This is a genomic window from Methylobacterium sp. J-070 (genome assembly GCF_022829385.1).
Lineage (GTDB): Bacteria > Pseudomonadota > Alphaproteobacteria > Rhizobiales > Beijerinckiaceae > Methylobacterium.
Map to the genome: position 1 here is coordinate 1 of NZ_JAKSXX010000218.1, position 47372 is coordinate 47372.

At 72.5% G+C, this 47372-nt stretch carries 51 protein-coding genes and 2 pseudogenes; 24 read left to right on the forward strand and 29 right to left on the reverse strand.

All coding sequences use genetic code 11. From position 1 onward, the window contains the following. The first annotated feature begins 36 nt into the window (after positions 1–36). The 4 genes from MKL01_RS23115 to MKL01_RS23130 all read left to right on the forward strand — a co-directional run bounded on the left by MKL01_RS23115 (position 37) and on the right by MKL01_RS23130 (position 2041). The gene (locus MKL01_RS23115; RefSeq protein ID WP_243907559.1) at positions 37–306 is read left to right on the forward strand and encodes a hypothetical protein; all 270 of its coding nucleotides are present in this window, start codon (positions 37–39) and stop codon (positions 304–306) included. Positions 307–701: 395 nt separating this feature from the next. Then, a complete protein-coding gene (locus MKL01_RS23120; protein ID WP_243907518.1) occupies positions 702–884 on the forward strand; it encodes a hypothetical protein in 183 nt (60 codons plus the stop codon). Positions 885–1117: 233 nt separating this feature from the next. Next, positions 1118–1405, forward strand: a complete 288-nt coding sequence (locus MKL01_RS23125) for a PilZ domain-containing protein (protein WP_243907519.1) — start codon at positions 1118–1120, stop codon at positions 1403–1405. A gap of 306 nt (positions 1406–1711) precedes the next feature. Continuing rightward, positions 1712–2041, forward strand: a complete 330-nt coding sequence (locus MKL01_RS23130; protein ID WP_243907520.1) for a hypothetical protein — start codon at positions 1712–1714, stop codon at positions 2039–2041. 29 nt (positions 2042–2070) lie between these two features. On the opposite strand, the gene MKL01_RS23135 is transcribed toward MKL01_RS23130, so the two are convergent. After that, positions 2071–2289 (reverse strand): hypothetical protein, encoded by a 219-nt coding sequence (locus tag MKL01_RS23135; RefSeq protein WP_409566309.1) that lies wholly within the window; start codon positions 2287–2289, stop codon positions 2071–2073. 93 nt (positions 2290–2382) lie between these two features. On the opposite strand from MKL01_RS23135, the gene MKL01_RS23140 reads away from it, so the two are divergent. Beyond that, positions 2383–2568 (forward strand): hypothetical protein, encoded by a 186-nt coding sequence (locus MKL01_RS23140; RefSeq protein ID WP_243907522.1) that lies wholly within the window; start codon positions 2383–2385, stop codon positions 2566–2568. A gap of 205 nt (positions 2569–2773) precedes the next feature. Beyond that, complete coding sequence (locus MKL01_RS23145; RefSeq protein ID WP_243907523.1) at positions 2774–3016, forward strand: hypothetical protein; 243 nt, start codon at positions 2774–2776, stop codon at positions 3014–3016. 198 nt (positions 3017–3214) lie between these two features. Here MKL01_RS23145 and MKL01_RS23150 read toward each other — a convergent pair whose 3' ends face one another. After that, positions 3215–3466, reverse strand: a complete 252-nt coding sequence (locus MKL01_RS23150; protein WP_243907524.1) for a hypothetical protein — start codon at positions 3464–3466, stop codon at positions 3215–3217. A 395-nt stretch (positions 3467–3861) separates the two neighbouring features. Between MKL01_RS23150 and MKL01_RS23155 the strand changes: the two genes are divergently transcribed. After that, entirely contained in the window at positions 3862–4089 is a 228-nt protein-coding gene (locus MKL01_RS23155; protein ID WP_243907525.1) for a hypothetical protein, read from the forward strand. Positions 4090–4147: 58 nt separating this feature from the next. Here MKL01_RS23155 and MKL01_RS23160 read toward each other — a convergent pair whose 3' ends face one another. From MKL01_RS23160 to MKL01_RS35810, 3 genes are all read right to left on the reverse strand, one after another. Further along, positions 4148–4471 (reverse strand): hypothetical protein, encoded by a 324-nt coding sequence (locus tag MKL01_RS23160; RefSeq protein WP_243907526.1) that lies wholly within the window; start codon positions 4469–4471, stop codon positions 4148–4150. A 62-nt stretch (positions 4472–4533) separates the two neighbouring features. Continuing rightward, positions 4534–4782, reverse strand: coding sequence for a hypothetical protein (locus MKL01_RS23165; protein ID WP_243907527.1), 249 nt, complete (start codon positions 4780–4782; stop codon positions 4534–4536). 77 nt (positions 4783–4859) lie between these two features. After that, on the reverse strand, positions 4860–5732 hold the full coding sequence (locus MKL01_RS35810; protein ID WP_279604825.1) for a hypothetical protein: 873 nt from the start codon (positions 5730–5732) through the stop codon (positions 4860–4862). 186 nt (positions 5733–5918) lie between these two features. On the opposite strand from MKL01_RS35810, the gene MKL01_RS35815 reads away from it, so the two are divergent. The 4 genes from MKL01_RS35815 (at position 5919) to MKL01_RS23190 (ending at position 9479) form a co-directional block, all read left to right on the forward strand. Next, positions 5919–7997, forward strand: a complete 2079-nt coding sequence (locus MKL01_RS35815; protein WP_279604826.1) for a hypothetical protein — start codon at positions 5919–5921, stop codon at positions 7995–7997. Positions 7998–8085: 88 nt separating this feature from the next. Continuing rightward, on the forward strand, positions 8086–8352 hold the full coding sequence (locus tag MKL01_RS23180; protein WP_279604827.1) for a hypothetical protein: 267 nt from the start codon (positions 8086–8088) through the stop codon (positions 8350–8352). 111 nt (positions 8353–8463) lie between these two features. Continuing rightward, on the forward strand, positions 8464–8661 hold the full coding sequence (locus MKL01_RS23185; protein WP_243907529.1) for a hypothetical protein: 198 nt from the start codon (positions 8464–8466) through the stop codon (positions 8659–8661). 107 nt (positions 8662–8768) lie between these two features. Then, a complete protein-coding gene (locus MKL01_RS23190; RefSeq protein ID WP_243907530.1) occupies positions 8769–9479 on the forward strand; it encodes a YidB family protein in 711 nt (236 codons plus the stop codon). 271 nt (positions 9480–9750) lie between these two features. On the opposite strand, the gene MKL01_RS36270 is transcribed toward MKL01_RS23190, so the two are convergent. The 6 genes from MKL01_RS36270 to fabD all read right to left on the reverse strand — a co-directional run bounded on the left by MKL01_RS36270 (position 9751) and on the right by fabD (position 14206). Next, positions 9751–10068 carry a DUF6883 domain-containing protein gene (locus MKL01_RS36270; protein ID WP_409566310.1) on the reverse strand — a complete coding sequence of 106 codons (318 nt, stop codon included), beginning with the start codon at positions 10066–10068 and terminating at the stop codon, positions 9751–9753. Positions 10069–10090: 22 nt separating this feature from the next. Next, complete coding sequence (locus MKL01_RS23195; protein ID WP_243907531.1) at positions 10091–10342, reverse strand: DUF4926 domain-containing protein; 252 nt, start codon at positions 10340–10342, stop codon at positions 10091–10093. 113 nt (positions 10343–10455) lie between these two features. Next, entirely contained in the window at positions 10456–11721 is a 1266-nt protein-coding gene (gene fabF, locus MKL01_RS23200) for a beta-ketoacyl-ACP synthase II (RefSeq protein ID WP_243907532.1), read from the reverse strand. Between the two features lie 229 nt (positions 11722–11950). Further along, entirely contained in the window at positions 11951–12190 is a 240-nt protein-coding gene (locus MKL01_RS23205) for an acyl carrier protein (RefSeq protein ID WP_007559070.1), read from the reverse strand. 319 nt (positions 12191–12509) lie between these two features. Beyond that, positions 12510–13247, reverse strand: coding sequence for a 3-oxoacyl-[acyl-carrier-protein] reductase (gene fabG, locus MKL01_RS23210; RefSeq protein ID WP_243907533.1), 738 nt, complete (start codon positions 13245–13247; stop codon positions 12510–12512). 17 nt (positions 13248–13264) lie between these two features. Then, the gene (fabD, locus tag MKL01_RS23215; protein WP_243907534.1) at positions 13265–14206 is read right to left on the reverse strand and encodes an ACP S-malonyltransferase; all 942 of its coding nucleotides are present in this window, start codon (positions 14204–14206) and stop codon (positions 13265–13267) included. Between the two features lie 303 nt (positions 14207–14509). Between fabD and MKL01_RS23220 the strand changes: the two genes are divergently transcribed. The 3 genes from MKL01_RS23220 (at position 14510) to MKL01_RS23230 (ending at position 17713) form a co-directional block, all read left to right on the forward strand. Continuing rightward, positions 14510–14809 carry a hypothetical protein gene (locus tag MKL01_RS23220; RefSeq protein ID WP_243907535.1) on the forward strand — a complete coding sequence of 100 codons (300 nt, stop codon included), beginning with the start codon at positions 14510–14512 and terminating at the stop codon, positions 14807–14809. A 53-nt stretch (positions 14810–14862) separates the two neighbouring features. Further along, complete coding sequence (gene rpoZ, locus MKL01_RS23225) at positions 14863–15273, forward strand: DNA-directed RNA polymerase subunit omega (protein WP_010685409.1); 411 nt, start codon at positions 14863–14865, stop codon at positions 15271–15273. A gap of 190 nt (positions 15274–15463) precedes the next feature. Beyond that, the gene (locus MKL01_RS23230) at positions 15464–17713 is read left to right on the forward strand and encodes a RelA/SpoT family protein (protein WP_243907560.1); all 2250 of its coding nucleotides are present in this window, start codon (positions 15464–15466) and stop codon (positions 17711–17713) included. A 47-nt stretch (positions 17714–17760) separates the two neighbouring features. Here MKL01_RS23230 and MKL01_RS23235 read toward each other — a convergent pair whose 3' ends face one another. Next, positions 17761–18069 (reverse strand): hypothetical protein, encoded by a 309-nt coding sequence (locus MKL01_RS23235; RefSeq protein ID WP_243907536.1) that lies wholly within the window; start codon positions 18067–18069, stop codon positions 17761–17763. Positions 18070–18152: 83 nt separating this feature from the next. On the opposite strand from MKL01_RS23235, the gene MKL01_RS23240 reads away from it, so the two are divergent. Further along, positions 18153–18791 (forward strand): NYN domain-containing protein, encoded by a 639-nt coding sequence (locus MKL01_RS23240; protein ID WP_243907537.1) that lies wholly within the window; start codon positions 18153–18155, stop codon positions 18789–18791. A 4-nt stretch (positions 18792–18795) separates the two neighbouring features. Here the strand turns inward: MKL01_RS23240 and MKL01_RS23245 are convergent, their stop codons facing one another. The 3 genes from MKL01_RS23245 to dapA all read right to left on the reverse strand — a co-directional run bounded on the left by MKL01_RS23245 (position 18796) and on the right by dapA (position 20912). Beyond that, on the reverse strand, positions 18796–19365 hold the full coding sequence (locus MKL01_RS23245) for a peroxiredoxin (RefSeq protein ID WP_243907538.1): 570 nt from the start codon (positions 19363–19365) through the stop codon (positions 18796–18798). Between the two features lie 158 nt (positions 19366–19523). Continuing rightward, the gene (gene smpB, locus MKL01_RS23250; protein WP_243907539.1) at positions 19524–19997 is read right to left on the reverse strand and encodes an SsrA-binding protein SmpB; all 474 of its coding nucleotides are present in this window, start codon (positions 19995–19997) and stop codon (positions 19524–19526) included. Positions 19998–20012: 15 nt separating this feature from the next. Beyond that, complete coding sequence (gene dapA, locus MKL01_RS23255) at positions 20013–20912, reverse strand: 4-hydroxy-tetrahydrodipicolinate synthase (protein WP_243907540.1); 900 nt, start codon at positions 20910–20912, stop codon at positions 20013–20015. 203 nt (positions 20913–21115) lie between these two features. Between dapA and MKL01_RS23260 the strand changes: the two genes are divergently transcribed. Then, positions 21116–23434, forward strand: a complete 2319-nt coding sequence (locus MKL01_RS23260) for a lytic transglycosylase domain-containing protein (protein ID WP_243907541.1) — start codon at positions 21116–21118, stop codon at positions 23432–23434. Positions 23435–23610: 176 nt separating this feature from the next. Next, positions 23611–24603: a catalase family peroxidase gene (locus MKL01_RS23265; RefSeq protein WP_243907542.1), complete on the forward strand. Its 993-nt coding sequence runs from the start codon at positions 23611–23613 to the stop codon at positions 24601–24603. A gap of 105 nt (positions 24604–24708) precedes the next feature. On the opposite strand, the gene MKL01_RS23270 is transcribed toward MKL01_RS23265, so the two are convergent. The 8 genes from MKL01_RS23270 to MKL01_RS23305 form a co-directional block, all read right to left on the reverse strand. Then, positions 24709–24963 (reverse strand): hypothetical protein, encoded by a 255-nt coding sequence (locus tag MKL01_RS23270; RefSeq protein ID WP_243907543.1) that lies wholly within the window; start codon positions 24961–24963, stop codon positions 24709–24711. Positions 24964–25067: 104 nt separating this feature from the next. After that, entirely contained in the window at positions 25068–25700 is a 633-nt protein-coding gene (gene cysC, locus MKL01_RS23275) for an adenylyl-sulfate kinase (protein ID WP_409566314.1), read from the reverse strand. A gap of 79 nt (positions 25701–25779) precedes the next feature. Next, positions 25780–26901 (reverse strand): hypothetical protein, encoded by a 1122-nt coding sequence (locus MKL01_RS23280; RefSeq protein WP_243907544.1) that lies wholly within the window; start codon positions 26899–26901, stop codon positions 25780–25782. A gap of 421 nt (positions 26902–27322) precedes the next feature. After that, a complete protein-coding gene (gene metW, locus MKL01_RS23285; protein WP_243907545.1) occupies positions 27323–28015 on the reverse strand; it encodes a methionine biosynthesis protein MetW in 693 nt (230 codons plus the stop codon). Then, entirely contained in the window at positions 28012–29232 is a 1221-nt protein-coding gene (locus MKL01_RS23290) for a homoserine O-acetyltransferase (protein WP_243907546.1), read from the reverse strand. The genes metW and MKL01_RS23290 overlap by 4 nt, the downstream gene beginning before the upstream one ends. Before the next feature lie 149 nt (positions 29233–29381). Beyond that, the gene (locus tag MKL01_RS23295; RefSeq protein ID WP_243907547.1) at positions 29382–29561 is read right to left on the reverse strand and encodes a hypothetical protein; all 180 of its coding nucleotides are present in this window, start codon (positions 29559–29561) and stop codon (positions 29382–29384) included. 76 nt (positions 29562–29637) lie between these two features. Further along, positions 29638–29805: a hypothetical protein gene (locus tag MKL01_RS23300; RefSeq protein WP_243907548.1), complete on the reverse strand. Its 168-nt coding sequence runs from the start codon at positions 29803–29805 to the stop codon at positions 29638–29640. A 143-nt stretch (positions 29806–29948) separates the two neighbouring features. Next, a complete protein-coding gene (locus MKL01_RS23305) occupies positions 29949–30245 on the reverse strand; it encodes a hypothetical protein (protein ID WP_243907549.1) in 297 nt (98 codons plus the stop codon). Positions 30246–30452: 207 nt separating this feature from the next. Between MKL01_RS23305 and MKL01_RS23310 the strand changes: the two genes are divergently transcribed. Beyond that, positions 30453–31568 carry a pyridoxal phosphate-dependent aminotransferase gene (locus tag MKL01_RS23310; RefSeq protein ID WP_243907550.1) on the forward strand — a complete coding sequence of 372 codons (1116 nt, stop codon included), beginning with the start codon at positions 30453–30455 and terminating at the stop codon, positions 31566–31568. Further along, complete coding sequence (locus MKL01_RS23315; RefSeq protein WP_243907551.1) at positions 31561–32496, forward strand: prephenate/arogenate dehydrogenase family protein; 936 nt, start codon at positions 31561–31563, stop codon at positions 32494–32496. The genes MKL01_RS23310 and MKL01_RS23315 overlap by 8 nt, the downstream gene beginning before the upstream one ends. Positions 32497–32772: 276 nt before the next feature. Here the strand turns inward: MKL01_RS23315 and msrA are convergent, their stop codons facing one another. Beyond that, positions 32773–33504: a peptide-methionine (S)-S-oxide reductase MsrA gene (gene msrA / locus MKL01_RS23320; RefSeq protein ID WP_243907562.1), complete on the reverse strand. Its 732-nt coding sequence runs from the start codon at positions 33502–33504 to the stop codon at positions 32773–32775. 163 nt (positions 33505–33667) lie between these two features. Between msrA and trpB the strand changes: the two genes are divergently transcribed. After that, the gene (gene trpB, locus MKL01_RS23325; protein ID WP_243907552.1) at positions 33668–34909 is read left to right on the forward strand and encodes a tryptophan synthase subunit beta; all 1242 of its coding nucleotides are present in this window, start codon (positions 33668–33670) and stop codon (positions 34907–34909) included. A gap of 178 nt (positions 34910–35087) precedes the next feature. Here trpB and MKL01_RS23330 read toward each other — a convergent pair whose 3' ends face one another. After that, entirely contained in the window at positions 35088–35663 is a 576-nt protein-coding gene (locus MKL01_RS23330; protein WP_243907553.1) for a helix-hairpin-helix domain-containing protein, read from the reverse strand. Between the two features lie 101 nt (positions 35664–35764). Between MKL01_RS23330 and MKL01_RS23335 the strand changes: the two genes are divergently transcribed. Both MKL01_RS23335 and MKL01_RS23340 read left to right on the forward strand, forming a co-directional pair. Next, positions 35765–37609: an ABC transporter ATP-binding protein gene (locus MKL01_RS23335; RefSeq protein ID WP_243907554.1), complete on the forward strand. Its 1845-nt coding sequence runs from the start codon at positions 35765–35767 to the stop codon at positions 37607–37609. A gap of 181 nt (positions 37610–37790) precedes the next feature. Continuing rightward, on the forward strand, positions 37791–38696 hold the full coding sequence (locus tag MKL01_RS23340) for a cell envelope integrity EipB family protein (RefSeq protein ID WP_243907555.1): 906 nt from the start codon (positions 37791–37793) through the stop codon (positions 38694–38696). Between the two features lie 433 nt (positions 38697–39129). Here MKL01_RS23340 and MKL01_RS23345 read toward each other — a convergent pair whose 3' ends face one another. After that, the gene (locus tag MKL01_RS23345; protein ID WP_409566313.1) at positions 39130–39432 is read right to left on the reverse strand and encodes a DUF3572 domain-containing protein; all 303 of its coding nucleotides are present in this window, start codon (positions 39430–39432) and stop codon (positions 39130–39132) included. Positions 39433–39505: 73 nt separating this feature from the next. On the opposite strand from MKL01_RS23345, the gene MKL01_RS23350 reads away from it, so the two are divergent. Together MKL01_RS23350 and MKL01_RS23355 are read left to right on the forward strand one after the other, a co-directional pair. After that, positions 39506–39877, forward strand: coding sequence for a response regulator (locus MKL01_RS23350; RefSeq protein ID WP_012318846.1), 372 nt, complete (start codon positions 39506–39508; stop codon positions 39875–39877). A gap of 137 nt (positions 39878–40014) precedes the next feature. After that, entirely contained in the window at positions 40015–41388 is a 1374-nt protein-coding gene (locus tag MKL01_RS23355; protein WP_243907557.1) for a PleD family two-component system response regulator, read from the forward strand. An 18-nt stretch (positions 41389–41406) separates the two neighbouring features. Here MKL01_RS23355 and MKL01_RS23360 read toward each other — a convergent pair whose 3' ends face one another. The 3 genes and pseudogenes from MKL01_RS23360 to MKL01_RS36280 all read right to left on the reverse strand — a co-directional run. Continuing rightward, positions 41407–46950: an autotransporter domain-containing protein gene (locus MKL01_RS23360; RefSeq protein WP_243907558.1), complete on the reverse strand. Its 5544-nt coding sequence runs from the start codon at positions 46948–46950 to the stop codon at positions 41407–41409. 39 nt (positions 46951–46989) lie between these two features. Further along, positions 46990–47112 (reverse strand): annotated as a pseudogene (locus MKL01_RS36275) (hypothetical protein); the annotation flags it as partial. Between the two features lie 172 nt (positions 47113–47284). Next, positions 47285–47362: pseudogene (locus MKL01_RS36280) on the reverse strand (autotransporter-associated beta strand repeat-containing protein); the annotation flags it as partial. Between the last annotated feature and the right edge of the window lie 10 nt (positions 47363–47372).

Genomic DNA, 47372 nt, shown 5'->3' on the forward strand with positions numbered 1-47372 from the left:
GCCGAACCCGAGGACGAGAGCCGAGGGTTCAGCGCGATGAAGCGAGAGCAGACGAATACGGTGGTGCCCTTTCCGGCGCATGTCGCGGCCGCCGTGGCCGACGAAGACACCGCATCGATCATTGCCGTACTCCAGGAACAGCTGGCACTCGCCCGCGAAGGCCGGTTGCGGTCGGTGGCGGTCGTCTCCGTCTCCGCGGACGGGGAAGCGATCGGGACGCAATGGTCGTGCAAGGGTGCCGACATCAGCAGCCTCATCGGCAAGCTGACGGTGCTCACCCACGACCTGATGGCAGCGCGGAAGTAACGGTCGGCGTCAGCCTCGGTCCACCGGACCGAGGACGCGGACCCACGGCCTTCGCGCGGGCGACGCTTTGGTCCGCGCTGGATGACGCCCGGGAGTGTCGGGACCAGACCCGCACGCTTCTCCGCCTCGATCCGCGGCCGCGTCGATGGAGAGCAACCGCGTCCGCACCGGAAGACCCGCGATCCGCGCGACGCCACCCGAAGCCCTTCCGCTCAACAAGCTTCTCACCAATCAGCCCGCAGTCGTTCTGCAATGCAGAACCTCTGCGGCATCTTGTTTACCGCGTTCTCGTCTGTCATGCTTCGATCACGGACACGTTAAAACAGATCACGCCGGTCGCCTGCGTCCGCACAAGAGCCCGCAAGGGCCGCCAGACCGGCTGCGGAGGAAGCGTCATGTCACGGCCGATCTACCTCGCCATCGCGCTCGTCGTGTGCGGGGCCGCCCTCACGATCTTCACCGTCCTGCGGGCACCCCAGTCGAAGGAATTCGCCGGGTGGGACGTGGCCTTCATGAGCGGGATCGGCGCCGTCGCCCTGGGGTTCCTGACCACACTCGTCGAGGTGATCACCGGATAGCCTCCGGGCGACGATCGCCCGCCGGACCGCTCCGTCCAAACCAGGACGTCCGGCGCGGGGACCCGGCGCCGGCGACCGTTAATCGACCCTCTCGCTACGCTGAATAATGGCGCGATCTGCACCAAAAACTCATAATTCACATTCCAGCGCACTTACCGACAATTTGATGCATTTCGAAAACCCCGCCTGAAGGCGCGTGCCCGATCCTGGCTGCGCAGTTCCAAGAGGCGGCGATGTTCGAACGACGCAGCACCCCGCGCACGCGCCTGAATGAAGCCGGCAGCATCTCGGTCGACGAGCATCGCAGCCTGCCGTGCATCGTCTACGACCGATCGGCCGGCGGCATCCGCATCGCCCTCCCGGAGGCCGAGATCGTGCCGGAGCATTTCGTTCTCAGCATCGACGCGAGCAACGAGTTCCTCGTCTGCCGGGCGGTCTGGCGCAAGGCGGAGGAGATCGGAGCGACGACCGACCTGCCCGCAGCCGCGGGCTCGGACGGCCGGGCGTTCGCCTGCGCCTGAAGCCGCCCGACGCGGCGGTGACGGGCTGCGCCGGTCCGGCACGCCGGGTCTGCGGCACCTTCCCGCGGGTCAGCCGTTTCCCGTCGGGCGCCGACGCACGGCGCTGAGGCCAGCGCCACCGCGGGAACAGCCCATGCCGGATCCGAAGACGCCCGACGCGGACGACGGTCCCGATCTGCCCCAAGGCCTGCCGACGCCGCCGAACACCGGCGAGATGCCGCCTCCGCGACTCCCGCCCGCCCCTGAGGACGGTCCGGCGCCGCCGCAGGAAGAACCCCGTCCGGATCTCGACCCGGGGCCGAAGCGGTGACGCGGACGCGTCCCGTCCGGGCGGGCCGCGCCCTGCGTCGCCGTCCCGGTGCGCGGACAGCCAGGGCCTGGCGCGCGCTCGTGTGCGGGGGCTTGGCGGCCGGGATCGGATGGCCCGCCGGGATTGCGGCCGCCGAGCAGCCGCTCTCCATCGAGCGCCTCGGCGCGGACGGATGGGAGGTCGCCGGCTATGCCGGGACCCTCGACAATCGCTCGTCGCTGATCCTGTTCCGCAGAAAGGACAGGACCTACCTGATCCAGTGCTCGATCCTGTACGACGTGACGCGCAATCCGCGTGTGGTCACGAACTGCTATGAATTGCACTGAGGCGCGCCGAACCCGGCCGCGCCGGGTCCTCACTCCCAGTCGATGTTCAGCGACCGCTCGAAGGCGCTCGCCGACATCTCCTTTCCCTTCGGATCGGCGACCGTGATCTCGCGGAACCCGCGCCGGGCCAGTTCCCAGGTCTTCTCCATGGCCTGCTCGTCGGTCCCGCAGGCGAACGACATGACGCGCCCGGACGGATCGATCCCCTTGACGGTGAACACAACGCACTCCTCGCTCTCATCCCACATATAGCGCTGTCGCGGCGATCCCGCTCCTCCAGACCGTACGACGCGGGAGCCGGACTGTCCGTCGCGCGTTGACCGGTGGCAGGAAGGGCCCGGATGACGAACCCACGCGCGATCGAGCCACAGGAGCACGGCTCCGCACCGCTCGAACCGGAGCCCGGCGAGCCCGAGCCGGCCGGCGTCACCGGGTCGCCGTCGATCCCCGAAGAGGGTCCCGAAGTCGGCCTGTCGCAGAAGGGCAGCGGCGAGAAGGCCGTCGTCCGGCGCGAGACCGAGATCTGAGGGGTTCCGACCCGGAACGGCGACGATCGGCGCGGTCGGCGCGTGCCCCGAGCCGACCGCGCCATGCGGCTTACGAAGAAGGGGGTAGGGTGGACAATCTGCGTTTCGACGTCGCGCCTGCGACGGGCGCCCGCATCGGCAGAGACCGGCAGGCCAGGTCCGTCGCGTATCGAGCCCGTTCCATTGGACCGGGGCGGGGACGCGGATGATTTACACGGAGGTTGGTCGGCTCGCGGACGAGAGCCTGCGGCTGGGCCTGCGTCAGGCCGAGACCGCCGTCCTGCTCGGGGTAGCCATGCAGTGGGCCTGGCTGGAGATGTACCGCGGCGGCTACGACGCTGCGGCGGCCGCGCTGGAGGCCGGCCGGGATCAGCGGGCGCGGACGCGCCGGCTGATCCGCCGTGGGGTCGCCCCGGCGGCGGCGGCCCGGACCCTGCACGTCGTCTGACGCCCGAGGGGTGGGCGGCAAGCGTCTGGCCGTCGGGACGTGCCCGACGGAAGCGCCCGTTGCCGGATCCGCCACCGGCCCATCATGGCGGCGCGTTGAACCCGAAACTCTGCACCCTTCGCGATCGCCGGGCGATCGCGATCTGCTCCGTCGGGCCGGAGGGGAACGGGTGAGCTCCCGCAGCCTCCGGCGCCACGCTCAGCGCCGCGTCTCGGCGGAGGCTTGAACCATCCGGTGATCGATCGCCGAGACCGTGCTGCGGCGCGTGACCGGCGCGCTCACCGGCTGAGGCGTGGTCGTCAGTTCATCCATCGGATGGATCTGCCTGATGTCCCGGGCCTGCTCCCGGTAGAGCGGCGGCGTCAGGTGGAGGCGGTCGTCCGCGGCGGCGGACCCGCTCACGGCGGCCGAGGCAAACGCGGCCGACGCGAGGATGAGGATCGTGCGCATGGTGCGTCTCCGTTTCGATCACGAGCTGCAATCGACGCCCTATGACACCACGAATTTGTGCGCTGCGGTATGATCGTTGCGCAATGCAGCATATCGCAGGGCTGGAAAGGTACTGCAATGTTTGGAAGACCTCTCGGGCATTCCATACGGGCGACCATTGCATGAGCCATGCATTCGGCGCAGAGGCACAAAATTTCCACTTCCGGGTTTCAAATTTGAATTGATGCCGGACCAGATTTTATTTTCGGTCGTGGGCGCAGACGGGCGATTCTCGCCTCGCACGTTCGGGCGAGGACGGGCCTCGACGCGCGACACGAATCGGCAACATGTTCGCCAGATCCGCGTCACACGGGCACGCTAGAGATCTGCGACGCACCAAGCACCCGGAGCGAGAGATGACGCCCGCCGATCTCGACAAGCGCGCCGAACTGACCGTCTGGGCCCGGCGCTCCCCCGGCCGCTCCGCCGAGGGCCGGCCATTCGCGACCCTGCGCGAGGCGCTCGCCGCGGCCACGCAGGCGATCGAGGCCGAGGACGCGCAGCCCTGGATCATCACGGAAGCGGGGGACATCCTGTCGCCGCGCTGGATCCGGGCCAACACCCGCGGGCGCGCGCTGCAATAGGCGCGTCCGCGACGGGCCTCCGGACGCGGCCGGGCGCGGTCCCGGCGGGTCGGAGCGTTCAGCAGCCGATGCAGATGTCGTGCACGACGTGCTCGTGCTTCGGGCCGGTGCGCTGGTTCGGAAGCTGCCCGTCGACGGATCGGAACCCGCCGCCGAGCACCCGGGGCCGCCGGCGGCCGCCGGTGAGATCGGCCTGCGGCACGACCGGCACCGGTGGGACCGCCGCAGGCGGCGGCAAGGCTGGGGCTCCGTTCGCCATGCCGGGTTCGGGCAGCGTCAGGGCCATGCCGGGCATCGGCGGCGCCTGCGCGAACTCACCCGCTCGAGCCGACAGCGGGGCGGCGGCGAGGGCCGCGAGGATGAGCCGGCTCCGAGGACGCATCACGCATTCTCCTGGCTCTGGCGCCGGCGCGGGTCCGCGCCGGCGGCGTTCCGGTTCGCCCTTCAGTACGCTCGCCCAAAATAGGGCTGGGAGACCGGACGGTAGCGGTCGCTCACCGGCCAGGTGTAGGGCTGATCCTTGCCGGTGCGCAGGGCCGACCCGAACTTCGGCTCCGTGAAGCCGATCCCGTGCAGGCCCGAGGCGTGGCCGGCTCCCCGAGCCTTCGGACCCGCGTCGCGCGCCAGCGCCGCGCTCGAGATCCCCAGAGCGAGAACGGCCGCCACCGAGATGCGGCCCAGATTGACGTTCATCCCTGCCTCCTGTCCCGGCCGAGGTGCCGGCACTGAATGAACGGCAGCGCTTGTGCGCGGTTCCGCGCGGCCGCCGGTCAGAACGTGCCGCCACCGCCGAGACAGGCTTCGGCCGGGATCCCGCCGCAGACGTCGCCGGTCCGGGTCGTCGCAGCCCCTGCACCGCCGATGCCCGCACCGCCGGTCGCACCCCCGCCGGCCTGCGCCGTGGGCGTCGCCGCGACGAGGTCCCGGCCCGCGGTCGCGTTCGATCCGGCGGCGATCCCGGCGCCGCCCGACCCGGCGCCGCCTCCGGACGTCGTCCCCGACGTGGCGACGCTCGCGCCGGTGCCCTGATTCGCGGGGCCGAAGGCACCGGACGTGACGGACCCGGTTCCGCCCGTGCCCAGGCCGGTGCTGCTGGACCCGGACGCGGTCACGGCCGAGCCGAAGCTCCGACCGCCCGTCGTCGCGCCGCCCCCGAGGTTCAGCGCGCCGGACGGCGACAGCAGGGTGTTGCCCGACAGCGAGCTCTGTCCTCCGCCCGAGACGCCGAAGCCGATCCGTGTCCCGGCGGCGCCGATCGTGTTGCTGATCCCGCCCGATCCCGGCGGCGATCCGATGATCCCGGCCCCCCCGGTGGTCCCGGCCCCTCCGGTGGTCCCGGACCCCGAGGCGCCGAGCTGGCCCGCGCCGAGGCCGGTCCCGGTGGGCGCCCCGATCGAGCCGCCCCCGCCGCCGCCGCCCGCGAGGCTGAGCTGTCCGGCATTCACCAGGCCGCCGGTCTGCGCCGAGAGGGTGGGGAAGGGTCCGGTCGTCGAGCCGCCCCCGAGACTGAGCTGGCCCGGATTGGCGGTGGCCGTGAGCGGCTCCAGCGAGGCCGAATTCGGCACCGTCGCGGTGGCCGACAGGCTCTGGGCCGCGGCCGGGCCGGCGAGGGTGAGCAGCACGGTGGCGAGGATGACCCGCATGACGACCTCCGCAAGGGGCTTCAGGGGCCAACGAATCCGCGGCCGGGGCGGGTTCCGGTGGCGCGCTGTCGCGGGCCGCGGGGCCATGTCCGGCGGGGCGCGACGCCGATCCGGACGGCCGGCCTTCATCCTGCCGGAAAGGCGGTGTCGTGTCGGGCGGATCCGCTCCAATCTGCGATCGTGCCGTTGCCCGAATCCTTCGCCTCAGGCTTGCGCCATGCCGGCTGGCTCGCCGGCCTGCCGGCGCTCGCGCTGACCTGGGCGAGCGCGACCCTCTACGCCGCCCCGCGGATCGCCGACCGGATCGAGGCGGCGGGCGCGCCGGTGGCGGCGGGGACCGATACCGGCACCGGCGAGCCCTGGCTGCGGCTCGAGGCCCGGGGCCGCGATCTCCTGGCGGCCGGCGAGGCGCCGGATGCCGCTGCGCGAGCCGCCGCGCTCACCCGCCTCGCCGCCCTGGAGGGCCCCCGACGGATCGTCTCGGAGGTCGGCCTCGTCGAGACCGCCGCGCCGTTCGAGTGGACCGCGCGCCGCACGGGACCGGACCGGGTGACCCTGGAGGGCAGCCGCCCGGCGGAGATCGGCCGGCGGGCCCTGGAGGCGCGGGTCACCGGGGCGCTCGGCCCCGGCACCGCCCTCGACGACACCGCCCGGGCGGCCCGGGGGGCGCCCCCGGACTTCCCGAGTGCGGCGGCGTTCCTGGCGGCCCGGCTCTCCGGCCTCGCCAAGGGCGGCCGGGCCTCGCTCAGCGACACCGTGCTCAGCCTGTCGGGCGAGGCCGTGGACGTGCCCGCCTACGAGGCGCTCCGGGCCGCCCTGTCGGATCCGCCGGAGGGCTTCAGCGTCGGGCGGATCGAGATCCTGCCGCCCCTCGTTCCGCACTACCGGTTCGCCGTGGAGAAGACCGCCCGGGGGGTCGCGCTCGACGGGTTCGCGCCCTCCGCCCCCGACCTGGAGGCCGCCCGGCGCGCCGCCACCGAGGCCGCCGCCGGCGGGGCGGTGGACGACCGGCTGCTGCTGGGCCGCGGCCTCGACCCGGCGATCGATCCCAAGAGCCTGATCGCCTTCGCGTTCCGGCTCGCCGACCTGATCCAGACCGGCCACGTCGCCTTCGCGGACGGCGCCGTCTCGGTGACCGGGGACGCCATCGACGGGCAGGCCATCCCGGACGCGGAGGCGCTGATGCGCGACGCCCGGCCCGCCGGCGTGAAGGCCGGGCCGGTGGCGCTGACGGCGCGGCCGCTCTCGCCCTACCGGGTGACGCTCCGCCGGACCGCGGACGCGGTCACGCTCACCGGGCACGTGCCGGACGCACGCACCCGGGAGCGGGTGCTCGACGCCCTGAAGCCGCGCCTGTTCCGCGAGCCCGTGATCGACCGCACCCGCCTCGCCGAGGGGGCGCCCCCCGATCTCGGCGAGGCCCTCGTCGCCGCGGTCCCCCTGGTGACGGACCTTGCCGCCGGCGAGGTCGCGGTCTCCGACCGGGCCCTGACCCTGACCGGCGAGAGCCTCTACCGCGAGAGCGCCGCCCGCGCGCCCGACCGGCTGGCCGCGGCGCTGCCCCCGGGCTGGACCGGGCGGGCTTCGGTGTCGGCCCGCCAGCCGGCGGAGCGGCGCGACCCGGAGACCTGCCGGGCGGAGGTCGCCGCCATCCTGGCGCGGGCGAGCCTGCGCTTCCCGGCGGGCAGCACCGTGCTGGCGCCGGCCTTCTACCCCACGCTCGACGCGCTGGCCGCCCTGGCCAGGGCGTGCCCGTCGCTGCGCCTCGCGGTCTCGGGCCCGGCGGACCCGGCCAAGGCGTCCCCGACGCCGCCACCGCCGCCAGCCCCCGCGCCCGCCGCCGAACCCGCCCGGGTCGCCAGCGCGGCCAAGCCGGAGATGCCCGACAAGCCCGCGGCAACGTCTGGCAAGCCCGCGGCGACGCACGACAAGCCCGCGATGACGCCCGACACGCCCGCGGCGGGAACCGGCTCGGCCGGGAAGGCCGTCGCCGGAAAGGCCGCCCCCGCCAAAACGGACGCGGCCAAGACGGACGCGGCCAAGACGGAGCCGTCCAGGAAGGACGCCGCCCGGGCGGATGCGGGCGGCCGCGGCAAGGCGGCGAAGAAGCCCGCCGAGGCCGTTGAGGCGCCGCCGGAGGATCTGGCCCGGCTGCGCGCGCAGGCCGTGGTGGAGTATCTGCTGCAGGCCGGGGCCCGCCCGGATCAGGTCAGCGCCGGGCCGGACGGGCCGGCCGGGCCGGTCGCCTTCGCGCTGCTGCCGTGAGGGCCGGCCGTTCCGCAGCGCGCCCGCCCGCCGGGCCGCGCCCATCCGCGCGCCGTGGCCGCGCCCGCAGGGAGGCCGTGAGGCCGTGATGCTACTGCTCGACGGTTTCTGGCCGGGTCTCGCCGGGGCGGGGGCGCTCGGCCTCGTGATCGGGGGGCTCGCGGGCTGGCCGGACCGGTACGGCGTGCCCCTCGGCCTGTTCGTGCTGGCGGGGCTGCTGGCGGCGGCGGCCCTGGCCGAGGCCGTGCCGGGGGTGCCCGGCCTCTGGCTGGAGACGGCCGCGCTGATCCTGCCGCCCTACCTCGCCGGCTGCACGATCGGGGCGCTGGGGCGGCGGCTCGCCGCCAGGGGCTGAGCGCCCGGCCGGGGAGGGGGTTCGGCGACCGGTCCGGGAACCGGAGCGCGGCCTGCCGGCGTTGCCCCCGCATGCAGGGCCCGACGCCCACCCCGAACCGACGAGGCCGCCATGTCCCCGACCGATCGCACGCCCCGCCCGGCGGAACGCCGCGCCGCCCTCCGCCTGCCGCGCCCCCGGGCCGGCGCCGCCGCCACCGGCCTGTTCCTGGCCGCCCTCGCCCTCTCGGCCGCCACGATGCCGCTGACCGAACCCGCGGGCCCGGCCTCCGGCGCGGCGCAGGCGACCCCGGCCGGCCCGGCCCGCTGAGGACGACCGCGCGGATCGGCGGCGGGCCCCGCGGACCGAGGCAACCCGGACCCGCCCCGGATTGTTGTCCGCCCGGGCCTGGAGCGAGGCTCTGCGGGGAGGGGGCCATGGGACTTCTGGAATCGGCGATCGGCGGCGTGCTCGGTCAGGTGTTCGGCGGCCAGAGGCAGGGCTCCGGGGGGATGTCGCCCCTGGTGAAGGCCCTGCTGATGCTGCTGCTGGCCAAGGGCGCCAGCGGCGGCTTCGGCGACATCTTCGGGCGCGGCCGCCAGGGCGAGCCGGGGCCCGAGGCCGACCGCTCCGGCGGCGCCGGCCCCTACGGCCGCGATCCGGGCCAGCACCCCGCCGATGCCGGCGGGCGCGGCGACCCGGGCGACATCGGCGGCTTCGACCAGTCCGGCCAGCGCCGGGACACCGGCCCCGTGGATCCGTCCCTGCCGCCCGGCGATTTTTCGGACCTGTCCGGCATGCTCGACGGCCCGGGCCGGACCGGCGCCGCCCCGGCGCATCAGGACAGCTTCGGGCCGGGGGATGGAGAGGGCGATCTGGGCGGCCTCGACGGCCTGGTCGACCGCTTCCGCCAGGGGGGCCTCGGCGACGTGATCGACTCCTGGATCGGCCACGGCAGCAACCGCCCGGTGGCTCCGGCCCAGCTCGCCCAGGCGCTCGGCCCCGACACCCTCGACACCCTCCAGAGCCAGACCGGGATGGACCGCGAGACGCTTCTGTCCCAGTTGGCTCAGGCGCTGCCGGAGGTGGTGCACACGCTCACCCCGCAGGGGCGGGTGCCGGGGGCGGAGGAGCGGCGGGGGTGGTAAGAACCGTCGCCGCGCGGCCCTGCGCTCACAGGTGACGCGCGGTACGCCGCAAAAGATTAGTGCCTGTAGAGCGATTGATCTTGTATTATCGGTTAAATACCGATCTTTACTCGTGAAGAACGGAGTTTTCGCATCCTGAGGCGCTGCGCCACGGCCTCGAAGAGGGCCTTCCGGTAGTCCCGAGACGCCTGGAGGCCCCTTTAGGAAAGCGTCAGCCTTTTGCTGTCGCACCATCGATCCCAGATCACGGGACCCCATACGGCATCGCGTATCAGGGCCGCCAGGGATAGGCAGTCAGGAAGCGCATCTCGGTGGCGCTCGTCGCCTCCCAGACGCTGCGCAAGGAGATGTCGCGGCCATCTGGTGCCGTCATGAGTCCCTCGAATACGCGACGCAAGAGGCCGATGGGGCGGACTACGGCACGTCCCGGCCAGTGGTCGCGCGCGTGTTTCACCAGATCCGCGGCGAGCCGTTGTGGCTCCGCCGCCGTATAGCCGAATCCAAGCAGATACCTGGCCTTGGATGCACCGTCCGTGTGCGATGGGTTTAGCAGGTAGCTGTGACGATCTTGGGCCATTCGACGGTCCATATGATCGCTTCGCCGTCCTCGGTCACACCGGGGCGCGCTCGACCAATCGGATGTCCTTCGGTCGTACGGTCGCCAGGGCGCCGACCGGGGTCGGAAACTCGACGACGTAGGCCTCACCGCCGCGATAGACGCTGATGATCGTGCCTTCCGTCCCGGCCGCCAGCACATCGCCGTCGTCGCTGATGGCAGCAGCCGTCAGCGCTACCCGATCCAGATCTTGAAGATCCGCTCGTGGCTCTACCTGTCGAAACTGGTAGGCAAATTCCAACCTCATGGCATCATGATAGGCGTGCCACGGGATTACGCAACCGGGACGCCCAGAGTCGAGCAAAAGACGATCAGACCGTCTTGCCCGATCATGCCTTCACGCGCTGAAGATCTTCCCGGCTATCGATCGACCCGCCGCATCACCAAACTGGCATTCGTCCCACCGAATCCAAAAGAATTCGACAGCACCACGTCCACCTGCTTGCGCTTGGCCTCGAAGGGCACGAGGTCGATCTTGGTCTCGACGGAGGGGTTGTCGAGGTTGAGCGTCGGCGGGATCACGCCGTCGCGCAGGACGAGGATCGAGAAGATCGCCTCGACCGAGCCGGCGGCGCCGAGCAGGTGGCCGACCGAGCTCTTGGTCGACGACATGGTGGCCTGGGCGGCGGCATCGCCCAGGAGGCGCTCCACGGCCTTCAGCTCCAGCTCGTCGCCCATGGGCGTCGAGGTGCCGTGGGCGTTGATGTAGCCGATCTCGGCCGGGGAGATGCCGGCGCGCTTCACCGCGGCGCTCATGCAGCGGAAGGCGCCGTCGCCGTCCGGGGACGGGGAGGTGATGTGGTAGGCGTCGCCCGAGAGGCCGTAGCCGACCACCTCGGCGTAGATCTTCGCGCCGCGCGCCTTGGCGTGCTCGTACTCCTCCAGCACGACGATGCCGGCACCCTCGCCCATGAGGAAGCCGTCGCGGTCGCGGTCGTACGGGCGGGAGGCCTTCTCGGGGGTGTCGTTGAACCCGGTGGTCAGCGCCCGGCAGGCGGAGAAGCCGGCGATCGACAGGCGGTTGACCGGCGATTCGGCCCCGCCCGCCACCATCACGTCGGCGTCGCCCAGCGCCACAAGGCGGCTCGCGTCGCCGATGGCGTGGGCGCCGGTGGAGCAGGCCGTGACCACGGCGTTGTTCGGGCCCTTGAGGCCGTGGGCGATCGAGACCTGTCCGGAGGCGAGGTTGATGATCCGGCCCGGGATGAAGAACGGCGAGATCCGGCGGGGGCCCTTCTCGTGCAGGGTCACGGAGGCGTCGTAGATGCCGCCGATGCCGCCGATGCCGGAGCCGATCAGCACGCCGGTGGCGCACTGGTCCTCGTGGCTCTTCGGGTGCCAGCCGGCATCCTTCAGGGCCTCGTCGGCCGCCGCCATGGCGTAGACGATGAACGGATCGACCTTGCGCTGCTCCTTGGGCTCCATCACCGCGTCGGGGTTGAAGGTGCCGTCGGTGCCGTCGCCGAAGGGGACCTGCGCGGCGACCCGGCAGGGCAGGTCGGCGGATTCGAAGCCGCGGATCGGGCCGGCGCCGCTGTCGCCCGCGATCAGCCGGCTCCAGGTGTGCTCGACCCCGCTGCCCAGCGGCGTGACCATCCCCAGACCCGTGACCACCACCCGCCGCATAGCACTCGTCCCGTCTTGAAGCGCGTTCCCGCCGCCCACCGGCGCCGGACCCCAGGCCGTCTCTGAGGCCGTCTCTGGGGCCCCGTGGGGGCCGGCGCGCATCGTCTACAACCGCCGAAGGCGGATTCGGTCCCAGGGGGACCGATCACGCCTGCGAGCCTCAAACGCATAACGGCGCGGGGGCTGTTCCGCCTCGCCCGCGCCGCGTGAATCGAAAGGTCCCGGCGCCTCAGGCGGCGGAGTTCTTCTCCAGGAACTTCACGGCGTCGCCGACCGTCTGGATCGTCTCGGCCGCGTCGTCCGGGATCTCGACGTTGAACTCCTCCTCGAAGGCCATCACCAGCTCGACCGTGTCGAGGCTGTCGGCACCGAGGTCGTCGATGAAGTTGGCGCTCTCGACCACCTTCTCGGGCTCGACGCCCAGGTGCTCGACGACGATCTTCTTCACGCGCTCAGCGATATCGCTCATCGGTCTTCCGTCCTCGTCCTTTTGGTCTGTCAAACGTCTCGGGGTGGTGCCGTGGCCGCGTCGCGCCCCTGCGGGCTTGTTGACGGGCCGGTGACCGATCGCGCGTGCTTCGAGGTGAACCGGCGAGGCGAACCGTGATGCCCCCGCCGGGAGGCCTTGGACTGAAAACCCGCTGAACCGTCAACCCCCTGTGCGGCTGCGGGGGGTTGGTAGCACAGGGCTCCCGCCCTGGCGAGGGGCCGTTCAGAAACCCTTCATGGGTGTGGCACTTGCGTGTCGTCGGGCCGATTCGCGCCCGGCCGAGACCAGTATACGCGGTCTAGTACATCGCCATGCCGCCGTTCACGTGCAGCGTGTGGCCGGTGACGTAGCCGGCCTCCGCAGAGGCGAGGTAGAGGCAGGCCGCCGCCACCTCGGCGCCCTCGCCGAGGCGCCCGGCCGGCACCCGGGCCAGGATGGTCTCCCGCTGCTTCTCGTTCAGCGCGTCGGTCATGGGCGAGCGGATGAAGCCCGGCGCCACGCAGTTGACCGTGATCCCGCGCGAGGCGACCTCGGCGGCGAGCGCCTTGGTCAGGCCCACGAGCCCGGCCTTGGCGGCGGCGTAGTTGCCCTGGCCCGGATTGCCGGTGTTGCCGACCACCGAGCCGATGTTGACGATCCGCCCGAAGCGGCGGCGCATCATGCCCCGCACGGCGGCCCGCGACAGGCGGAAGGCCGCGGTGAGGTTGACCGAGAGCACCTGCTCCCACTCCTCGTCCTTCATCCGCATGAACAGGTTGTCCCGGGTGATCCCGGCATTGTTCACCAGGATGTCCAGGGGGCCGATCGCCGCCTCGGCGGCCGGCACGAGGCCCTCCACGGAGGTCGCGTCGGCGAGGTCCGCCGCCACGGGGCTCGCGCGGTCGCCGAGTTCGGCCGCCAGCGCCTCCAGGGCCTCCGGGCGCGTGCCCGAGAGCGCCACGGTGGCTCCCTGGGCGTGAAGCCCCCGGGCGATCGCCCGGCCGAGGCCGCCGGTGGCGCCGGTGACGAGGGCCTTGCGGCCGGAGAGATCGAACATGCGAAGATCCTCTGCAGTCAGAGCGCGAAGGCGGCGACGTCCGCGGGCGTGCCGATCGCGGTCGCCGACGCCTCCGGCGCGATGCGTTTGACGAGGCCGGTGAGCACCTTGCCGGCGCCGAGTTCGTAGAACCGGTCGACGCCCGCGGCCGCCATGGCGGCGACGCTCTCGCGCCAGCGCACCGTCCCGGTGACCTGCGCGACCAGGGCGCTGCGGATCGCCTCCGGGTCGGCGACCGGGGCCGCCAGGACGTTGGCGTAGAGCGCGACGCGCGGCGCCGTCAGTTCGACGGCGGCGAGCGCCCGGGCCATGGCCTCGGCGGCGGGGGCCATCAGGCGGCAGTGGAACGGCGCCGAGACGTTGAGCATCACGGCGCGCTTGATCCCGCGGGCGGTGGCGATGCCGATCGCCCGCTCCACCGCCGGCCGGTCGCCCGAGAGCACCACCTGGCCGCCGCCGTTGTCGTTGGCGACGTCGCAGACCGCGCCGCCGGATTCCTGCACGGCCGCCTCGGCCACCGACCGGGCGGTGTCGAGGTCGGTGCCGATCAGCGCCGCCATGGCGCCGGCGCCGGGAGCGACCGCCTCCTGCATCGCCGCGCCGCGCAGGTGCAGCAGCCGGGCGGCGTCGGCGACCGACAGGCTGCCGGCGGCCGCGAGCGCCGCGTATTCGCCGAGCGAATGCCCGGCCACGCAGGCCACGTCGCGGGTCAAGTCGAGGCCGCGCTCGGCCTCCAGCACGCGCAGGGCCGCGAGGCTCGCCGCCATCAGGGCCGGCTGGGCGTTGGTGGTGAGGGTCAGCTCCTCGGCCGGCCCCTCGAACATCAGCCGCGACAGGTTCCGGCCCAGGGCGGAATCGACCTCGTCGAGCACGGAGCGGGCCTGCGGGAACGCCTCGGCGAGCCCCTTGGCCATGCCGACGGCCTGGCTGCCCTGGCCGGGAAAGATGAGTGCGCGCATGTCCCGACGGCGGCGCCTCGACGCCGCCCCTCTCGACCTGTTGCGAAGGAACGGGGCCGAGTCGCACCGGTGACGGCGGGTGTCAACGATGCGGCGCACAATCCGTCGCGGGCCGTCGCGGGGCCGCTTCGCGCGGCGGCGCCCGGCACGGAAGCGCCGGGCAGGATCGCGCCCGGGGCCGATTGACAGGGCGCGGGCCCGGAGTCCGAGTCGGGCGGATCAACCCGAGTCGGGCGCGACGCGGACCCGGTCGATGCAGTCGAGCGCGGCCCGTCCTCCCCGGAACCCGCCACCGAGGCGGTGATGGAGGCGGCGGGGGCGACGGCCGCGTTCCTGCCCTCCGGCGACGGCGGCGCGGGACGCAGGCTCTGGGACGACCTCAGGCATTTCACCGCGATCAACGACACGATGCAGATCTCCCTCGCCTTCGTCAGCGCCGACGCCTTCGCGGCGTTGCCCGCCGAACGGCAACGACAGGTGCTCGAAGCGGCCCGCGAGACCGAGCGCGATCAGGTCGCGCTGCTTCAGGGCCGGACCGAGGGGAACTCCGGCGCGGTGACGGCGCAACCCGCTCTGCTTGTTGCACAACGGCATTCCGTGTAAGGATGCGGCCACACCCGACATCACCCGTCGCTCAAGTTGAGGAGCCGCCCCGCATGGCGCGCGTCACCGTCGAAGATTGCATCGAGAAGGTCGAGAACCGGTTCGAGCTGGTGCTGCTGGCGAGCCACCGGGCGCGCCTGCTCGCCGCCGGCGCCCCCCTCACCATCGACCGCGACCGCGACAAGAACCCGGTCGTGGCCCTGCGCGAGATCGGCGACGAGACGATCACCGCCGACGACCTCAAGGAACAGCTGATCCACTCGATGCAGAAATACGTCGAGGTCGATGAGCCGGAGGCCGAGACCGTGCCGCTGCTGTCGAGCTCGCCGGCCGCCGCCGCGGTGGCGCCGCAATCCTCCAGCGACGACGCGGCGGTCCAGTTCGACCGCATGAGCGAAGAAGATCTGCTGCGCGGCCTCGAGAACCTCGCCCCGCCGGTCGAGACCGACGACGAGGGCGAGTGAGCCCGGCCGCGTGGGTCTCGACACGCACGAGCTGAGTGAATCCGGACCCGGCGGAGACGCCGGGTTCTCTCGTTCCGAGCCCGCGGCGGCCTCCCCGCCAGGGGGGGCTGGCGCGGACGCCGCCGTTGCGGAACAATCGCGCGTGATCCGGACACCGCGCGCCCCCCAGGACCCGACCCCGTCCCGGCGGATGATGCGCCAGTACGAACTCGTCGAGCGGGTCAAGCGCTACAATCCGGCCACCGACGAGGCGCTGCTGAACCGCGCCTACGTGTACGCCATGCGGGCGCACGGCACGCAGAAGCGCGCCTCGGGCGACCCGTTCTTCGCCCACCCGCTCGAAGTGGCCGCGATCCTCACGGACCTCCACCTCGACGACGCCACCATCGTGGCCGCGGTCCTGCACGACACCGTGGAGGACACCGAGGCGACGTTGGAGGAGATCCGCCGGCTGTTTGGGCCGGAGATCGGCGCGCTGGTCGACGGGCTGACCAAGCTCAAGCGCCTCGACCTCGTCTCCAAGCAGGCGGCGCAGGGCGAGAACTTTCGCAAGCTGCTGCTCGCGGTGGCGGCGGACGTGCGGGTGCTGCTGGTCAAGCTCGCCGACCGCCTGCACAACATGCGCACGCTCCACCACATGCGCGACGACAAGCGCCGCCGCATCGCGCAGGAGACGCTGGACATCTACGCGCCGCTCGCCGGCCGCATGGGCATGCAGGAGCTGCGCGAGGAGCTGGAGGACCTGGCCTTCCGCAACATCGAGCCGGAGGTCTACGCCACCATCACCCAGCGGCTGGAGCGGCTCACCGCCAAGTCCGAGAGCGTGGTCGAGACCATAGCGCAGGTGCTGACGGAGAAGCTCGGCGCCCAGGGCATCACCGCCGAGGTCAGCGGGCGGCAGAAGCGGCCGTTCTCGATCTGGTCGAAGATGGAGCGCAAGTCGGTCGCCTTCGAGCAGCTCTCCGACATCTTCGGCTTCCGCGTGGTGGTCGACTCCGTGCAGGCCTGCTACGCCGCGCTCGGCATCGTCCATACCAGCTGGCCGATGGTCCCGGGCCGGTACAAGGACTACATCTCGACCCCGAAGCAGAACGATTACCGCTCGATCCACACCACGGTGATCGGGCCGAGGAGCCAGCGCGTCGAGCTGCAGATCCGCACCCGCGCCATGGACGACATCGCCGAATACGGCATCGCCGCCCACGCCCACTACAAGGACCTCGGCGCCGACCTCGCCAAGGAACCGGTGCGCGAGGGCAGCGTGCATCCGCGCCTGGCCGCCGAGAGCGGCGCCTATCAATGGCTGCGCCGGACCATCGAGCTCCTGGCCGAGGGCGACAGCCCGGAGGAGTTCCTCGAGCACACCAAGCTGGAGCTGTTCCAGGACCAGGTGTTCTGCTTCACCCCGAAGGGCCGGCTGATCGCCCTGCCGCGGGGCGCGACGCCGATCGACTTCGCCTACGCGGTCCACACCGACGTCGGCAACACCGCGGTGGGCGCCAAGATCAACGGCCGGATGGCGCCGCTCCTGCACGAACTCGCCAACGGCGACGAGGTCGAGATCAGCCGCTCGGACGGCGCCTCGCCCCCGGCGGCCTGGGAATCCCTCGTGGTGACCGGCAAGGCCCGGGCGGCGATCCGGCGGGCCACCCGGACCGCCGTGCGCCGGCAATATGCCGGCCTCGGCCGCCAGATCCTCGACCGGGCGTTCGAGCGCGCCGCCAAGACCTTCTCGGAGGACAAGCTGCGCGGGGCCCTGCCGCGTCTCGCCCGGGCCAGCACCGAGGACGTGTTCGCCGCGGTCGGGCGCGGCGAGATGTTCTCCGGCGACGTCGTCCGCGCCGTCTATCCGGACCATCGCGACGAGCGCCGGCCCTCCGCCTCGCAGGGCGCTGCCGGGGGCGCCGGCCGCCTCGTCCGCTCCGCCGACCAGACGATGCGCCTGACCTTCCCGGGCGCCGAAGGCGGGGCGGATGAGAACCGCAGCGACGCGATCCCGATCCGGGGCCTCGCGGGCGACCTGCCGGTGACCTTCGCGCCGAACGGCGGAGCGGTCCCGGGGGACCGGATCGTCGGCATCCTGACCCCTGGGGTCGGCGTCACCGTGTACCCGATCCAGTCGGCGGCGCTCGCCGCCTTCGACAACGAGCCGGAGCGCTGGCTCGACGTCCGCTGGGACACGGAGGGGCTCGGCGGCGAGCGCTTCCCCGCCCGGCTGGCGCTCAAGTCGATCAACGAACCCGGGGTCTTCGCCCAGATCGCCCAGGTGATCGCCGACCACGACGGCAACATCGACAACATCTCGATGAAGCGGCGCACCCAGGACTTCACCGACATCACCATCGACCTCTCGGTCTGGGACATCCAGCATCTCAACGCGATCATCGCGGAGCTGCGCGGCAAGCGCCCGGTCAACAGCGTGGAGCGGGTGAACGGCTGAGCCCGGCGGCAGGTGAGGCAAATCTCAGGTTGCCGAAACCGAATTCGTTAGATCGTCCCATCATTGTCTTGGCGACCGCGATGACGGTCCGGACCGGCCATCAGATCGCCGGGAATCGATCTTCGCGGGCACAGATCTTCCGATCTGCTTGACAAGCTCGCGTTTGGAACGAATGGTCCTGCGGCCTGGCGGCGGCTCAGCGGACTCGCGCCGCGTTTTTTCGCCCCCCATTGCAGACCGTCGAGCATCGTCCCGAAAGGTGGTTGCCGGCTTTCGGAAAAGGACGGCGCCTCACCGAAGATCCAGCGCATCACCCTGAATCCGAGATCCAGGACGATGCGCTCTTGACGCTTCACCGGGGTGTTCGGCCCCGGACCAAGCCTGACCGTTTCATCAAACGATTTCCCATCACCCCGTCTTTTCAGGATACGAACCGTCCATGACTGCGACTCAGCGCAGCGCCATCTTCATCGATGGCGCGAACCTCTACGCCACGACCAAAGCCCTCGGCTTCGACATCGATTACAAGAAGCTTCTCAAAGAATTTCAGTCTCGCGACAATCTTCTGCGCGCTTTTTATTATACGGCGATGATCGAAGATCAGGAATATTCCTCCATCCGCCCGCTGATCGACTGGCTCGACTACAACGGCTACCGCGTCGTGACGAAGCCCGTCAAGGAGTTCACGGACTCGATGGGCCGGCGGAAGTACAAGGGCAACATGGATATCGAGCTGGCGATCGATGCCCTCGAGCTGAGTGCCCACATCAATCACATGATCTTGTTCTCGGGCGACGGCGATTTCCGCTCCCTGGTCGAGGCGGTGCAGCGGCGCGGCGTGAAGGTGACGGTGATCTCCACCATCCAGACCCAGCCGGCGATGATCTCCGACGAGTTGCGGCGGCAGGCGGACGAGTTCGTCGACCTCTCGAGCCTCGCGAGCCGGATCGGGCGCGAGCCCGGGGAACGCCAGGCCCGGGCGGCCGGCGACGCGCCCAGCCGCTACCGCGGCGAGGGTCGGCAGAATCCGGGCCTCGAGAACCGCTACGGCATCCGCCAGCCGGAGGTCGAGGAGTAGGCCCTCAGGCGCCGGGCGCGTCGAGCCAGTCGAGCACCTGCCGGGCGCTGCGGTCCGGCGGGAAGACCGGGTAGAACAGGTGGCTGACCACGCCATCGTCGATCACCAGGGTGAGGCGGCGGAGCAGCACCTGGCCGCCGGCCTCGAAGACCGGCAGGCGCGCCGCCATCGCGAAGGCCCGGTGGGGGTCGGCGAGCAGCGGGAACGGCAGGCGCAGCCGCTCGGCCGCCTCGCGCTGGTAGGCGCTCGTCTGGCTGGAGAGGCCGTAGACCTGGGCGACGCCGCGGGCCTTCAGGTCGGCGTGATGATCGCGAAAGTCGCAGGCCTGCGGCGTGCAGCCCCGGGCGCCGGGGATCGCGTCCCAGTCGGGCGTGAGGCTCGGCAATCCCGGCTCGCCGGTGCGCGGATAGGCGTAGGCCACGGTGCGGCCCGGCAGCCGCGCCAGCGAGACCGTGCGTCCGTCGGTGGCGGTGAGCGCCACGTCGGGCAGCCGCATCCCGCGCAGATGGTCGGCCGCACCGTCGTCGACGGGGGCGGGGAGGTCGTCGGGCAGCACGTCGTGATTGGATGGCATGGGTCGCTCCGCGAAATCGCAGGCTCGGGACGCCGCACCGGCGGATCCGTGATCTTGGGACATCCCGCGAACGCAGCCAAGGCGATCGTCCCCGGGCCGTCGAGGCAGGCTCCGGCAATGGCCGCGCGCCGCTCACAAGAGGAGCGGGGGCGCCGGCCTCAGCCGCGGTCCCGCATCAGCCGGGCCCGGTCGCGCTGCCAGTCGCGCTCCTTGGCGGCCTCGCGCTTGTCGTGGGCCTGCTTGCCCTTGCCGAGCCCGAGTTCGACCTTCGCGCGCCCCTTGTCGTTGAAGTAGATCTTCAGCGGCACCACCGTGTAGCCCTGGCGCTGGGTCGCGCCGATCAGCTTGTCGATCTGCCGGCGGTGCAGCAGCAGGCGGCGCGGGCGCTTGGTGTCGTGGTTGAAGCGGTTCGCCTCCAGGTATTCCGGGATGTAGGCGTTGAACAGCATCAGGTCGTTGCCGGAGGGGCCCGCATAGGCCTCGCCGATCGTCGCCTTGCCGCCGCGCAGGGACTTCACCTCGGTGCCGGTCAGCGAGAGGCCGGCCTCGAGCGTGTCCTCGATCGTGTAGTGGTAACGCGCGGCGCGATTGTCGGCGACGATGCGCCGACTGGGCTCCGGTTTCGGGGCCATGTCGTGTGACTCTCCTCAGCCGTCCAGAAGGCCGGCATGACGCAGGGCCGCGTCCACGATGCGCTTCGTGGGCTCGGTCACCGGCACCAGGGGCAGGCGCAGCTCCGCGCTCATGTGCCCGAGGCGGGACAGCGCGTACTTCACCGGCGCCGGATTGGCCTCGGCGAACAGCCCGGCCTGGAGGGGAAACAGCCGGTCCTGTAGGGTCAGTGCCCTGGCGTAGTCGCCCGACAGCGTCGCCTCCTGCAGGTCGGCGCACAGGCGCGGGGCGACGTTCGCCACCACCGAGATGCAGCCGTGGCCGCCCTGGGCGTTGTAGCCGAGCGCCGTCGCATCTTCGCCCGAAAGCTGGAGGAAGCTCTCCCCCATGGCCTGTCGCTGCTGGCTGACGCGGTCGATCTTGGCGGTCGCGTCCTTCACGCCGGCGATGTTCTTCAGTTCGAAGAGCCGGGCCATCGTCTCGACGCTCATGTCGACGACGGAGCGCGGCGGGATGTTGTAGATGATGATCGGAATGCCGACCGCATCGTTGACGGCCTTGAAGTGGGCGTAGAGGCCCTCCTGCGTCGGCTTGTTGTAGTACGGCGTCACCACCAGGACGGCGTCGGCCCCGGCGCGCTCGGCGTGCTGCGCCCGCTCGACGGCTTCCGCGGTGGAGTTCGAGCCCGCGCCCGCCACGACCGGCACGCGGCCACCCGCCTCGTCGATGCAGGCCTCGACCACCCGGTCGTGCTCGGCATGGGTGAGCGTCGGGCTCTCGCCGGTGGTGCCGGTGGGAACGAGGCCGTGGCTGCCCTGCTCGATCTGCCAGCGCACGAATGCGCGGAATGCGGATTCGTCGAAGGCCCCGTCGCGGAACGGTGTTACCAGCGCGGTGAGCGAGCCACGCAGGCGTCTCCCGGTCATCTCGGTCATCTCAGGCGTCCCAAGGGATCTCGACGGGCATCGCGACGGGGGTCTCGGAACTCCCGGCGCCGCGCAGCTTACGGGCGCGGATCGGCAGACATAGGCGGTCGCGCCACGGGGCGCAAACGGATCGTCGCGACGGTTAACGTGATCTTAATAGTGGCCGCCCGATCCTCGACCTTTCCCGCTCCGGAGACCAGCAGGGGGGACTCGTGATCCGATCCGCGGCCTCGAATTCGGTCCCGAAGCGCACGTCCCTCGCCGCCGCCGCGCTGGTCGCCACCGTCGGCGTCGCGCTGGCGGGCCAGATCGGCCCGGAGGCGCCGGCGACGCAGGCGACGCCGCCCGCGAGCGATGCCGCCCTCTCCACCGCCCAGGTCCGCGGCGCGGAGGCCGAGAAGGCCGCCGACCCGGTCGCCGCCGACGCCCTGAAGCTCGATCCGGTCCACGCGACCGGGGGGGCCGACAAGGGCGAGGAACCCGCCCGGACGCTGCCCGCCGCGGCGGCGGCCTACGCCTCCGCCGACCCCGACGCCCCCGTGGCCTTTCCGCTGCCCGACGCCGCCGTCACCCCGGCGGCCCCGGTGCCCGAGGTGCCCGACCCCGGCCGGCCGAAGATCTCCGGCGACACCGACCCGACGCTGCTGCGCGGCGCCATCGACCTCTACCGCAAGGGCCGGGTCGCCGACGGCGACCGGATGCGCGACGGCTTCACCGACCCGGCCGCGAAGGCGCTGCTCGAATGGGTGGCGATCCGCGCGGGCGCCGGCATCGGCTTCGCCCGCACGGTGGCGTTCGCCCGCGCCAACCCGGACTGGCCGGCCGGCCCGCTGCTGCGCCGCCGGGCCGAGGAGGCGCTGCTCTCCGAGCGCAAGCCCCCGGCGACGGTGCGGGCCTTCTTCGCCACGGCGAAGCCGTCGAGCGCCCCGGGCAAGTTCGCCCTGGCGCTGGCGCTGCGCGCCGAGGGCTACGAGGGGGACGCCGCCGATATGGTGCGCGAGCTCTGGCGCGGCGAGAGTTTCGGGCGGACCCTGGAGGGCCGGGTGCTGGACGCCTTCCCGGACGTGCTGACCCGGGTCGACCACCGCTACCGGATGGAGCGGGCGCTCCTGAAGGACGATTGGGAGAGCGCCGGCCGGGCGGCGGGCTACGCGGGGGGCGTCTATGCCAGCCTCGTTCGCGCCCGCCGGGCCGTGGAGGACAAGTCGTCGGGGGCCGCCTCGGCCCTCGCCGCGGTGCCCCCGTCCCTGCGCGGCGACGCCTCCTACATCTTCTCCCGGGCGCAGTATTACCGTCGGGCCGACAAGCCCGAGGAGGCCGCCGCGATCCTCGCCGCGGCGCCGCGCAACCCGGACGTGCTGGTCGACGGCGACGAGTGGTGGGTCGAGCGCCGGATCGTCGCGCGCCGGCTCCTCGACCTCGGCGACGCCCGGACCGCCTACAAGGTCGCGAGCGACCAGACGGCGCGCACGCCGGAGAAGCGGATCGAGGCCGAGTTCCACGCCGGCTGGATCGCCCTGCGCTTCGCCAGCGATCCGGCCGCCGCCGCGCAGCACTTCGCGCAGGTGGCCTCCATCGCGGAGAGCCCGATCTCGGTGGCGCGGGCCGCCTACTGGCAGGGCCGGGCGGCCGAGGCGCTCGGCCAGACGGACGCGGCCAAGCGCTTCTACGAGCAGGCGGCCCTCCAGCCGATCGCCTATTACGGGCAGGTGGCCCGCGCGCGGCTCGGCCAGACCAGCCTGCCCCTGCGGGCGCCCGCGGACCTCGAAGGGTCCGAGCGTCAGGCCTTCGACGGTCGGCTCTACATCCGGGCGCTGCGCCTGCTCGGCGAGGCCGGGCTCAAGGAGCTGGCCCTGCCGCTCTACATCGACGCGGCGCGGGACCTTTCCGACCCGCGCGAGATCCAGGCGCTGGGCGACCTCGCCACCGAGATGAAGGATCCCCGCGCCCTGGTGGCGATCGGCAAGCTCGCGGTGCAGCGCGGCCTGCCCCTCGACGCCCACGCCTACCCGACGATCGGGATCCCGGCCTACGAGACCTTCACGGCGGTCCCGCAGGTGGAGCGGGCCATGGTGTACGCCATCGCCCGGCAGGAGAGCCAGTTCGATCCGCGGGCGCAGTCGGGCGTCGGCGCCCGGGGCCTGATGCAGATGATGCCGGCCACCGCCCAGCGCACCGCCCGCCGGGTCGCCGCGGCCTTCGACGTCGACCGCCTGACCAGCGATCCCGCCTATTGCGCCAAGCTGGGGCAGGCCCATCTCGGCGAGCTGATGGAGGATTGGCGCGGCTCCTACGTGCTGGCCTTCGCCTCCTACAATGCCGGCGGCGGCAACGTGAAGAAGTGGATCGACGCCTACGGCGACCCGCGCAGGGGCGACGTCGACGTGATCGACTGGGTGGAGCGCATCCCCTTCACGGAGACGCGCAACTACGTGCAGCGGGTCATGGAGAACCTTCAGGTCTACCGCTCCCGGCTCGACAGCCGCAGCGCCCTGCTGATCGACGGCGACCTCCACCGCGGGGCGCGGTAGCGGCCGGCCGGGACGCGGTCCCGCCGGGAAGGCCCGGCGCCGGGCATCCCGGCCGGGACGTAACCGGCCCGGCGGCGCGGCGAAGCTTCGGGTTGTGCTCAAGGCGTCGGGCTCACTAGAAGGTGGACCGGCCGATGTCGCAGGTCCGGAGCGCCGGCGCAGCCGAGAGGATCCACATGCTGTTGACGCGATTTGGGTGCGCCGCCGCCGTGAGCGCCGCCTTGGCCCTGTCGGCCGTTGCTCCCGTCCTGGCCCAGGAGGCCTCCACGGCCGAGCAGACCATCGATGTGATGAACACGCTGTTCGGCAAGCATCCGGGGGCGCGGGCCAACCACGCCAAGGGCTTGGTCGCCGAGGGCAGCTTCACGCCGTCACCCGAGGCGGCCAAGATCAGCAAGGCCTCCCTGTTCCAGGGGCCGGCGGTGCCCGTGACGGTCCGGTTCTCGGACGCGACCGGCATCCCGACGATCCCGGACGGCGCGGCCAACGCGAACCCGCACGGCCTGTCGCTCAAGTTCAAGCTCGGCGACGGCTCCGAGATGGACGTCGTCACCAACGCTCTGAAGTACTTCCCCGTCGCCACCGGGGAGGAGTTCCGCGACCTTCTGAAGGCGGTCGCCGCGAGCGGGCCGGACGCCGCCCACCCGACCGCGCTGGAGCGCTTCGCCAGCGCCCACCCGGCCGCCGCCACCGCGGGCGGGACCGCCAAGACTCCGTCGAGCCTCGCCCGGCAGACCTACAACGGCGTCAACGCCTTCATCCTCGTCGACAAGGACGGCAAGCGTCAGCCGTTCCGCTTCCGCATCGAGCCGGTGCAGGGCGAGGAGATCCTGCCCCCCGAGGAGGCGGCCAAGCGCGACCCGAACTTCCTGATGGCGGAGATCGGCCCGCGCATCGCCAAGGAGCCGGCGAAGTTCCGCGTGCTGGCCCAGCTCGCCGCCCCGGGCGACCCGACGAACGACGCCACCAAGCCCTGGCCGGACGACCGCAGGACGGTCGACCTCGGCACGCTGACGGTGACGAAGGCCCTGCCGGACAGCGCCGAAGCCGAGAAGGCGCTGCTGTTCATGCCGAACAATCTCACCGACGGCATCGAGGTGTCGGACGATCCGCTGATCGACGCCCGCGTCCAGGCCTACGCGGTCTCGTTCAGCCGCCGCTCGCAATAGGGCGCGCCAGAGGCCGGAGCCGATCGGGACGCTCCGACCGCCGCCTCGGGACGACGGGGTGGGCTCGGGGAACCCCCTCGAGGGTCTCGCCCCGCCGCCGATCGATCAGCGCGCCGTTCCGGCCGCCGGGGCGGCGGGCGGCTTCGGGTCTCCGGTCGGCGCCTTGCCGGTGCGGGCGCCGTCCTTGACGGCCCCGGTGCCCGACAGGCCGCCGGCCCCGACGCTGGTGGTGGAACCGGCGCCCTCCTTGCGGGAGGCGGCCGACGGCGTCGCCCCCTGTCCTTCGGCTGCACCCGCGTTCCCGGCCGCGCAGGTGAGGATCGCCGCGGCGAACAGGATCGTGCGATAAGGTGCGCTCACGGGGCCTCCACGGGTCCAGGCTGCGGGCCGGTCCGGCGGGCCCGCCGGACCAACCGGGCGCGCGCGGGAGCGTTCCCCCCGGACCCGGGGCGGAGCCCTCCCGCCTACCGCCGGGGCGCGGCGCCCGTCGCCGCACGGCTGAGGCGCAGGAGCAGCGTGCTCAGGCTGCGGGCGCAGGCCTCCGTGCTGCGGCCCTCCGTGGTGATGGTCAGGTCCGGCCGCTCCGGGGCCTCGTAGGGGGCCGAGACGCCGGTGAAGTCCGGGATCCGGCCGGCGCGGGCGAGCCGGTACAGGCCCTTCGGGTCGCGGGCCTCGCACAGGCCGAGCGGCGTGTCGACGAACACCTCCAGGAACGGGATGTCCCCGGCGATCCGCCGGGCCAGAGCCCGGTCTGCACGACAGGGCGAGATCAGCGACACGATCACCACCGAGCCCGCCTCGGCCATCAGCCGCGCCACCTCGGCGGTGCGCCGGACGTTCTCCGATCGGTCCTTGGGGGTGAAGGTCAGGTCGGCGTTGAGCCCGTGGCGGAGGTTGTCGCCGTCGAGGACGGCGCTGTGCCGGCCGGCCGCGACCAGCGCCCGGTCGGCGGCACCCGCGAGGGTCGACTTGCCGGCCCCCGACAGGCCGGTCAGCCACGCGATCACCGGCACCTGGCCGAGGCGGTTCCAGCGCTGCTCCCGGGGCTGGAGGTCGTGCCGCGTGACGTTGGCCGGGATCTTCCGCACGACGCCCATATCCACCGCCAGCGGTCGCATCCGCGGGCGCCCGTCTTCGGGAAAGTTCAGTCTGATCAGAGGCTTGGCTTGCGGCATGCTAGGGCACCCGCCAGCCCGGGAAGCCGAGGACGTCGCCGAGGCGCTCCTTGGCCTCCTCCAGGACGTAGCCCGCCCGCCGCCGCCAGGCGGCTGGCGCCCGGAAGGCGGCATGCGCCATCCCGGCCTTCACCAGCGCGTCGACCACGTCCTCGGTCTCCGGCGCGATCGGTCCGGCCGCCAGTTCGTTCGGCGGTGCCGCGGGGGCGGGCTCGACCACCGCGTCCCAGGGCCGGCCCCAGCAGGACGCGGCGAAGCGCGCGTTCGAGGCCGCGAAACGCGCGGCGACCCGGGCAAGGCCGTGCGGGGCGTCCCCGCGGAACCGCTCCCCGTCGAGGCCCCGCGCCCAGGCCCAATCGTCCAGGAAATGGCCCAGCCGTCGCGGATGCCCGATCACCTGCCGGTGCACGCCGAGCCGGTACAGCCGGCGCGCCGCCTCGACCGCGATGGGTCCGGAACTCTGGTTCGTCCGGTACTCCAGGTCGGCCGGACCCAGAAGCGGCGCGAGTCGCGCGCCCAGGCCGAGACCGTCGATCAGCCGCTGGAGCAGCGGCGCACCGGATCGGCGGTCCCGATAGGGGATCGCGACGACCCGCCCCGCCGAGGCCCGGCGCCAGGGTTCGAGGCGGGCGGCGTAGTCGTACCGTCCCGAGGCGCCCTCGATCCGCAGGAAGCCGCGGAAGGTGCGGCCCTCGAAGACGACCTGCGTCCGCAGGGCGTAGGCCGAGGCCAGCTGCTCGCCCTGCGGCTTGACCACGACAGCCGTCTCCAGGGCGAAGCCGCGCCCCGCGAAGACCGACCGTAGGGTTTCCGGCACGCGCCAGAGCGGTCGCTGCACGGAGAAATCCTCGTACGACAGCAGGACCGTGTCCGCCCGGGTGGTGGCGAGGATCGCGTCGAGTCGTGCGAGGGCGTCGCGACTCTCCGCGGCGGGGCGGCGCCGGTCCAGGGCCTGGCCGAGCCGGAAATGGTTGACGTCGCCGCCGTCCGGGGACCCCGGCGGGGCGAGGGCCGGGTAGCAGATCCCGACGGAGTCGAGGCGCGGCCTGAGGCGGGCCAGGACCTCCTGGAACGAGGTGGAGCCGGTCCGTGGCATCCCGATATGGACGATTGCGCGACGCACGTGTGCGGTCGACCTCGCTGGACTTCATGATGACGGCCAGTTCTCAGCCCGGCAGAGCACAGTCCACGCCTGCCACGAGGTGGCGGACGTCTCGGGCAGGACCCGGCCAAGTCCGTCATCACGGTCCGATCACTGGAACGCGACTGGAAATAGCCAAGCTCCGTTTCTGGCCTATTTCAGGGTCCGTCCGATGCGAGGGCCGGCCTCGGCGCGACCGGATCCGGACGCGTGCGCTCGGTGCGGATGCGCGTGAACGCCGTCACCCGTGGCGAGGCCATACGCCGCCACGGCCACGGGCGGGCGGCGACACGGGTTCACGCGCGGGAGACGGGATTCCTCCCGTCTGTCGATCTCGACCCGAGCGGGAGAGGCGTCCTGGCGCGCTCCGTCAACGGGGGCCGCCGTCATGGCGCGATGCGCCCTAGCGCCCGGCCTCTTCACCGGCGCGCCGGAGCAGGAACACCCCCTGCGCGCCGAGGAGGTTCCAGACCCACCAGGGCATCGAGAACCGCATCGGCCGGCCCCGGGCGTTCAGCGCCGTGGCGTGCTCGATCCGGGCGCCGATCAGCCGGCAGAGCCCGACGAAGTCGCGGATGGTGCAGTGGTGGATGTTGGGCGTCTCCCACCACGCGTCCGGCATGATCTCGGTGATCGGCATGCGCCCGCGTAGGGCCAGTTCGGTCCGGACCCGCCAATGCCCGAAATTCGGGAACGAGATGATCACCTGCCGGCCGATCCGCAGGAGGTGCTCCAGCACCACCCGGGGATTGCGCGTCGCCTGGATGGTCTGGGACAGGACGACCACGTCGAACGCCCCGTCGGGGTAGTTGGCGAGGTCGGTGTCGGCGTCGCCCTGGATCACCGACAACCCCCGGGCGAGGCAGGCGTTCACGCCCTCGCGCGACAATTCGATCCCGCGCCCGTCGATGCCGCGGCGGTCGCGCAGCAGCGCCAGCAGCGAGCCGTCGCCGCAGCCGATGTCGAGAACCCGGGCGCCCGCCGGCACGAGGCCCAGCACCACGATGTGGTCGACCCGGGGACCGTTGCCCTCGCCGGTATGAGGGAGGGCGTCGGCGCTCTCCCAGGGGACGGCGTGGTCGACCGCGTCGCTCACAGGCCGCGCGCCCGGGCGGCGGCGTCGATGAAGCCGCGGGCGGCGGAGAACATCGCCGGCTCGTCGAGCAGGAAGGCGTCGTGGCCCTTGTCGCTCTCGACCTCCACGAAGGCCACCGGCGCCGCGGCGGCGTTGAGCGCGTGGACGATCGCCCGGGAGTCGCGGGTCGGGAACAGCCAGTCCGACGTGAACGAGATCACGCAGAAGCGGGTCTTGATGCCCCGGAACGCGTTGGCGAGCACGCCGCCATGGTCCTCGGCGAGGTCGAAATAGTCCATCGCGCGGGTCAGGTAGAGATACGCGTTGGCGTCGAACCGCTCGACGAAGCTCAGCCCCTGGTGGCGCAGGTAGCTCTCGATCTGGAAGTCGGCGTTGAACGAGAAGGTCGGCGCCGAGCCGCCCTGGAAGCGGCGGCCGAACTTCCGGTGGAGCGCCGGTTCCGACAGGTAGGTGATGTGCGCGCCCATCCGGGCGACGCCGAGCCCCTTGGCGGGCCGCGTGCCCGCCTCGAGGTAGCGCCCGTCGGCCCAGGCGGGGTCGGCCATGATCGCCTGCCGGCCGACCTCGTGGAACGCGATGTTCTGCGCGGAGTGGCGGGCGCCGGTGGCGATCGGCATCGCGGCGAAGACCCGCTCGGGGTAGAGCGCCGCCCATTGCAGCACCTGCATCCCGCCCATCGAGCCGCCGATGCACAGGAACAGGTCGGGGATGCCCAGATGCTCCAGCAGCATCGCCTGGGCGCGGACCATGTCGCGGATCGTCACCAGCGGGAAATCCAGCCCGTAGGGACGACCCGTGGCCGGGTCGACGGAGGCCGGGCCGGTGGAGCCCATGCACGAGCCGATGACGTTGGAGCAGACGACGAAGTAGCGGTCGGTGTCGATCGGCTTGCCGGGGCCGACCAGCGTCTCCCACCAGCCGGGCTTGCCGGTGAGCGGGTGCGTATGGGCGAAGTACTGGTCGCCGGTGAGCGCGTGGCAGATCAGCACCGCGTTCGAGCGCGCGGCGTTGAGCGTCCCGGCGGTCTGGTAGGCGATCTGGAAGGGCGCGAGTTCGACGCCGGCATCGGTCAGCAGCGGCGCGTCGGTGCCGAAGCACGCGACCGGGCTCTTCGGCATCGGGGTTTTGGGGTCGAGCGCCTGCGGGCGCTCGGAGGCGCGCCGGGCCGGCTCGTCGATCGGGTCCGGCCGCAGGGCCGTGTCCGGTTGGGTGTCCATGGCGGGTCTTGACGACCGTGTATCCGGGCCGGTCCGAACCGGGAGAGCACGGTGTCGCCTGACGCGCCGCACTCGCCCGACGCGGCCAGCGATGGTGGGAGGTAATGCCCCGCGGGGCGAGCGTCAACGCGCCGGGGCGGGCGGGTCGCTCACAAGAACGGCGCGGCCATCACCGCCAGTCCCAGCGCCGGCAGGCCCAGGGCCAGAGCCGCGCGGGCATCCAGCCGGTCGGCGCGGATCCCGGCCCGCCAATGGCGGCTCGCCGCGCTCTCGATCGTGATCCCGGCCAGCACGAGCGCGCAGCCGAGCAGGGCCTGTATCGAAACCATCGCCATTCCACCCCGCCGCGGCGCCTTGCGGCACCCGAATCTGGCTGGGCAATCCCGTCCGGTACCGGGCGGTTCCTCAGCGGATCGCCGCCGCGCAGGCCACGAAGATGAGGGCGGCGCCGGCCGCCGTGATGCAGCCGTTCGACCAGGAGGCGGCGTCGACGCGGCGGAGACGGCAATCCGCGGCGACGGACGTGAGGATCCCGATCAGGAACAGGCTGCAAGGGATCAGGTCACCGGGCATAGTCGATCCGCCATGGAGGATGCGGGGCGCGACACGCCCGACGCGCCCCTTTCTCCCGGTTCAACAGGCCGAAACGTGGCGAGTGCCCCGCGGCATTTGCGCGTCGCGGTTTTTCCGCGCCGGCCGCGGGCGGATCCTGGGTCTCAGCGCTGGGGCGAGGCTGGCCCCGTGTCGAAATCCTCCGGTCCCATGTCCAGGAGGTCGTTCGGCGTCGCGGTCCGGTCGTAGGATTGGCTCGCCGCGGCCTCGATCGCCGCCTGGTTGCGGGCGAACAGCTCCAGCGGCGCGAGGTCCGGCTCGCCGCCGAAGCGCTGGCGCATCACCGGGATCGGCACGTCGATGCCGATCACGCGCTCGCCGTTCGTCATCGCGAAGCGGATCAAGGATTCGTCGGCGGGCAGGATGTGGGCGCCGCCGTCCAGGTAACGGGTGAGGGGCATGGGATCGCTCCGTCTCGCGGAAGGACGAATCCTTGGACAGGTAGGGCGACGCGACTGCGCGCACATGGACGCGCGCCCAGGGATCGGCGCGCGCGTGACGGGGCGGCGTCCTCCCCGCGGGGGGCGACCGGGTTCATCGGCGGAGGAAATGCTGTAGACGGACGCGGACCACTCAACCCCGCACGCGCATTCTCGAGTCGCACCGCCATGGCCGCCCCCACCCTCGCCCGTCCGGAACCGCGCCCCGGGATCCTGGCGATCGACACCTACGTGCCCGGCAAGAGCGGGCGGCCCGGCGGCGGCAAGGTCCACAAGCTCTCGTCCAACGAGACGCCGCTCGGACCGAGCCCGGCGGCGCTCGCGGCCCTACACGCGGCCACCGCCAAGCTCGAGACCTACCCGGACGGCCGCGCCACGCAGCTGCGCGCGGCCATCGCCAGGCGCTACGGGCTCGACCCGGAGCGGATCGTCTGCGGCGCGGGCTCGGACGAGTTGCTGTCCCTGCTGGCCTACGCGTATGGCGGGCCGGGGACCGAAGGGATCTATTCGGAGCACGGATTCCTGGTCTACCGGATCGCCATCCTGGCCTCCGGCGGCGAGCCCGTGGTGGCCCCGGAGCGGAACCTCACCGCCGACGTCGACGCGATCCTGGCCCGGGTCACGGACCGGACCCGGATCGTCTACGTCACCAACCCCAACAACCCGACCGGCACCTACCTGCCGTTCGACGAGATCCGCCGCCTGCACGCCGGCCTGCCGCCGCACGTGCTGCTGGTGATCGACGGCGCCTACGCCGAGTACGTGCGGGCGAACGACTATTCGGCCGGGCTCGAACTCGCGCTCGAATCCGAGAACGTCGTGATGACCCGGACCTTCTCGAAGATCCACGGGCTCGCCGCCGTTCGGATCGGCTGGATGCTGGCCCCGGTCCACGTGGCCGACGCGGTCAACCGGATCCGCGGGCCGTTCAACGTCTCGGGGCCGGCGATCGCCGCGGGCTCGGCCGCCATCGCCGACGAGGCCCACATGGCCGCGGCCGCCGCCCACAACGCCGAGTGGCTGCCGAAGCTCACCGAGGGCGCCCGGGCCCTCGGCCTGACGGTGACCCCGAGCGTCGCCAACTTCGTGCTGATCCATTTCCCCGACGCGCCGGGCCGCTCGGCCGCCGACGCCGACGCGTTCCTGACCGAGCGCGGGCTGATCACCCGGCGCGTCACCGCCTACGGCCTGCCCAACGCCCTGCGGGTGACCGTGGCGGGGGCCGAGGCCAACGAGGCCTTCCTGGCGGCGCTCGGCGACTTCGTGCGGGGCGCGCATGCCTGAGACCGGAACCCCGCCCATCGGCCGCCTCACCATCGTCGGGCTCGGGCTGATCGGATCCTCGATCGCCCGCGCCGCCCGGCGCTACGGCCTCGCCCGCACCATCGTGGCCGTCGACCGCGACGCCGCCGTCCGCGCCCGGGTCGGCGAGCTCGGCATCGCCGATCTCGTCACCGGCGATCCGCAGGCGGGCGCCACCGATGCGGACCTAGTGATCCTGTGCGTGCCGGTCGGCGCCATCGGTGCGGCGGCGGCCGAGCTGGGGCCGTATCTCAAGCCCGGCGCAATCGTGTCGGATGTCGGGTCGGTCAAGGGCGCCGTGGTCGCGGCGATCCAGCCGCACCTGCCGGCGGGCGTCGCCCTGGTCCCCGGCCACCCCATCGCCGGCACCGAGTTCTCGGGTCCCGATGCCGGCTTCGCGACCCTGTTCACCAACCGCTGGTGCATCCTGACGCCCCCCGAGGGCACCGACCCGGCGGCCGTGGAGCGGGTGCGGGCCCTGTGGGAGGGCATGGGCGCCAACGTCGAGACCATGAGCGCCGAGCACCACGACCACGTGCTCGCCATCACCAGCCATCTGCCGCACCTGATCGCCTACAACATCGTCGGCACCGCGGCCGACCTCGAATCGGCGACCCAGTCCGAGGTGATCAAGTTCTCGGCCAGCGGGTTCCGCGACTTCACCCGCATCGCCGCCTCGGACCCGACCATGTGGCGCGACATCTTCCTCAACAACCGCGAGGCGGTGCTGGAGATGCTCGGCCGGTTCAACGAGGACCTGTCGGCGCTCGCCAAGGCGGTGCGCTGGGGCGACGGCGACGCGCTGCACGCGATGTTCACCCGCACCCGGGCGATCCGGCGCAGCATCGTCCAGCAGGGTCAGGAGACCGCGGCCCCGGATTTCGGCCGGCCGCGGCCACCGGAGGAATAGGGGGTTGGCCGACCCGCGGGTTCACACCGCACCCGTTGCAGAAGAGGCGCAATCGACTCCACGCGTCTCCCTCCTGCCTCTGCGGGGGAGGGGGGGCCGGCCGTAAGGCCGGGTCGGGATAGGGGCAGCGCAACGGTTCAGGACGTGAGGCCCGCCGCGACCCACCCGGCACCGTCGCTCCCCTCTCCCGACCCCCTTCGGGGCCATCCTCCCCCGCAGAGGCGGGAGGGAGGGCGCCTTACTCCGTCACCGAAGCGGCAGATGGTGCCCCCAGCCTCACGCCGGCGGACGGTTGACCAGCGCCGGCTGCGGCGCCGTCCGCTCCGGGAACAGGCTGCGCAGGGCCTCCAGCTTCGGCGCATCGTTTGCGGCGATGTAGGGGTGGCCCGGGTGCAGGGCCATGAAGTCCTGGTGGTAGGCTTCCGCCGGGTAGAAGGCCGCGCCGGGCTCGATCCGGGTGGCGATGGGCTTCGCGTAGGCCTTGGTCGCGTCGAGCTGGGCGATGTAGGCCCGCGCCACCCGCGCCTGCTCGGGATCCTGCGGGAACAGCGCCGAGCGGTATTGCCGCCCGGTATCGGGTCCCTGCCGGTCGATCTGGGTCGGGTCGAGCGCCACCGAGAAGAAGATCCGCAGGAGCTCGTCGTAGCGGATCACCGCCGGGTCGTACGTGACCGCCACCGCCTCGGCATGGTCGGTGCCGCCGCCGCTCACCGTCCGGTAGTCGGCGTCCGCGCGGCTGCCGCCGGCGTAGCCCGAGACCGCGCCGCCCACCCCGCGCACGTGCTGGAACACCCCCTGCACGCCCCAGAAGCAGCCGCCCGCGAACACCGCGACGCGCGCGCCGGGCGCCTCCGTCGCGTGGGTCGCGGCCTCCGGCAGGCGCCGGGGCGCCTCCTCGGCGAAGGCCGGCAGGCGGGGAAGGAGCACGGCCCCGGCGAGGCCGAGCCCGAGGGCCGCCCCGAGAAGCGGGCGGCGCAGGATCGAGGCAGTTGTGTCGCGAAGGGCCATGATCATCCCCGTGGGCCGTCCTCTGGACCTGACTGCCTGTTCGTCCAGCGGACCACCTCGGTTACGAGTCGCGCGGCACGAGGCTCAGGGACGCATTGCGACGGCGCCCGCTTGGGTCTAGGCACCCGGCAACAGATCGACTTCCGCGCGCAGGATCCGTCCCGTGACCATCGCCCCCGAGCCCAACTCCTTCCGCACCGGCCCCGACGAGCGCGGCCGCTTCGGCATCTTCGGCGGCCGCTTCGTCGCCGAGACGCTGATGCCGCTGATCCTCGAACTGGAGGCGGCCTACGAGGCGGCCAAGACGGATCCGACCTTCCAGGCCGAGATGGTGTCCTACGGCACCCACTATATCGGCCGGCCGAGCCCGCTCTACTTCGCCGAGCGCCTCACCGAGCACCTGCGCGCCAAGGCGCCGGCCGGGCAGGGCGCCAAGGTCTATTTCAAGCGCGAGGAGCTGAACCATACCGGCTCCCACAAGGTGAACAACGTGCTGGGCCAGATCCTGCTGGCCCGCCGGATGGGCAAGCCGCGGATCATCGCCGAGACCGGCGCCGGCCAGCACGGCGTCGCCACCGCGACCCTCTGCGCGCGCTTCGGCCTCAAGTGCGTCGTCTACATGGGCGCGGTCGACGTCGCCCGGCAGGCGCCCAACGTCTTCCGGATGAAGATGCTCGGCGCCGAGGTCATCCCGGTGGAGTCCGGCACCAAGACCCTCAAGGACGCGATGAACGAGGCCCTGCGCGACTGGGTCACCAACGTCGCCGACACGTTCTACTGCATCGGCACGGTGGCGGGCCCGCACCCCTACCCGGCGATGGTGCGCGACTTCCAGTCGGTGATCGGCCATGAGACCCGGGCGCAGATGATCGCCCAGGAGGGCCGGATCCCGGATTCGCTGATCGCCTGCATCGGCGGCGGCTCCAACGCCATGGGCCTGTTCCACCCGTTCCTGGACGACCGCGAGGTCGAGATCTTCGGGGTCGAGGCCGCCGGCCACGGGGTCGAGTCGGGCCTGCACGCCGCCTCGCTCACCGGCGGCAAGCCCGGGGTGCTGCACGGCAACCGCACCTACCTGCTGATGGACGCGGACGGGCAGATCGCCGACGCGCACTCGATCTCGGCCGGCCTCGATTATCCCGGCATCGGCCCCGAGCATTCCTGGCTGCACGAGATGGGCCGGGTCAAATACCTCTCGGCCACCGACGCCGAGACCCTGGAGGCGTTCAAGCTCTGCTCGATGCTCGAGGGGATCATCCCGGCCCTGGAGCCCGCCCACGCGCTGGCCCGGGTGGTGGATCTGGCGCCGCAGCGCCCGGCCGATCACCTGATGGTGCTCAACATGTCGGGTCGCGGCGACAAGGACATCCCGCAGGTCGCGGAGATTTTCGGGACGAAGCTCTGAGGGCGGCCCAGCGCCCGGATCTCGTCGTGCGGCCGCCGCGTCGCCCTTACCCGGCCTCGATGTCGGTGAGCGGGACGGCGTTGCCCGTGTCGGGCAGCGGGGTTGGGCAGGCGGGCACAGGCGTGGGCGACGTGATCCCCGAAGTTGAGACCGGCGGGATGTCGGCGGCCGCGGGGCCTCAGCGCACCGTCACCTGATCCCGGATCCGCTCGTAGACCGGCCGGCTGAGCACCCGCTTCGACAGGAGCTGGTCCACCGACGTGTAGGGGCGCTTGGCGACGATCGCCCGGCCGATGGCGCCCCCGCCCCGCAGGCGGTTGAGATCCGCCACCGAGGCGGTGTTCAGGTCGACCACCGCCAGCGCCCGGGGTCCGGCATTGTCCTCGGCCTTGTCGATCTCGGCCTGGGCCGCCGCCTCCGGTCCCTGGGGTTGCTCCTGGGGCTGGGCCGCCGCCTCCGGATCTGCCGGGAAGGCGAGGGCGTCGGACGGCATCTGGCTCGGGGCGGCGGGCCCCGCGACGCTCCGCGGCGCGGGCGGCTCCCGCGCGGGCTCGGCCGCCGCGGGCGGGGCTGGCGCCTGGATCGGTGGCGGCGTGGCCGGCTGGACGACGGCCGGCGGCTCGGCCATCGCGGAGGGCGCGGACGATACGGGGGCCGGGACCGGGCTCGGCAACAGGAACTGCACCACGGCCGCGAGGATACCGGCGACGATGAGCAGGACCGAGACTCTGAGGATTGCAGGACCGCTGAGCACGCACCACTCGACGAGGATTAAAACACTATCATGTTCCCACTTATGCTGTCCTTGAGGGTCAACCAACTGGCTATTCCATTCAAGCACGAAATCGCCGGGGAATGACCGGTCAGGCGCCGCGCCTGGGTGAGCGCTTCGGTGCGCTGCGCTACCTCCCCACGCTGGTCCGGGAAATCGCGGCGGCGAGCCCGCGCCTCCTGGCCGCGAGCCTGGCGTTGCGCCTCGCGGCGGCGTGCCTGCCGGTCCTGTCGCTGTACCTCGCCAAGCTGATTCTCGACGGGATCGTGGCCGCGCACGCAAGGCCGACCCCGGAGATCGGATTCACCGACTGGCTCGCCGATCCGGGCCGGGAGCGGCTCGCCTGGCTGGTGGCGGCCGAACTCGGCCTCGCCCTGACCTCGGACCTCACCGGCCGCCTCACGAACCTCACCGAGACCCTGATCGGCGACCTCTACGCCAACGCGGCCTCCCTGCGGCTGATGGCGCATGCCGCCGCCCTCGACCTCGCGCAGTTCGAGGACAGCGCGCAGCAGGACCGGCTGGAACGGGCGCGGCGGCAGGTCAGCGGGCGCACCGGGCTCATCGCGACGGTGTTGGGGCAGCTTCAGGCGCTGGTGACGCTCGCCTCCCTGGCGGCCGGCGTGGCAGCCTTCGCGCCCGGCCTGGTGGTGCTGATCGGCGCCGCCCTGGTGCCGGCCCTTCTCAACGAATGGCACTTCACCAAGGCCGGCTATCGCCTGGCCTGGATCCGCAGCCCGGAGCGGCGCCGGCTCGACTACCTGCGCTACCTCGGCGCCAGCGTCGAGACCGCCAAGGAGGTCAAGCTCTTCGGCCTGTCGGGCTACGTCACCGGCCTCTACGCGGCCGTGGCGCACCGTCTGCTCGCGGAGAACCGGGGGCTCGCCGCCGCCCGGGCGCGCTGGGGCTTCGCCTTCGCGAGCCTCGGGACGCTCGCCTACTACGCCGCCTACGCGGTGATCGTCTGGCGCACGGTGGCGGGCTCGTTCTCGGTGGGCGACCTCGCCTTCCTGGCCGGCGCCTTCCAGCGCCTGCGCGGCGGCATCGAGGGGCTGCTGCTGGGCCTCACCCAGATCACCGGCCAGGCGCAATACCTCGACGACTTCTTCTCGTTCTTCGCGATCCAGCCGCAGATCCGGTCGCCGGCGCGCCCGGTGCCGGTGCCGCGCCCGATCCGGGAGGGGCTGGTCTTCGAATCGGTCGGCTACCGCTATCCCGGCACGCAGACCTGGGCGCTGCGCGACCTGTCCTTCACGGTACGGGCCGGCGAGACCGTGGCGCTGGTCGGCGGCAACGGCGCCGGCAAGACCACGATCGTCAAGCTGATGACCCGGCTCTACGACCCACAGGAGGGCCGCGTGCTCCTCGACGGGGTGCCGCTGCCGGACTACGATCTCGCCGCCCTGCGGGCGCGGATCGGCGCGATCTTCCAGGACTTCGTCCGCTTCGATCTCACCGCCGGCGAGAACGTGGCGGTCGGCCGGATCGAGGCCCTGGCGGACGACGCCCGCATCGCGGCCGCCGCCGCCCGCGGCCTCGCCGCCCCGGTGATCGAGCGCCTGCCCGAGGGTTACGCCCAGCCGCTCGGCAAGCGCTTCGCGGGCGGCCTCGATCTCTCCGGGGGCGAGTGGCAGAAGATCGCCCTGTCCCGGGCCTACATGCGCGAGGCCGGGATCCTGATCCTCGACGAGCCGACGGCGGCCCTCGACGCCCGGGCCGAGCACGACGTCTTCGCGCGGTTCCGGGAGCTTTCGGCGGGCCGCACCGCGGTGCTGATCTCGCATCGCTTCTCCACCGTGCGCATGGCGGACCGGATCCTGGTCCTGGAGGGCGGCCGGGTTCTGGAGGAGGGCAGCCACGCCGCCCTGATGGCGCGGGGCGGGCGCTACGCGGAGCTGTTCACCCTGCAGGCGGAGGGCTACCGGTAGGGGCGCGCCGCGGCCGTGCCGCCGCGCGGGCCGTCCTGGCGGTGCCCCGAGGCCGGACCGGCAGCCCTTTCGGCCGACGATGCCCCGGCCCATCCCAGGGACACGATGTCCCCGAATGCGGTCCGAGGATTGCCCGATTCCCCCAGCCTGCTATCTGCGGCGGACTGAACCGAGGTCATCCATGCGCCTGCGCCTCTCCCGCCTGCTGACGGCCGGCCTTCTCGTCTCCGCCTGGGGCGCGCAGGCGGCCCCGCCGACCGCGCCCGAACCGGAGGCCAAGCCGCAAGCGCCGGCCCCCGGGATCGTGCTCGCCAACCACCGCGCGGTCTACGACCTGTCGCTGGCCGAGGGCGGCGGCACCCGCTCGGTGGAGAGCGCCCGCGGGCGCATCGTCATCGACTTCCGGGGCGATGCGTGCCGCGGCTACACGATGCTGACCCGCCAGGTGACGGAACTGTCCTCCGGCGAGAGCGGCACGCGCCTGTCCGACATGCGCAGCACCACCTTCGAAGGCGGGCAGGGCCGCGAGTTCCGGTTCAAGACGACGACGCTCACCAACAACCAGCCCGCCGCCCCGGTGGACGGGACCGCCTCCGAGCAGGGCGACAGCCTCACGGTGAAGCTGAAGGGGCCCGGCAAGCCGCTGACCGTCGAAGGGCCTGTCCTGTTCCCGAGCGAGCACATGCGCCGCCTGATCGAGACCGCGCGGGCCGGCCAGCCGACCCTGTCGGTCAAGGTCTTCGACGGCTCCGACGACGGGCGGAAGATCTACGACACCTTCGCGGTGATCGGCCATACGGAGACGGGTCCGGCGGCGGCCTCCGGCTCGACCCGGGACAAGCCGCTCCGCGAGGGGGCGCTCGCCGCCGTGCCGCACTGGCCGGTGCGCCTGAGCTACTACACCGAGGGCGCCGGCGAGCGCACGCCGATCTACACCCTCGGCTTCGACCTCTACGAGAACGGCGTGAGCGGCGCGCTCAAGCTCGATTACGGCGATTTCGCCATCCTGGGCGACATGACCGCCCTAGACATCGACGCGCAGGCGGGGCGCGGCGACAAGGAGGCCGGCAAGGGCTGCACGCCCTGACGGCGTGCCGGCCGCATGAGCGGACCACCGCGCAGCGCTCCGCGCGGCACGGTTCCGCCACCGCCTTCCGATGACCTCCGATCCGGCCACGGACGCAGGAGCGCAGGTTGTCGCTCACGCCGGCATGTTCACCGCCTCCGCTGCCCGCGAGGCCTGACCCCCGTCGTCATTCCGGGGCGCCGCAGGCAAATCCTGAGACCGGAACCGTTGTCCATACGGGGTCTTGCCCCCTCGGCGTGTCGGGAGCCCAGGCTCTGCCGCGCGCCCCCGGGATGACAGGGGGGGAACGCTTTCCGCAGGCTGCTCCCGGAGAACAGGATCGACGCTTCCACGGCTCGGGGGCTGAAAACTCCGCCGTGCGTCGCTCGCCGGGCCGGCGGGAAAGGGCGCGCCTTCGCCCGGACGGGCACGCGCCTGCGCGCAGCCCGCCACCTCACGCCCATTCATCATTCGGCCGCGGCGACAGCCTCTGCCAGGCTGCGGCGATCCGCTCCGGCTTCACGTCCAGGGCCGCCGCGCAGGCGAGAAGGACGTTCTCGTCGCCCATAACGTGGTCGAGGACGCCGACCAGAAAGGCCGGCTCCCGGGCGCTCGCGCGCAGCGTCTCGGGGCCGAGGCCGCTGGCCGCCAGGAAGGGCATGAGGCGGTCCTCGTCCCCAGCGATCCACAAAAGAACGTCGAGCGCCAAGCGTTCGTCGGACTCATGCCCTTGAAGAGGTTTGCCATTCATCAACATGTGAACGCTACAAAGGCGAGGGAGGGCTTCACCGCCCGCTAATCATGATCGGCACGCACCGGGACAGGGGATCATGAAGAAGACGGTGCTGATCGTCGAGGACAACGAGTTGAACATGAAGCTGTTCAACGACCTCCTTGAGGCGAACGGCTATGCGACCCTGAAGACCGCCCACGGCATCGAGGCGATCGAGCTCGCGCGCGCGCATCATCCCGACCTGATCCTCATGGACATCCAGCTCCCCGAGGTGTCCGGCCTGGAGGTGACGAAGTGGCTCAAGGAGGACGACGACCTCAAGGGCATCCCGGTCATCGCCATCACGGCCTTCGCCATGAAGGGCGACGAGGAACGGATCCGCGAGGGCGGCTGCGAGGCCTACCTGTCGAAGCCGATCTCGGTCGCGAAGTTTTTGGCAACGGTTCGCGCGTATCTTGAGCCTCGGTGACCCCGGAGGGGCGCGCCGTTGAGCAGGTCACCCGACCGCGCCGGGTCGGGTGACCTGCTCAACTGTCTGTCCCGATGCGCTCTCCCGGATCCGATGCGCCGGATCCGGGCCACCCAGCCGCGCGTCTGCGAGGAACCATGTCGGCCCGCGTCCTGATCGTCGACGATCTGTTCCCGAACGTGAAGCTTCTGGAGACGAAGCTCGGGCTGGAATATTTCGACACGCTCGCCGCCATGAACGGCCCGGACGCCATCGCGGTCTGCGAGAAGGGTCTCTGCGACCTCGTGCTGCTCGACGTGATGATGCCCGGCATGGACGGGTTCGAGGTCTGCCGCCACCTCAAGAACAACCCGGTCACGGCCCACATCCCGGTGGTCATGGTCACGGCCCTCGACCAGCCGGCCGACCGGCTGCGCGGCCTCGACGCCGGCGCCGACGATTTCCTGACGAAGCCCGTGGACGACACCGCCCTGTTCAGCCGGGTGCGCAGCCTCGTGCGCCTCAAGGCGGTGACCGACGAGCTGCGCCAGCGGGCGCTGGCCTCGCGCGAGTTCGGCATCGGCGATCCCCTGGCGCTGGCCACGGCGGAGACCGGCCTCGACGCCCGGATCCTGCTGATCGAGGACCGCGCCGGATCGGCCGAGCGGCTGGCCGGGGCCCTGCGCCAGCACCACGCCGTCACGATCGAGCCCGACCCGCAGGCGGCGCTCGCCCGGGCGGCCGAGGAGGCGTTCGACCTCGCCCTGGTGAGCCTCGACCTCGACGGCGCCGACGGGTTGCGCCTGTGCAGCCAGCTGCGGTCCCTCGACCGGACCCGCGCCATGCCGCTGATCATGCTGGCGGAGGAGCACGACCGCGCCCGGGTGATCCGCGGCCTCGATTTCGGCGTGCACGACTTCCTGATCCGCCCGGTCGACCGCAACGAGCTGCTGGCGCGGACCCGCACCCAGGTGAAGCGCCGACGCTTCACCGACGCGCTCAGGGGGGCGATGCACGCCTCCCTGCAATTGGCCGTGATCGACGGGCTCACCGGCCTGCACAATCGCCGCTACCTCGACAACCACCTCGGCGCCCTGTTCGCCGACGCACCCGCCCGCCCGCCGGCGCTGGCGGCGCTGATCCTCGACATCGACCACTTCAAGGGCATCAACGACGGCTTCGGCCACGAAGCCGGCGACGAGGTGCTGCGCGGCTTCGCCGAGCGGGTCCGCCAGCACACCCGGCCCGTCGACATCGTGGCGCGCTACGGCGGCGAGGAGGTGGTGGTGATCCTGCCGGAGGCGGGGCTCGCCGAGGCGCAGATCATCGCCGAGCGCATCCGCGAGCGGGTCGAGGCGGCGCCATTCCCGGTGCAGCGGGCGACCCGGGCGATCCGCGTCACGGTCTCGATCGGCGTCGCCGTGCGGCACGCGGAGGACAGCGAGCCCGGTGCCATGCTGAAGCGCGCCGACCTCGCCCTCTACCGCGCCAAGGCGGCCGGGCGGAACCGGGTCGAGCCGCAGGCAGCCTGAGGGAGCCTCGTCCCGGCCTCACCAGCGCAGGGTGAGGTTGCCCTTGACCGCGTGGTCGCGGCCGCGGGCGCCGACCTGTCCCGAATACGTCGCCCCCAGGCTCATCGCATCCGTGACCTGCGCCTCCAGACCCGCCGACCCCACCAGCGCGTCCCGGTCGATCGGCGCGCCCGCCACCCGGAACGGACGCCCGCCGCCGAACGCCGCCAGCACCCGCGGCACAACGTCGCCGAACGCCCGCCGGTAGCCGAGCAGGCCGTGGACGCTCACCGGCACGTCCACGCCGAGCTGATCCGACAGTGCCGCCTCGCCCTGCACGCCCGCGGTGGCCGTCTGCACGTCGTAGCCGCGGCCGAACACCCGCAGCGCCGCCGCGCCGCCCGCCTCGGAGAATCCGTCCCGGCCGACATGAAGCGCCCCGCCGCCCACGAACGGCTCCAGGAAGCCCGACCCCACGGCGATGCGGTAGCCGACTTCCCCGAACCCCTGGACCGTCTGGCTCCCCGCCTTGCCGGTCGCCGATTGCGTGACGCCCGGGAACTGGACCCGGCGGCTGGTATCCAGCGCCTGGCTGCCGTAGATCGCCCCGGCCCGCACCTGCACGGCCCCGAGCGCGGCCCGCCCGTAGACCGCGCCGAACACGTCCTCGACCGATCCGCTCGACCGCCGCGCCGGGATGTCGAGGGTGCTGGTGCTGTAGCCCGCCGCCACGCCGACCCGCAGGTCGCCGACGCCCGGCAGCGTCAGGGCCCCGTAGCCGGATTCGAGCCCGAGCAGGAAGCCGCCGGTCTCCCGGGTCAGGCGCGCGGCGTTGCCGTCGCCCCGGGTGCGGCCGAACTGGCCCAGCCCCTGGCCCCAGACCGCCGCGTTCGCCCGCGCCGGCGCCGGCGACACCCGGCCTGGAGCCTGCTCCTCCTCGGCCAGCGCAGCATAGGCTGACGGCAGGAACGCCCCGGACGCGAAGCGGCCGCCGAGCGCGGACTCCGATCCGAACCGGTCGATCCCTCCGAAGCGCAGGCGGTCGAGCAGCGTCTCCTGCACGAGCGCGGCGGTGTGCATCACCGCACCGACATCCGAGGCCTGGATCTCCCCCGACAGGGCGGTGAGCGCCTGCCCGGCGCCCGGGGCCGTCTGGTTCAGAACCGCGGTCGCCACCTGCACGGCCGGACTCGACACCACCGTGGTGGTGGTGGTGCCGTCCGTCACAGTGGTCGTCGCCGTGCCGCCGGGCGACACATGCGTGGTCGCCCCGGCGGGTGCGGCCCCGGGCGCCGCATTCACCGTGGTGGTCACCGTCGGCCCGGCCCCGTTCAGCGCGATGGCCGGCCCGGCCTGGTTCGCCGTCGTGGCGGCGCTGATCAGCGGCGCCGTCTGGGCGAAGCCGAGCGACACGGCGTTGGCATCGTAGATCAGCGACGGCGTCAGGAAGGCGAGGTTGCTGGTCGTCTGCAGGGTCGTGAACCGCCCCGTCACCCCGCCCGTCGCGGTGAGCAGCGTGTAGCGCAGGGCCGGCGTGTAGGTGCCTGCGCCGGCCAGCACCTGCACGGTGCCGCCCTGGATCGTCACCGGCCCGGTCACGGCGGTGCGGTCGTTGGCGGTGGGCGTCACCTTGAGCGTGTAGAACGAGCCCGCCGCGAAGGTCAGCGGCCCGTGGATCGCCAGAGTCCCGATCGCCGAGGCGCTGCCCGGCGCGAGCCTGCCGCCGGCCTCGATCAGCGGGTCGCCGATCTTGCCCGAGCCCGCCAGCGTGCCGCCGCGCCGGACCGTCACCTCGGAGGCGCTGAGCACGCCGTCGATCTGCAGGGTGCCCCCCGAGATCGTGGTAGCCCCCGTGTAGGTGTTGCGCCCGGCCAGGATCGTGGTGCCGCTTCCGGCCTGGATGAGCCCGCCCGATCCCGCGATGGCTTGTGCGAAGCTCACGCTGTCGGAGCGATCCAGCACCAGCGTGCCGTCATTGGCCACGCCTGCGGTGCCGGCGAGCGCGCCGGACGTGCCGCCGTCCCCGAGCCGCAGGGTCGCGCCCGCCCTGATCACGGTCGCCCCCGTATAGGTGTTGCCGCCGGTGAGCACGAGGGGGCCGCCCGCCGCGACCGTCAGGCCGAGGGGCGCGGCCCCGTCCCGGATCGTCCCCGCGAAGGCGCCGCCGCCCGCCACCGTCAGCACGGCCGGGCCGCCGGCGCCGCTCGTCACGACGGCGGCGGACGAGGAGCTCGCCAGGCCGCCGATGCCGTTGCTCGCGCCAGCGAGGTCGAGGGTCCCGGTGCCCGCCAGCGTGTAGGCGGAGGCCGCCGAGAAGCCGCCCGCGCCCCGCGCCCGAAGGATCGAGCCGTCGCCGACGACGGTGGCGCCCGTGTAGCTGTTGCCGGACGACACGGTGGTGCCGGCGACGGTAGTGAGCGACGCGGTGCCGGCGATCCGGTCGAGCGTGCCGCCGGCGGAGGTGATGGGCGCCGCCAGGGTGCCGTTGCGCAGGGTGCCGCCGTCGCGGAGGGTCACGGCGGCCTGGGTCTGAGCGGTGCCGCCGAGATCGAGCGATGCGGTGGCGCCCGCGACGGTGCTGGTCGCGGTGGGGCTGCCCAGGGTGCCGCCCCCGCCGAGGGCGAGGGTGCCCGCGGTGACATTGGTGCCGCCGCCGTAGGTATTGGCGCCGGTGAGCAACGCGGTGCCGGTGCCGACCTTGGTCAGGCCGAAGCCGCTGCCGTTGTCGCCGATGCGGCCCGAGACGGTCAGGCTGCCGGTTCCGCCGAGGGTGGCGTTGCCGGCGAGCGTGATCGCGCCCGAGACCCCGGCGGTGCCGGTGCCGGTGAGCGCGCCGACTCCGCCGGCGCCGGATCCGGCGAGGGTCAGGGGGTTTGCGAGGGTGACGCCGTTGACGTCCAGCGTCCCGCCGGCCGTGACAGTGGCGACGGAGGTGCCGAGCGCGGTGGCGTTGGCGGCGCTGAGCGTGCCGCCCGAGACCGTGGTGGTGCCCGTGTAGGTGTTGGCGCCGGTCAGGATCGTGCTGCCGGCGAGATGGCTGACGCTGCCATGGCCGGTGATCGTCGGCGCGAAGGTGACGGCCGAGCCGTCCGGGTTGCCGGCGTGGTTGAACACCAGCCTGCCGGTGCCGGCGCCGAAACGGACCTCGCCGGCCTGCACCGTGCCCGCGGCCAAAGCCGTATCGCCCGGCGCCGCGCCGATCGCCAGCGTGCCGGTCGAGCCGGCTCGGTCGGCGACGGTCACCGTGCCGGTGCCGCTGGTGCCGACCGACACCGTGCCGCCCGCCGCCACGGCGAGCGTGCCCGTGCCGCTGGATCCGACCTTGAGATCGGTGTTCGCGGTCCAGCGCGAGCCCGCGCCGGTCACGGTCACGCTGCCGGACGAGCCGCTCGCGAAACCGATGCGGCCGGAATTGAGGGTGAGGCTGCCGCCGGCCTCCAGCCGCAGAGCCCCGCCGTTGACGATACCGAAGGTGCCCTGCGTGCTCTGCCCGCTCAGCGTCCAGGTGCCGATCCCGTCCTTCAGGACGTAGCCGATATTGCCGGCGATCGGACCCAAGACGACGCCGTTGCCCGCGCCGCCCAGTTCGAGGGTCCGAGCGGCCCCGCCGGCCGCGCCGGAGATCCCGCCCGACAGGGTCAGCGTGCCGGTATCCGCGTTGATGCGGCTGTCGTCCGTCAGGGTGATCGCCCCGGCGAAGCTGTTGTCGCCCGAGACGCTGCGCAGGGCGCCGCCGTCGCTCACACCGAAGCCGGCGATCGACAGCGCCTCGTTGCCCACCGCGATGCCGCCCTGGAGTACCAGCGCGGCGCCCGCGGCGACCGTCGTGCCGGTCGCCGCCGTGCCGTCCGCCGCGCCGAGGGCGGTGGGGTTGCGGATGTTGAGCACCCCGCCCGAAACCGTGGTGGCGCCCGAATAGGTATTGGCGCCGGTCAGGATCGTCGTGCCGGAGAGCTGGCTGAGGCTGCCCGCGCCGGTGATCGTCGGCGCGAAGGTGACGGCCGAGCCGTCCGGGTTGCCGGTGTGGTTGAACACCAGCCTGCCGGTGCCGGCGCCGAAGTGGACCTCGCCGGCCTGCACCGTGCCGGCGGCCACCGCCGTGTCGCCCGGCGCCGCGCCGATCGCCAGCGTGCCGATCGAGCCGGCTTGGTCGGCGACCGTCACCCTGCCGGTGCCGTTGGTGCCGACCGACACCGTGCCGCCCGCCGCCACGGCGAGCGTGCCCGTGCCGGAATATCCGACGGTGAGCGTGTCACTGACGGCCCAGCGGGAGCCCATGCCGGTTACCGTCGCGCTGCCGGCCCCCGCGGCATAGCTCACATAGCCGCCTTGGGATGAGACGAGGCCGCCATCGGCCACAGTGAGCGTGCCCGTGCCGAGATTTCCGATGTAGAGGCCTTTGCTGGTCCAGTGGGAGCCGGAGCCGGTTACGGTCGCGTTGCCGGACGAGCCGGCCTGTACGGCGATAAATCCGTTATCGCTGGAGAGCCTGCCGCCGGCCTCCAGCCGCAGGGCCCCGGCGTCGATCTGGAGGACGTCGCTTAGCGCACTCTGCCCTGTCAGCGTCCAGGTGCCGGTGCCGTCCTTGATGAGAAAGCCGATGTTGCCGGCGATCGCGCCCGAGACGGTGCCGTCGCCCGCGCCGCCCAGCATCAGGCCGCGAAGGGACCCAGCCGCGCCGGAGATGCCGCCCGACAGGGCCAGCGTGTCGGCGTCCACGTTGATGCGGCCGCCGGTTGTCAGAGCGATTGCCCCCGCGAAGCTGTTGTTGCCCGAGACGCTGCGCAGGGCACCGCCGCCGTTCACCCCCAGGCCGGCGAGCGACAGCGCCTCGTTGCCCACCGCGATCCCGCCCTGCAGCGCCAGAGTCGCGTTGGCGACAACCGTCGTACCGGTCGCCGCCGTGCCGTCCGCGGCCCCGAGCGCGCCGGCGTTGCGGATGTTGAGCACCCCGCGCGAGACCGTGGTGGTGCCCGAATAGGTGTTGGCGGCGGTCAGGACCGCGGTGCCGGTGCCGACCTTGTTCACCCCGTAGCCGTTGCCGCCGATGGCGCCCGAGAGGGTCAGCGTGCCGGTGCCGCCGAGCGCGGCGTAGCCCGTGAGTGTCACGGCGCCGGAAACCCCGGCCGTACCCGTGCCGGTCAGCGCGCCGACGCCGCCCGCCCCGCCGCCCGTGAGGGACAGCGCGTTGGCCAGGGTGACGCCGTTCACGTCCAAGGTGCCGCCGCTCACGACCGTCGCAGCGCCGGTGCCGAGCGCGGCGGCGTTCGCCGCGCTCAGCGTGCCGTTCCAAATGTTGGTGCCACCCGAGTAGGTGTTGGCGGCGGTCAGGACCGCGGTGCCGGTGCCGACCTTGATCAGGCCGTAGCGGTTGCCGCCGTCGCCGATGACGCCCGAGACGGTCAGCGTGCCGGTGCCGCCGAGCCGAGCGGTGCTCCCGAGCGTCAAGGCGCCGGAGACACCGGCGATGCCGGTGCCGGTCAGCGCGCCGGTACCGCCGACCCCGGAACCCGCGAGGGACAGCGCGTTGGCCAGGGTGACGCCGTTCACGTCCAGGGTGCCGCCGTGCAAGACGGTGGGCACACCGGTGCCGAGCGCGGCGGCGGTGGCGGCGCTGAGCGTGCCGTTCCAAAGGTTGGTGCCGCACGAGTAGGTGTTGGCGGCGGTCAGGACCGCGGTGCCGGTGTCGACCTTGTACAGCCCGTTGCGGTTGCCGCCGTCGCCGATGGCCCCCGAGCCGGTCAGGTCGACGCAGCCCGGCGCTGGCGTGGCCGGTCTGCACGCTCGTACCCCTCGCGACGGTCCACCGAACGGACAGAGCGTTGGCCAGGGTGACGCCGTTCACGTTCAGGGTGCCGCCGAGCCAGACGGTGGCCACACCGGTGCCGAGCGCGGCGGCGTTCGCGGCGCTCAGCGTGCCGTTCCAAATGTTGGTGCCGCCCGAGTAGGTGTTGGCGGCGGTCAGGACCGCGGTGCCGGTGTCGACCTTGTACAGCCCGTGGCGG

Coding starts and splice junctions, on each gene's coding strand:
- MKL01_RS23305 (WP_243907549.1), bottom strand. CDS start 30,245: ATGCCCCTCACCCGTTACCTGGACGGCGGCGCCCACATCCTGCCCGCC.
- MKL01_RS23205 (WP_007559070.1), bottom strand. CDS start 12,190: ATGAGCGATATCGCTGAGCGCGTGAAGAAGATCGTCGTCGAGCACCTG.
- MKL01_RS23355 (WP_243907557.1), top strand. CDS start 40,015: ATGTCGGCCCGCGTCCTGATCGTCGACGATCTGTTCCCGAACGTGAAG.
- MKL01_RS23155 (WP_243907525.1), top strand. CDS start 3,862: ATGACGCCCGCCGATCTCGACAAGCGCGCCGAACTGACCGTCTGGGCC.
- MKL01_RS23300 (WP_243907548.1), bottom strand. CDS start 29,805: ATGCCCGGTGACCTGATCCCTTGCAGCCTGTTCCTGATCGGGATCCTC.
- MKL01_RS23240 (WP_243907537.1), top strand. CDS start 18,153: ATGACTGCGACTCAGCGCAGCGCCATCTTCATCGATGGCGCGAACCTC.
- cysC (WP_409566314.1), bottom strand. CDS start 25,700: ATGGGCGTCGTGCGGAAGATCCCGGCCAACGTCACGCGGCACGACCTC.
- MKL01_RS23335 (WP_243907554.1), top strand. CDS start 35,765: ATGACCGGTCAGGCGCCGCGCCTGGGTGAGCGCTTCGGTGCGCTGCGC.
- MKL01_RS23315 (WP_243907551.1), top strand. CDS start 31,561: ATGCCTGAGACCGGAACCCCGCCCATCGGCCGCCTCACCATCGTCGGG.
- MKL01_RS23125 (WP_243907519.1), top strand. CDS start 1,118: ATGTTCGAACGACGCAGCACCCCGCGCACGCGCCTGAATGAAGCCGGC.
- MKL01_RS23340 (WP_243907555.1), top strand. CDS start 37,791: ATGCGCCTGCGCCTCTCCCGCCTGCTGACGGCCGGCCTTCTCGTCTCC.
- MKL01_RS23265 (WP_243907542.1), top strand. CDS start 23,611: ATGCTGTTGACGCGATTTGGGTGCGCCGCCGCCGTGAGCGCCGCCTTG.
- MKL01_RS23350 (WP_012318846.1), top strand. CDS start 39,506: ATGAAGAAGACGGTGCTGATCGTCGAGGACAACGAGTTGAACATGAAG.
- fabD (WP_243907534.1), bottom strand. CDS start 14,206: ATGCGCGCACTCATCTTTCCCGGCCAGGGCAGCCAGGCCGTCGGCATG.
- MKL01_RS23220 (WP_243907535.1), top strand. CDS start 14,510: ATGGAGGCGGCGGGGGCGACGGCCGCGTTCCTGCCCTCCGGCGACGGC.
- MKL01_RS23160 (WP_243907526.1), bottom strand. CDS start 4,471: ATGCGTCCTCGGAGCCGGCTCATCCTCGCGGCCCTCGCCGCCGCCCCG.
- smpB (WP_243907539.1), bottom strand. CDS start 19,997: ATGGCCCCGAAACCGGAGCCCAGTCGGCGCATCGTCGCCGACAATCGC.
- rpoZ (WP_010685409.1), top strand. CDS start 14,863: ATGGCGCGCGTCACCGTCGAAGATTGCATCGAGAAGGTCGAGAACCGG.
- MKL01_RS23120 (WP_243907518.1), top strand. CDS start 702: ATGTCACGGCCGATCTACCTCGCCATCGCGCTCGTCGTGTGCGGGGCC.
- MKL01_RS23150 (WP_243907524.1), bottom strand. CDS start 3,466: ATGCGCACGATCCTCATCCTCGCGTCGGCCGCGTTTGCCTCGGCCGCC.
- fabF (WP_243907532.1), bottom strand. CDS start 11,721: ATGCGGCGGGTGGTGGTCACGGGTCTGGGGATGGTCACGCCGCTGGGC.
- MKL01_RS23135 (WP_409566309.1), bottom strand. CDS start 2,289: ATGTGGGATGAGAGCGAGGAGTGCGTTGTGTTCACCGTCAAGGGGATC.
- MKL01_RS23230 (WP_243907560.1), top strand. CDS start 15,464: ATGATGCGCCAGTACGAACTCGTCGAGCGGGTCAAGCGCTACAATCCG.
- MKL01_RS23145 (WP_243907523.1), top strand. CDS start 2,774: ATGATTTACACGGAGGTTGGTCGGCTCGCGGACGAGAGCCTGCGGCTG.
- MKL01_RS23245 (WP_243907538.1), bottom strand. CDS start 19,365: ATGCCATCCAATCACGACGTGCTGCCCGACGACCTCCCCGCCCCCGTC.
- MKL01_RS23290 (WP_243907546.1), bottom strand. CDS start 29,232: ATGGACACCCAACCGGACACGGCCCTGCGGCCGGACCCGATCGACGAG.
- dapA (WP_243907540.1), bottom strand. CDS start 20,912: ATGACCGAGATGACCGGGAGACGCCTGCGTGGCTCGCTCACCGCGCTG.
- MKL01_RS23345 (WP_409566313.1), bottom strand. CDS start 39,432: ATGTTGATGAATGGCAAACCTCTTCAAGGGCATGAGTCCGACGAACGC.
- MKL01_RS23185 (WP_243907529.1), top strand. CDS start 8,464: ATGTCCCCGACCGATCGCACGCCCCGCCCGGCGGAACGCCGCGCCGCC.
- MKL01_RS23190 (WP_243907530.1), top strand. CDS start 8,769: ATGGGACTTCTGGAATCGGCGATCGGCGGCGTGCTCGGTCAGGTGTTC.
- MKL01_RS23195 (WP_243907531.1), bottom strand. CDS start 10,342: ATGAGGTTGGAATTTGCCTACCAGTTTCGACAGGTAGAGCCACGAGCG.
- MKL01_RS36270 (WP_409566310.1), bottom strand. CDS start 10,068: ATGGACCGTCGAATGGCCCAAGATCGTCACAGCTACCTGCTAAACCCA.
- MKL01_RS23115 (WP_243907559.1), top strand. CDS start 37: ATGAAGCGAGAGCAGACGAATACGGTGGTGCCCTTTCCGGCGCATGTC.
- MKL01_RS23180 (WP_279604827.1), top strand. CDS start 8,086: ATGCTACTGCTCGACGGTTTCTGGCCGGGTCTCGCCGGGGCGGGGGCG.
- msrA (WP_243907562.1), bottom strand. CDS start 33,504: ATGGCCCTTCGCGACACAACTGCCTCGATCCTGCGCCGCCCGCTTCTC.
- MKL01_RS23140 (WP_243907522.1), top strand. CDS start 2,383: ATGACGAACCCACGCGCGATCGAGCCACAGGAGCACGGCTCCGCACCG.
- MKL01_RS35810 (WP_279604825.1), bottom strand. CDS start 5,732: ATGCGGGTCATCCTCGCCACCGTGCTGCTCACCCTCGCCGGCCCGGCC.
- MKL01_RS23295 (WP_243907547.1), bottom strand. CDS start 29,561: ATGGTTTCGATACAGGCCCTGCTCGGCTGCGCGCTCGTGCTGGCCGGG.
- MKL01_RS23165 (WP_243907527.1), bottom strand. CDS start 4,782: ATGAACGTCAATCTGGGCCGCATCTCGGTGGCGGCCGTTCTCGCTCTG.
- MKL01_RS23310 (WP_243907550.1), top strand. CDS start 30,453: ATGGCCGCCCCCACCCTCGCCCGTCCGGAACCGCGCCCCGGGATCCTG.
- fabG (WP_243907533.1), bottom strand. CDS start 13,247: ATGTTCGATCTCTCCGGCCGCAAGGCCCTCGTCACCGGCGCCACCGGC.